Annotated in this window: 58 protein-coding genes, 2 rRNA genes and 1 riboswitch (2 of these 61 running past the window's edge); of the genes, 19 read left to right on the top strand and 41 right to left on the bottom strand. The window is 71.2% G+C overall.

Annotation, left to right across the window (positions count from 1 at the left end; genetic code table 11):
* Window positions 1–1,286, top strand: the 3' portion of a protein-coding gene (gene lnt, locus OG259_RS34505; protein WP_328945800.1) for an apolipoprotein N-acyltransferase. The gene continues 436 nt to the left of window position 1, outside the view; 1,286 of the gene's 1,722 nt are visible here — the last part of the coding sequence; the start codon falls outside the window, past its left edge; its stop codon occupies window positions 1,284–1,286.
* On the opposite strand, the gene OG259_RS34500 is transcribed toward lnt, so the two are convergent.
* Both OG259_RS34500 and OG259_RS34495 read right to left on the bottom strand, forming a co-directional pair.
* Complete coding sequence (locus OG259_RS34500; protein ID WP_328945799.1) at window positions 1,210–2,115, bottom strand: Gfo/Idh/MocA family protein; 906 nt, start codon at window positions 2,113–2,115, stop codon at window positions 1,210–1,212. The genes lnt and OG259_RS34500 overlap by 77 nt on opposite strands.
* A gap of 59 nt (window positions 2,116–2,174) precedes the next feature.
* Window positions 2,175–3,362 carry an FAD-dependent monooxygenase gene (locus tag OG259_RS34495; protein ID WP_328945798.1) on the bottom strand — a complete coding sequence of 396 codons (1,188 nt, stop codon included), beginning with the start codon at window positions 3,360–3,362 and terminating at the stop codon, window positions 2,175–2,177.
* A 101-nt stretch (window positions 3,363–3,463) separates the two neighbouring features.
* Between OG259_RS34495 and OG259_RS34490 the strand changes: the two genes are divergently transcribed.
* The 3 genes from OG259_RS34490 (at window position 3,464) to OG259_RS34480 (ending at window position 5,424) form a co-directional block, all read left to right on the top strand.
* Complete coding sequence (locus tag OG259_RS34490; protein ID WP_328945797.1) at window positions 3,464–4,099, top strand: TetR/AcrR family transcriptional regulator; 636 nt, start codon at window positions 3,464–3,466, stop codon at window positions 4,097–4,099.
* Between the two features lie 47 nt (window positions 4,100–4,146).
* Window positions 4,147–4,674: a DinB family protein gene (locus OG259_RS34485; RefSeq protein WP_328945796.1), complete on the top strand. Its 528-nt coding sequence runs from the start codon at window positions 4,147–4,149 to the stop codon at window positions 4,672–4,674.
* Between the two features lie 267 nt (window positions 4,675–4,941).
* Complete coding sequence (locus OG259_RS34480) at window positions 4,942–5,424, top strand: hypothetical protein (protein WP_328945795.1); 483 nt, start codon at window positions 4,942–4,944, stop codon at window positions 5,422–5,424.
* A gap of 86 nt (window positions 5,425–5,510) precedes the next feature.
* Here the strand turns inward: OG259_RS34480 and OG259_RS34475 are convergent, their stop codons facing one another.
* The 7 genes from OG259_RS34475 to OG259_RS34445 all read right to left on the bottom strand — a co-directional run bounded on the left by OG259_RS34475 (window position 5,511) and on the right by OG259_RS34445 (window position 11,623).
* Entirely contained in the window at window positions 5,511–5,984 is a 474-nt protein-coding gene (locus OG259_RS34475; protein WP_328945794.1) for a hypothetical protein, read from the bottom strand.
* 70 nt (window positions 5,985–6,054) lie between these two features.
* Complete coding sequence (gene ung / locus OG259_RS34470; protein ID WP_266902910.1) at window positions 6,055–6,738, bottom strand: uracil-DNA glycosylase; 684 nt, start codon at window positions 6,736–6,738, stop codon at window positions 6,055–6,057.
* A gap of 168 nt (window positions 6,739–6,906) precedes the next feature.
* Complete coding sequence (locus tag OG259_RS34465) at window positions 6,907–8,484, bottom strand: ABC transporter substrate-binding protein (protein WP_328945793.1); 1,578 nt, start codon at window positions 8,482–8,484, stop codon at window positions 6,907–6,909.
* 148 nt (window positions 8,485–8,632) lie between these two features.
* Window positions 8,633–9,400, bottom strand: a complete 768-nt coding sequence (locus OG259_RS34460) for an SDR family oxidoreductase (RefSeq protein WP_328945792.1) — start codon at window positions 9,398–9,400, stop codon at window positions 8,633–8,635.
* A gap of 29 nt (window positions 9,401–9,429) precedes the next feature.
* Window positions 9,430–10,191 (bottom strand): 3-oxoacyl-ACP reductase FabG, encoded by a 762-nt coding sequence (gene fabG / locus OG259_RS34455; RefSeq protein ID WP_328945791.1) that lies wholly within the window; start codon window positions 10,189–10,191, stop codon window positions 9,430–9,432.
* A 206-nt stretch (window positions 10,192–10,397) separates the two neighbouring features.
* Window positions 10,398–10,781: a DUF3037 domain-containing protein gene (locus tag OG259_RS34450; RefSeq protein ID WP_328945790.1), complete on the bottom strand. Its 384-nt coding sequence runs from the start codon at window positions 10,779–10,781 to the stop codon at window positions 10,398–10,400.
* On the bottom strand, window positions 10,778–11,623 hold the full coding sequence (locus OG259_RS34445) for a HipA family kinase (protein ID WP_328945789.1): 846 nt from the start codon (window positions 11,621–11,623) through the stop codon (window positions 10,778–10,780). The genes OG259_RS34450 and OG259_RS34445 overlap by 4 nt, the downstream gene beginning before the upstream one ends.
* A gap of 196 nt (window positions 11,624–11,819) precedes the next feature.
* Between OG259_RS34445 and OG259_RS34440 the strand changes: the two genes are divergently transcribed.
* Together OG259_RS34440 and OG259_RS34435 are read left to right on the top strand one after the other, a co-directional pair.
* Complete coding sequence (locus OG259_RS34440; protein WP_328945788.1) at window positions 11,820–12,278, top strand: group II truncated hemoglobin; 459 nt, start codon at window positions 11,820–11,822, stop codon at window positions 12,276–12,278.
* Window positions 12,279–12,354: 76 nt separating this feature from the next.
* Window positions 12,355–13,056: an adenosylcobinamide amidohydrolase gene (locus tag OG259_RS34435; protein WP_328945787.1), complete on the top strand. Its 702-nt coding sequence runs from the start codon at window positions 12,355–12,357 to the stop codon at window positions 13,054–13,056.
* Window positions 13,057–13,246: 190 nt separating this feature from the next.
* Here OG259_RS34435 and OG259_RS34430 read toward each other — a convergent pair whose 3' ends face one another.
* The 8 genes from OG259_RS34430 to OG259_RS34395 all read right to left on the bottom strand — a co-directional run bounded on the left by OG259_RS34430 (window position 13,247) and on the right by OG259_RS34395 (window position 18,987).
* Entirely contained in the window at window positions 13,247–14,011 is a 765-nt protein-coding gene (locus OG259_RS34430; protein WP_328945786.1) for a MerR family transcriptional regulator, read from the bottom strand.
* Window positions 14,012–14,160: 149 nt separating this feature from the next.
* On the bottom strand, window positions 14,161–14,949 hold the full coding sequence (locus OG259_RS34425; protein ID WP_443052068.1) for an alpha/beta fold hydrolase: 789 nt from the start codon (window positions 14,947–14,949) through the stop codon (window positions 14,161–14,163).
* Between the two features lie 92 nt (window positions 14,950–15,041).
* Window positions 15,042–15,806 (bottom strand): DUF6230 family protein, encoded by a 765-nt coding sequence (locus tag OG259_RS34420; RefSeq protein ID WP_328945785.1) that lies wholly within the window; start codon window positions 15,804–15,806, stop codon window positions 15,042–15,044.
* Window positions 15,803–16,435 (bottom strand): hypothetical protein, encoded by a 633-nt coding sequence (locus tag OG259_RS34415; protein WP_328945784.1) that lies wholly within the window; start codon window positions 16,433–16,435, stop codon window positions 15,803–15,805. Before OG259_RS34415 ends, OG259_RS34420 begins: the two co-directional genes overlap by 4 nt.
* Window positions 16,432–16,827, bottom strand: coding sequence for a DUF6114 domain-containing protein (locus tag OG259_RS34410; protein ID WP_328945783.1), 396 nt, complete (start codon window positions 16,825–16,827; stop codon window positions 16,432–16,434). Before OG259_RS34410 ends, OG259_RS34415 begins: the two co-directional genes overlap by 4 nt.
* Window positions 16,821–17,606: a DUF6230 family protein gene (locus OG259_RS34405; RefSeq protein WP_328945782.1), complete on the bottom strand. Its 786-nt coding sequence runs from the start codon at window positions 17,604–17,606 to the stop codon at window positions 16,821–16,823. Before OG259_RS34405 ends, OG259_RS34410 begins: the two co-directional genes overlap by 7 nt.
* Entirely contained in the window at window positions 17,603–18,145 is a 543-nt protein-coding gene (locus OG259_RS34400) for a DUF6114 domain-containing protein (RefSeq protein ID WP_328945781.1), read from the bottom strand. Before OG259_RS34400 ends, OG259_RS34405 begins: the two co-directional genes overlap by 4 nt.
* Before the next feature lie 161 nt (window positions 18,146–18,306).
* Window positions 18,307–18,987 carry a DUF6230 family protein gene (locus tag OG259_RS34395; RefSeq protein ID WP_328945780.1) on the bottom strand — a complete coding sequence of 227 codons (681 nt, stop codon included), beginning with the start codon at window positions 18,985–18,987 and terminating at the stop codon, window positions 18,307–18,309.
* 191 nt (window positions 18,988–19,178) lie between these two features.
* Between OG259_RS34395 and OG259_RS34390 the strand changes: the two genes are divergently transcribed.
* Window positions 19,179–19,814: a TetR family transcriptional regulator gene (locus OG259_RS34390; protein ID WP_328945779.1), complete on the top strand. Its 636-nt coding sequence runs from the start codon at window positions 19,179–19,181 to the stop codon at window positions 19,812–19,814.
* Between the two features lie 42 nt (window positions 19,815–19,856).
* Here the strand turns inward: OG259_RS34390 and lepB are convergent, their stop codons facing one another.
* Together lepB and OG259_RS34380 are read right to left on the bottom strand one after the other, a co-directional pair.
* Window positions 19,857–20,423, bottom strand: coding sequence for a signal peptidase I (gene lepB, locus OG259_RS34385; protein WP_328947263.1), 567 nt, complete (start codon window positions 20,421–20,423; stop codon window positions 19,857–19,859).
* Between the two features lie 166 nt (window positions 20,424–20,589).
* A complete protein-coding gene (locus tag OG259_RS34380; RefSeq protein ID WP_328945778.1) occupies window positions 20,590–21,780 on the bottom strand; it encodes an AraC family transcriptional regulator in 1,191 nt (396 codons plus the stop codon).
* Window positions 21,781–21,886: 106 nt separating this feature from the next.
* Between OG259_RS34380 and OG259_RS34375 the strand changes: the two genes are divergently transcribed.
* Complete coding sequence (locus OG259_RS34375) at window positions 21,887–22,291, top strand: Rieske (2Fe-2S) protein (RefSeq protein WP_328945777.1); 405 nt, start codon at window positions 21,887–21,889, stop codon at window positions 22,289–22,291.
* Here OG259_RS34375 and OG259_RS34370 read toward each other — a convergent pair whose 3' ends face one another.
* The gene (locus OG259_RS34370) at window positions 22,292–22,963 is read right to left on the bottom strand and encodes a cysteine hydrolase (RefSeq protein ID WP_328945776.1); all 672 of its coding nucleotides are present in this window, start codon (window positions 22,961–22,963) and stop codon (window positions 22,292–22,294) included. It abuts the gene before it with no gap.
* A 78-nt stretch (window positions 22,964–23,041) separates the two neighbouring features.
* On the opposite strand from OG259_RS34370, the gene OG259_RS34365 reads away from it, so the two are divergent.
* Window positions 23,042–23,509: a pyridoxamine 5'-phosphate oxidase family protein gene (locus tag OG259_RS34365; protein WP_328945775.1), complete on the top strand. Its 468-nt coding sequence runs from the start codon at window positions 23,042–23,044 to the stop codon at window positions 23,507–23,509.
* Between the two features lie 153 nt (window positions 23,510–23,662).
* Here OG259_RS34365 and OG259_RS34360 read toward each other — a convergent pair whose 3' ends face one another.
* On the bottom strand, window positions 23,663–24,565 hold the full coding sequence (locus tag OG259_RS34360) for a LysR family transcriptional regulator (RefSeq protein ID WP_328945774.1): 903 nt from the start codon (window positions 24,563–24,565) through the stop codon (window positions 23,663–23,665).
* Window positions 24,566–24,638: 73 nt separating this feature from the next.
* Here OG259_RS34360 and OG259_RS34355 point away from each other — a divergent pair, with 73 nt between their 5' ends.
* Window positions 24,639–25,664 carry a DMT family transporter gene (locus OG259_RS34355; RefSeq protein WP_328945773.1) on the top strand — a complete coding sequence of 342 codons (1,026 nt, stop codon included), beginning with the start codon at window positions 24,639–24,641 and terminating at the stop codon, window positions 25,662–25,664.
* A 93-nt stretch (window positions 25,665–25,757) separates the two neighbouring features.
* Here the strand turns inward: OG259_RS34355 and OG259_RS34350 are convergent, their stop codons facing one another.
* A complete protein-coding gene (locus OG259_RS34350; protein ID WP_328945772.1) occupies window positions 25,758–27,092 on the bottom strand; it encodes an aminotransferase class I/II-fold pyridoxal phosphate-dependent enzyme in 1,335 nt (444 codons plus the stop codon).
* A 35-nt stretch (window positions 27,093–27,127) separates the two neighbouring features.
* Between OG259_RS34350 and OG259_RS34345 the strand changes: the two genes are divergently transcribed.
* The gene (locus OG259_RS34345; protein WP_328945771.1) at window positions 27,128–27,841 is read left to right on the top strand and encodes a pyridoxamine 5'-phosphate oxidase family protein; all 714 of its coding nucleotides are present in this window, start codon (window positions 27,128–27,130) and stop codon (window positions 27,839–27,841) included.
* A gap of 79 nt (window positions 27,842–27,920) precedes the next feature.
* A complete protein-coding gene (locus OG259_RS34340; RefSeq protein WP_328945770.1) occupies window positions 27,921–28,565 on the top strand; it encodes an FMN-binding negative transcriptional regulator in 645 nt (214 codons plus the stop codon).
* A gap of 38 nt (window positions 28,566–28,603) precedes the next feature.
* Here OG259_RS34340 and OG259_RS34335 read toward each other — a convergent pair whose 3' ends face one another.
* The 3 genes from OG259_RS34335 to OG259_RS34325 all read right to left on the bottom strand — a co-directional run bounded on the left by OG259_RS34335 (window position 28,604) and on the right by OG259_RS34325 (window position 31,508).
* Window positions 28,604–29,572: a DMT family transporter gene (locus tag OG259_RS34335; RefSeq protein ID WP_328945769.1), complete on the bottom strand. Its 969-nt coding sequence runs from the start codon at window positions 29,570–29,572 to the stop codon at window positions 28,604–28,606.
* Between the two features lie 176 nt (window positions 29,573–29,748).
* Window positions 29,749–30,774 carry an EamA family transporter gene (locus tag OG259_RS34330; RefSeq protein ID WP_328945768.1) on the bottom strand — a complete coding sequence of 342 codons (1,026 nt, stop codon included), beginning with the start codon at window positions 30,772–30,774 and terminating at the stop codon, window positions 29,749–29,751.
* A gap of 41 nt (window positions 30,775–30,815) precedes the next feature.
* Window positions 30,816–31,508, bottom strand: a complete 693-nt coding sequence (locus OG259_RS34325) for a Clp protease N-terminal domain-containing protein (protein WP_443052067.1) — start codon at window positions 31,506–31,508, stop codon at window positions 30,816–30,818.
* 196 nt (window positions 31,509–31,704) lie between these two features.
* On the opposite strand from OG259_RS34325, the gene OG259_RS34320 reads away from it, so the two are divergent.
* Together OG259_RS34320 and OG259_RS34315 are read left to right on the top strand one after the other, a co-directional pair.
* Window positions 31,705–31,929, top strand: a complete 225-nt coding sequence (locus OG259_RS34320) for a hypothetical protein (RefSeq protein WP_017241517.1) — start codon at window positions 31,705–31,707, stop codon at window positions 31,927–31,929.
* A 69-nt stretch (window positions 31,930–31,998) separates the two neighbouring features.
* A complete protein-coding gene (locus tag OG259_RS34315) occupies window positions 31,999–32,427 on the top strand; it encodes a type II toxin-antitoxin system Rv0910 family toxin (protein ID WP_328945767.1) in 429 nt (142 codons plus the stop codon).
* Between the two features lie 76 nt (window positions 32,428–32,503).
* Here OG259_RS34315 and OG259_RS34310 read toward each other — a convergent pair whose 3' ends face one another.
* Window positions 32,504–33,115, bottom strand: coding sequence for a PadR family transcriptional regulator (locus tag OG259_RS34310; protein WP_328945766.1), 612 nt, complete (start codon window positions 33,113–33,115; stop codon window positions 32,504–32,506).
* Between the two features lie 143 nt (window positions 33,116–33,258).
* Here OG259_RS34310 and OG259_RS34305 point away from each other — a divergent pair, with 143 nt between their 5' ends.
* Window positions 33,259–33,837, top strand: coding sequence for a hypothetical protein (locus tag OG259_RS34305; RefSeq protein WP_328945765.1), 579 nt, complete (start codon window positions 33,259–33,261; stop codon window positions 33,835–33,837).
* A gap of 195 nt (window positions 33,838–34,032) precedes the next feature.
* The gene (locus tag OG259_RS34300) at window positions 34,033–34,842 is read left to right on the top strand and encodes a PhzF family phenazine biosynthesis protein (protein WP_328945764.1); all 810 of its coding nucleotides are present in this window, start codon (window positions 34,033–34,035) and stop codon (window positions 34,840–34,842) included.
* A gap of 76 nt (window positions 34,843–34,918) precedes the next feature.
* On the opposite strand, the gene OG259_RS34295 is transcribed toward OG259_RS34300, so the two are convergent.
* Window positions 34,919–35,659 carry a CPBP family intramembrane glutamic endopeptidase gene (locus OG259_RS34295; RefSeq protein WP_328947261.1) on the bottom strand — a complete coding sequence of 247 codons (741 nt, stop codon included), beginning with the start codon at window positions 35,657–35,659 and terminating at the stop codon, window positions 34,919–34,921.
* A gap of 164 nt (window positions 35,660–35,823) precedes the next feature.
* Window positions 35,824–37,323 carry a glutamate--cysteine ligase gene (locus OG259_RS34290; RefSeq protein WP_328945763.1) on the bottom strand — a complete coding sequence of 500 codons (1,500 nt, stop codon included), beginning with the start codon at window positions 37,321–37,323 and terminating at the stop codon, window positions 35,824–35,826.
* A 480-nt stretch (window positions 37,324–37,803) separates the two neighbouring features.
* Here OG259_RS34290 and OG259_RS34285 point away from each other — a divergent pair, with 480 nt between their 5' ends.
* A complete protein-coding gene (locus OG259_RS34285) occupies window positions 37,804–38,394 on the top strand; it encodes a hypothetical protein (RefSeq protein ID WP_328945762.1) in 591 nt (196 codons plus the stop codon).
* A gap of 332 nt (window positions 38,395–38,726) precedes the next feature.
* Window positions 38,727–38,933: a DUF5999 family protein gene (locus OG259_RS34280; protein WP_328945761.1), complete on the top strand. Its 207-nt coding sequence runs from the start codon at window positions 38,727–38,729 to the stop codon at window positions 38,931–38,933.
* Window positions 38,934–39,042: 109 nt separating this feature from the next.
* Here the strand turns inward: OG259_RS34280 and gcvP are convergent, their stop codons facing one another.
* On the bottom strand, window positions 39,043–41,928 hold the full coding sequence (gene gcvP, locus OG259_RS34275) for an aminomethyl-transferring glycine dehydrogenase (protein ID WP_328945760.1): 2,886 nt from the start codon (window positions 41,926–41,928) through the stop codon (window positions 39,043–39,045).
* A gap of 176 nt (window positions 41,929–42,104) precedes the next feature.
* A riboswitch (glycine riboswitch) is annotated at window positions 42,105–42,204 on the bottom strand.
* A 112-nt stretch (window positions 42,205–42,316) separates the two neighbouring features.
* Between gcvP and OG259_RS34270 the strand changes: the two genes are divergently transcribed.
* On the top strand, window positions 42,317–42,682 hold the full coding sequence (locus OG259_RS34270) for a PRC-barrel domain-containing protein (protein ID WP_328945759.1): 366 nt from the start codon (window positions 42,317–42,319) through the stop codon (window positions 42,680–42,682).
* 121 nt (window positions 42,683–42,803) lie between these two features.
* Here OG259_RS34270 and OG259_RS34265 read toward each other — a convergent pair whose 3' ends face one another.
* The 12 genes from OG259_RS34265 to OG259_RS34210 all read right to left on the bottom strand — a co-directional run.
* Entirely contained in the window at window positions 42,804–44,174 is a 1,371-nt protein-coding gene (locus OG259_RS34265) for a DNA polymerase IV (protein ID WP_328945758.1), read from the bottom strand.
* A gap of 98 nt (window positions 44,175–44,272) precedes the next feature.
* Window positions 44,273–44,932: a MerR family transcriptional regulator gene (locus OG259_RS34260; RefSeq protein ID WP_328945757.1), complete on the bottom strand. Its 660-nt coding sequence runs from the start codon at window positions 44,930–44,932 to the stop codon at window positions 44,273–44,275.
* A 192-nt stretch (window positions 44,933–45,124) separates the two neighbouring features.
* Window positions 45,125–45,598, bottom strand: a complete 474-nt coding sequence (locus tag OG259_RS34255; RefSeq protein WP_015032172.1) for a bifunctional nuclease family protein — start codon at window positions 45,596–45,598, stop codon at window positions 45,125–45,127.
* 178 nt (window positions 45,599–45,776) lie between these two features.
* Entirely contained in the window at window positions 45,777–46,520 is a 744-nt protein-coding gene (gene ftsR / locus OG259_RS34250) for a transcriptional regulator FtsR (protein WP_328945756.1), read from the bottom strand.
* Between the two features lie 29 nt (window positions 46,521–46,549).
* On the bottom strand, window positions 46,550–47,512 hold the full coding sequence (locus OG259_RS34245) for an FHA domain-containing protein (RefSeq protein ID WP_328947260.1): 963 nt from the start codon (window positions 47,510–47,512) through the stop codon (window positions 46,550–46,552).
* Window positions 47,513–47,572: 60 nt separating this feature from the next.
* A complete protein-coding gene (locus OG259_RS34240) occupies window positions 47,573–48,526 on the bottom strand; it encodes a DUF881 domain-containing protein (RefSeq protein ID WP_443052066.1) in 954 nt (317 codons plus the stop codon).
* A 5-nt stretch (window positions 48,527–48,531) separates the two neighbouring features.
* Window positions 48,532–48,864: a small basic family protein gene (locus tag OG259_RS34235; RefSeq protein ID WP_015032176.1), complete on the bottom strand. Its 333-nt coding sequence runs from the start codon at window positions 48,862–48,864 to the stop codon at window positions 48,532–48,534.
* Entirely contained in the window at window positions 48,861–49,790 is a 930-nt protein-coding gene (locus tag OG259_RS34230; RefSeq protein ID WP_328945754.1) for a DUF881 domain-containing protein, read from the bottom strand. The genes OG259_RS34235 and OG259_RS34230 overlap by 4 nt, the downstream gene beginning before the upstream one ends.
* Window positions 49,791–49,891: 101 nt before the next feature.
* Window positions 49,892–52,387: a mannose-1-phosphate guanyltransferase gene (locus OG259_RS34225; protein ID WP_328945753.1), complete on the bottom strand. Its 2,496-nt coding sequence runs from the start codon at window positions 52,385–52,387 to the stop codon at window positions 49,892–49,894.
* 116 nt (window positions 52,388–52,503) lie between these two features.
* Window positions 52,504–53,112: a CDP-alcohol phosphatidyltransferase family protein gene (locus OG259_RS34220; protein WP_328945752.1), complete on the bottom strand. Its 609-nt coding sequence runs from the start codon at window positions 53,110–53,112 to the stop codon at window positions 52,504–52,506.
* 146 nt (window positions 53,113–53,258) lie between these two features.
* Window positions 53,259–53,375 (bottom strand): 5S ribosomal RNA (gene rrf, locus OG259_RS34215).
* A gap of 74 nt (window positions 53,376–53,449) precedes the next feature.
* Window positions 53,450–55,374, bottom strand: a 23S ribosomal RNA gene (locus tag OG259_RS34210); it runs 1,198 nt beyond the window's last position.

Genomic DNA, 55,374 nt, shown 5'->3' with positions numbered 1-55,374 from the left:
TCGTACGGTTCCTGCTCGGTGGTGCGCCGTCGGCGCTGCGGGCCGGCGTCGCCCTGCTCGCGGTGCCGTCCGGCTGGCTGCTGATCGAGTTGGTCCGTTCCTGGGAGGGCCTCGGCGGCCCGTGGGGGCTGCTCGGGGCCAGCCAGTGGGAGGTTCCGGCGGCGCTGCGGCTCGCCTCGGTGGGCGGGGTCTGGCTGGTGACGCTGCTCGTGGTGGCGGCGAACACGGCGGTGACCCTGCTCGTGGCCACGCCGGGGGCACGTACGGTCGGGGTGGCGGGGATCGCGGCCTGCGCGCTGGTGGCGGGCACGGTCGCTTGGGGGGTCGGGGCGCCGGGCGTGAACGGAACGGTGCGGGTGGCCCTCGTACAGCCCGGGGTCTTCGACGGTCCCGACGGGGCGGAGCGGCGGTTCGACCGTGCCGAGGAACTGACCCGCTCGCTCGTCGGGCAGCACGTCGACCTGGTGGTCTGGGGAGAGAGCGGGGTGGGGGCCGATCCGGCGGGCCTTCCCGACCTCGCCGCCCGGCTCACCGCCCTGTCGCGGACGGTCGACGCGCCGCTCCTGGTCAATGTGGACGCCCGCCGGGCCGACCGCCCGGGCATCTTCAAGAGCGCCGTCCTGGTCGGTCCCGAGGGCCTCACGGGCGAGCGTTACGACAAGATGCGGCTCGTGCCGTTCGGCGAGTACGTGCCGGCGCGCGGCGTCCTGGGCTGGGTGACGTCGTTCGGCAAGGCCGCCGACGAGGACCGTCGGCGGGGCACCGCACCGGTCGTGATGACACTGCCCGACACGGGCGACGCCACCGCCCCGGCCCTGCGGATCGGCCCGCTGATCTGCTTCGAGTCCGCCTTCCCCGACATGAGCCGGCACCTGGTCCGGGACGGTGCCGGGCTGCTGGTCGTCCAGTCGTCGACCAGCACCTTCCAGGAGAGCTGGGCGCCCGCCCAGCACGCGTCCCTCGCGGCACTGCGGGCGGCGGAGACCGGGCGCCCCGTCGTCCACGCGACGCTCACCGGGGTCAGCGCGGCGTACGGCCCCGACGGGCGCCGGATCGGGCCCGTGCTCGGCACGGACGCGAGCGCCGTCGCCGTCCGGGAGCTGCCGCTGTCCTCTTCGACGACCGGGTACGTCCGGTGGGGCGACTGGCCGTTGTACGGGGCGCTCGCCGTGGTGGGCGCGGTGTGCGCCGCCGAGGGCGCGGGCGCGCTCAGGAGGCCTGGGTCAGCGCCTCGCGTACGACGCGCTCACACAGCTCGTGGGTCAGCAGGGCGTCGCGCGCGCTGAGCACCCGCCCGTCGCGTACGGCGTCGAGGAAGGCCAGTACGGCCTGCTCGATCCCGCGCTGGCGGGCCACCGGCACCCAGTCGCCGCGCTTCCGCAGGGTCGGCTGGCCCTTGTGGTCGACGACGTCGGAGAGGTTGAGGACCTGGCGCTTGGTGTCCTGCCCCGAGACTTCGAGGATCTCCTCGGTGGACCCGTTCATCCGGTTCATCATGCCGATGGCGGTGAAGCCGTCGCCGGAGAGCTGGAGCACGACGTGGTGCATGAGCCCTTCGCGGATCCGGGCGCGCACGTCGACGTGCTCGACGTCGCCGGGGAGCAGGAACCGCAGGGTGTCGACGACGTGGATGAAGTCGTCGAACACGAGGGTGCGCGGGTCCTCGGGCAGGCCGACGCGGTTCTTCTGGAGGAGGATCAGCTCGCGCGGGTGCTCGACGCACTGGGCGTAGCTGGGGGCGAGGCGCCGGTTGAAGCCGACGGCGAGGCTGACCGAGCGCTTCTCGGCCGTTTCCACGATCCGCTCGCAGTCGGCGTACTCGTACGCGAGGGGCTTGTCGACGTACGTCGGGACGCCCGCATCGAGGAGGCGGCCGGCGATCTCGGCGTGGGCGGCGGTCGGCGCGTGGACGAAGGCCGCGTCGAGTCCGGCGGCGAGCAGCGAGTCGAGGTCGCCGTGGCGCTGCGCGGCGGGCAGGTGGAGGGTGTCGGCGACCCGGTCGAGGGTCGACCGGGTGCGGGTCTGGAGGTGGAGTTCGACCCCGGGGAGGGTGGCGAGGACCGGAAGGTACGCCTTCTGCGCGATGTCGCCGAGTCCGATGCAGCCAACCTTCACGGGGTCTCCCTTGTCGTGTCCACCGGCCCTGTACGGGTGGGCCGTTCGCGCTGGTCAGCTTACGCGGGCCCGGCCGGGGCCACCGGCGGCCTCCAGTCCGCGATGCCGTCGAAGCCGCGCAGGACGAGGCCCGGGCCGAAGCGGGAGACGGCACTGACCAGCGTCGAGCGCAGGGCGACGGCGGGGCGGGCCGAGAGCAGGGTGACGGCTCCGGTGCGGGCGGCCTTGCGGACGATGGCGGTGGTACGGGGAAGGCGGTCGGCGGTGTACGCGGCGAGCGCGCGGCCCGGGTCGAAGTCGGGCGCGGGGCCGGCGTGGTGGGCGAGGACGACGGCGTCCTCGATGGCCTGGTTCCCGCCCTGGCCGAGGCTCGGCATCATCGCGTGCGCGGCGTCGCCGAGGAGGGCGACCCGGCCCCGGTGGAAGGCCGGCAGCGGGTCGGGCAGGTGGTGGACGTCGTGGCGGAGGATCCGGGCGGGGTCGACGGCGACGAGGATCTCGGGGACGGGGTGGTGCCAGTCGCCGAAGAGGCGCAGGAGTTCGGCCTTCTCGTCGTCGGGCGCCCTGCCGCCGGCGGGTGCGGCGGCCATCGCGTAGGCGTAGATCCGGCCGTCCTTGAGGGGCTGGCTGCCCCACAGGCGTCCGGCGCCCCAGGTCTCGTGCGGTGCGAACGGCCGCTCGGGGGCGGGGACGACGACCCGCCAGGTGGTGCAGCCGGCGTACCGCGGACCGGGGTGCCCGGGGAAGAGGGTGTGCCTCGTCGCGGAACGGATGCCGTCGGCGGCGACGACGAGTTCGGCTTCGATCTCGCCCGCGGGGGTGGCGAGCCGGGCGGGGCGGTGGTGGTCGCCGGGGTCGACGAGCGTGGCGGCCGCTCCGGTGCGGACGGTCCCTTCGGGAAGGGCGGAGGTGAGGATCTCGACGAGGGTGGCCCGGTGGAGGAGGACGAGCGGCCCGCCGAAGCGCGCGGCGGCGGCCTTGGCGTTCGTGCGGGCGAGCCAGCGGCCGTCGGGTGCGCGCATGCCGCCGTCGCCCTGCCAGGCGGCGAGGGCGCGGACGCGGTCGCCGAGGCCGATGACGTCCAGGGCGCGCTGGGCGTTGGGGGCGAGGCCGATCCCGGCGCCGACGGGGGCGAGGTCGGCGGCGCGCTCCAGGACGGTGACCTGCCGTCCGCTGCGGTGGAGGGCCACGGCGGCGGTGAGTCCGCCGATGCCGGCTCCGACGACGACGGCACGGTGCTGTTCCATGACTGCTCCTCGGATCCCTCGGATCAGGAAACTACAGGTGTAGTGCGTCTGATGGAATGACCGTACTACAGGTGTAGTCGGCTCGGTAGTAGGTTGTCCCCATGACCACATCCACCGCCGCCTCCCCCTCCCCCCAGGAAGGCCCCGCGCCGCGCGCCGAGCGGATCGGGGACGCCGCCCTCGACCTCCTCGTGGAGCGCGGCATGCGGGGCCTGACCCACCGCGCGGTGGACGAGCGGGCGGGACTGCCCCAGGGGTCGACGTCGAACCACGCCCGCACCCGCCAGGCCCTCCTGGAGACGGCCGTACGCCGCCAGGTGGAGCTGGAGTCCCGGGTCCTGACCCCGGACGAGATGCCGGGCGACGGCGACGCGCCGCTGGACGCCCTCGTGGACGCGCTCTCCCTCGCCCTGCACCGGTACCTCACCGACCACCGCGCGCTGCTCGTCTCCCGCTACGAACTCGCCCTGGAGGCCACCCGCCGGCCCGAACTACGCGCCTTCTTCGACTCCGCCGGCTCCGTCTTCCACGGCCCGCTGGTCGCGATGATGTCGGCCGCCGGCTCACCGGAGCCCGAGCGGCACGCGCTCTCCCTCATCGCCTGGAGCGAAGGGCTGATGTTCTCCTGCGCCGCCGGCTCCTTCCACGCGGCCGTACCGAGCCGAACGGAACTGCGCACCGGCTTCGACGAGTTGCTGCGGGGCATGCTCGGGGACCGAACCGCCCGGGACACGTGACGGGAAAAAGGTGGCGTGGCCGATGGCCATGGGGAACGATGCCGCGCATGACCACCGAACGCATCGAATCCGTCCCGCGCGTCGACCCGTCCACCACCTCGGGCGAACGCGAAGCGCTGGAGCAGTGGCTCGACTTCCATCGCGCGACCCTCGCGATGAAGTGCGAGGGGCTCGACGACGCCCAGCTGCGCACCCCTTCCGCCCCGCCCTCGGACCTCACCCTGCTGGGCCTCGTCCGCCACATGGCCGAGGTCGAGAACGGCTGGTTCCGCAACGTCCTGGCCGGCGAGAAGGCGGGCCGGGTCTACTCGACCGAGGAGGACCTCGACCGGGACCTCCACATCACCGACGAGGACACCTACGAGGAGGCGTACGCCACCTGGCAGGCGCAGATCGCCCACGCGCGCGTCCTGGCCGCCGGGCACGGTCTCGACGACCTGGCGACGGGCAGGCATCGCAGCGGGGAGCCCTTCAACCTCCGCTGGATCTACCTCCACATGATCGAGGAGTACGCACGCCACAACGGGCACGCGGACCTCATCCGGGAGCGGATCGACGGCGCGACCGGCGACTGAGCGGGAGCGGCCGCTCGGGGCCGAGGACGGACCACGCGCCGACCGCCCGGTGACCGTCCACTGATCGACCGGTGGCAGACCGGTGGCCGACCGATGACCCACCACCGGGCCCGCCGTACCGTCGCCACGGCCAGTCCCAGCGCGAGCGCCGCGGCCGGTACGGCCCCGCCACCGGGTCAAGGCCGGTCCCGTCGCGGCTCACCCGTGTGGGGCATTCCCCGCCGGTAGGGGCGCGAAGATCACCACCGGACCAGCAGAGTTGCGCGGGTGCATGGAACCCGAACCACAGCGAAGATCCTGGTCGGGGCGGCCGTGGCCGCCCTCGCGGGCTGCGTCTCGGTGGACGCCCCGCCGACGGCACCCGCCCCCGCGCCCGCCGCGGAGACGGTACGCCCCGCCCAGGACGTGGCCCCGCAGATCGTCGAGGGACCGGCCCGGGAGGCTCTCGAAGCGGCGCTCCCCGCTCCCCCGCCGTCCGCCAGGCCCCGCGCGGCGCCCACGTCCGAGGCGCGCCGGCGGGCAGCGGCCCCGCCCCGGGCGGAGGCGCCGCGCCAGGAGGCCGTGCCGCGGCAGCGTGAGCGTCCGCACCCGGCGGCCCGCCCGGCGCTCCCCGGACTGCCCGAGCTCTCCGATCTGCCGAAAACCCCGCCGGTCTCCCGGGCGGACGTCTGCGACCTCGGCGAGCGGTACGGCGGCTGGGCGCCGGGCAGCGACCAGTCGAGGATCTGCCACGGCACGTACGGCCGCTGAGGCACGGCAGCCGAGCCCGGCGGAGGCGGCGCCCGCCGCGGGCCACACGGCCCGCCGCGCCCCCTCGCCGCCCCGTCCCTGCCGCCTCACAGCCCCCGAAGACGCAGCTCAAGGCGCTCGATCGCGGCCCGGACCCCGTTTCCGTAGCCGTCGTCGTCGAGGTGGTCCGACGCGGCGCGCGCCCGGTCCAGATGGACCCGGGCGGCGTCGGGCCGCTGGAGCTTGACGTAGTCGGCGGCCAGGTTGAGGTGGAGCGAGGGGTACAGCGCGCGGAGGGCGACCGCCGAGCCGTGCTCGGCGAGCCGCTCCTCCGCCAGGCCCTCGGCCGCACTCAGGGCCCGCAGGTCCCAGGCCAGCTCGGTGTCGGGGTCGTCCTGGGCGTCCGCCATGTAGTGCGCGAGGGTGCACCGATGCAGCGGGTCCCCGTCGGGGCCGATCTGCTGCCAGAGGAGACCGAAGCGATTGCGGGCCTCCTCGCGGTCGCCGCCGTGGAGCAGCATCATGGCCTGCCCGATCCTGGTCATGACCCCGTCGTCCGACACCTGCTGCTGCTCGGTCACCGCGACCTCCACCCGCTCACCCACTGGGAGAGCCGACGCTAGCCGTACACGGCCCCGATCGGGCCGAGGCTCAGCCGAGGTCCGGGATGCGCCAGTCGATCGGCTCGTGTCCCTGGGCCGCGACGGCCGCGTCGATCTGGGTGAAGGGCTGCGATCCGAAGAACTTCTTCGCCGACAGCGGCGACGGGTGGGCGCCCTTCACCACCACGTGCCGCTCCTCGTCGATGAGCGGCAGCTTCTTCTGCGCGTAGTTGCCCCAGAGGACGAAGACGGCGGGGTCGGGCCGCGAGGCGACGGCGGTGATGACCGCGTCGGTGAACTTCTCCCAGCCCTTGCCCTTGTGCGAGTTCGCCTCGCCGGAGCGGACGGTCAGCACGGCGTTGAGCAGCAGGACGCCCTGCTCGGCCCACGGCATCAGATAGCCGTTGTCCGGGATCGGGTGGCCGAGCTCGGCCTGCATCTCCTTGTAGATGTTCCGCAGGGAGGGCGGGGTCTTCACCCCGGGCCGGACGGAGAAGCAGAGGCCGTGGCCCTGCCCCTCGCCGTGGTAGGGGTCCTGACCGAGGATCAGGACCTTCACCTTGTCGTACGGGGTGGCGTCGAGGGCGGCGAACACCTCGTCCTTCGGGGGGAAGACCGGTCCCTTGGCGCGCTCCTCCTCGACGAACTCGGTGAGCTGCGCGAAGTACGGCTTCTGCAGCTCCTCGCCGAGAACACCCCGCCAGGACTCGGGCAGCATGCTGGTGTCGGTCACGGTCAACAACCTCCGGTGGACGTTCCTGATCTACGTCCAAGAACCTACCGGGGGCCACTGACAGTGGCCCCCGCGGTCCCGCGCCGGCCGACTCCGGAGTCCTTGCGAGTCCTGCCGGTCCTGCGTGTCGTGCCTGCCCTGCCTGTCCTGCGTGTACCGCGGGTCCTGCTACCAGCTGGCCCTGCGGTACAGCTCCCAGACCTGCATGACCGTCTGCGGGTCGAGCGCGCGCTCGCCGCCGCCGATGTCGTCACGGGCCGCGATGTACAGCTTGCCCTGCCACAGCGGCAGCAGCCGGACGTCCTGGACCATGATCTCCTGGGCCTCCACGAACTCGTCCGTGACGGTCCCGCGGTCGCTCTCGCGACGGGACTTCGGGAGCAGTTCGCCGGTGATCCTGGGGCTCACGTAGGGCGTACCGAGGACGTTCTCCTTGCCGATGAACGGCGCCACGAAGTTGTCCGGGTCCGGGAAGTCGGGGAACCAGCCGCGACCGAAGACCGGGTACTCGCCCTTGTGGTAGCCCTCCTGGAACTCCTTCCAGGGCTTGCCCTGGATGGTGACCTCGAAGAGGCCGGACTCCTCCAGCTGACGCTTGAGTTCCTTGAACTCGGCGGCCGTCGAGGAGCCGTACCGGTCCGTCGTGTACCAGAAGGTCAGCGCGACGGGCTCGGTGATGCCGGCGTCGCGGAGGATCTTCTTCGCCTTCTTGGCGCTCGGGTCGCCGTAGCGGTCGAAGAACTTGGTGGTGTGAGCCGCGATGCCCTTGGGCACCATCGAGTACAGGGGCTCGGCCGTGCCCTGGTAGACCTTGTTGACCAGTTCGTCGCGGTCGACGACCTGGGCGATGGCCTGACGGACGGGGAGCTTGGAGACCGAGGGGTCCTGGGTGTTGAAGACCAGGTAGCGGATGTCGGCGCCGGTCGACTCGACGATCTGAAGGCCCTTGTTCTCGGGCTTGTCGTCCTGGAGCTCGACGACCTCCTCGGCGGTGAGGCCGCGGTAGGTGGCGTCGATCTCCTTCTCCTTGAGCGCGGCGACCATCGCGTCGGACTCGTCGAAGTACCGGATGGTGACGCCGCCGTTCTTACGGTCGGCGAAGCCCTTGTACGTGGGGTTCTTGGTCAGCTCGGCCTTGTCGCGCTCGGTGTACGAGTCGAGGACGTACGGCCCCGAGCCGGTGAGCTTGCCGTCCTTGCGGAGCTGGTCGGCCGGGTACTCGGCCGGGTCCACGAGCGACATCGCCGGCGTGGCGAGGACGAACGGGAAGGTGGCGTCCGACTTGTTGAGCCGGAAGACGACGGTCCGGTCGCCGACGGTCTCGATCTTGTCGAGCGAGCCGAGCATGCCGTTGGGGCCGCCCTTGTGGTTGATCGTGCGGATGCGCTCGATCGAGTACTGCACGGCCTTGGCGTCCAGCTTGTGCCCGTTGGAGAAGGTCAGGCCCTCCACGAGCTTGCACTCGAAGACGCGGCTCGACGTGTCCGAGAACTTGCAGTCCGCGGCATCCGAATCCGGGATCGTGCTGCCCGTAGGGAAACTCACCAGGGTCTGGAAGACATTCCGGAAGAGCTCCCAGGAGTTGTCCCAGGCGGCAGCCGGGTCAAGCGTGGTGGGAGAGCTCGTCGTACCGACGACGATTCTCTGATCCCCGGCGGAATCACTGTCCGAGAAGACACTGCATCCGGATACCAGGGATATGGACACAAGGGCTGCAGCGGCCTGCAGACTGGTCCGGTTGAACACGTGCACGCTCCTCGTTCAGCCACGGGTCGGCCGACGATACCGCAGCACCCCGTCAGGTCAATCTTCGAGCCTGACGGGGCACTTAAGGCATTCGACGTATAACCGGGGTCAATCCGGACACGAAATCCGGAAAGTGTCCGGTTATCGGTCACCCGACTCCGGCGTTCAGGAAAATCCCACCGTCGACGACGAGCGTCTGGCCGGTGATCCACTCCGACTGGGAGGAGGTGAGGAAGGCGGCCGCGCCGCCGATGTCCTCGGGCTCGCCGAGCCGGCCGAGCGGGTAGGCGGCGGCTGCCTCCGCCTCCCGGCCCTCGTACAACGCCTGCGCGAATTTCGTCTTCACGACCGCCGGGGCGATCGCGTTGACCCGCACGAGCGGGGCGAATTCATGGGCCAGCTGAATGGTCAGGTTGATCATCGCGGCCTTGCTGATTCCGTATGCGCCGATGAACGGCGAGGCGGAGACGCCGGCGACCGAGGCGATGTTCACGATCGCCCCGCCGTGCTCCTTCTGCCAGGCGTGCCAGGTCCGCTGGGCGAAGCCGAGCGCGGAGACCACGTTGGTCTCGAAGACCTTGCGGGCCACCCCGAGGTCCAGGTCGGCGATGGGGCCGAAGACCGGGTTCGTACCGGCGTTGTTGATCAGGAAGTCCACCCGGCCGAAGCCGTCCATCGCCGCCTCCACGGCGGTGGCCTGGTGGGCCTCGTCGTGGGCCTTGCCGGGGACCCCGATCGCCCGGTCGGCGCCGAGGCGCTCGACGGCCTCCTTGAGGGCCTCCTCGCCGCGTCCGGTGATGACGACCCGGTCGCCGCGGGCGACGAGCGCCTCGGCGATGCCGTAGCCGATGCCCCGGCTCGCGCCGGTGACGAGGGCGACCTTGCCGGACAGTTCCGGCCGTGCCTGTGCGGTCATGTGTGCCTTGCTCCTCTCGGTGCCGGTCGTCAGTTGAGCGGGCCGCCGGCCACGTACATGACCTGGCCGGAGACGAAGCCGGCGTCGTCGCCCGCGAAGAAGGCGATGGCGTTGGCGACGTCCTCGGGGCGGCCGACGCGCTGCACCGGGATCACGGACGCGGCGGCCGCCTGGAACTCCTCGAAGCCCATGCCGACGCGCTCGGCGGTCTGCGCGGTCATCTCGGTGACGATGAAGCCCGGGGCGACGGCGTTGGCGGTGATGCCGAACTTGCCGAGCTCCTTGGCGAGGGTCTTGGTGAGGCCCTGGAGACCGGCCTTCACGGCGGAGTAGTTGGCCTGGCCGCGGTTGCCGAGCGCCGAGGAGGAGGAGAGCGAGACGATCCGGCCGAAGCCCGCGTCCACCATGTGCTTCTGGCAGGCCTTCGCCATCAGGAAGGCACCCTTGAGGTGCACGTTCATGACGAGGTCCCAGTCGGACTCGGACATCTTGAAGAGCAGGTTGTCGCGGAGCACACCCGCGTTGTTGACGAGGATCGTCGGCGCGCCGAGCTCGGCGGCGACCCGCGCGACGGCGGCCTCCACCTGGGCGCTGTCGGAGACGTCGCAGCCGACCGCGAGGGCGGTGCCACCCGCGGCGGTGATCTTCTCGACGGTGTCCTTGCAGGCCGCCTCGTCGAGGTCGAGTACGGCGACGGCGCGGCCCTCGGCCGCGAGGCGGAGCGCCGTGGCGGCCCCGATACCCCGTGCGGCACCCGTGACGACGGCTACGCGCTGCTCGGTGGTGGACATGCTTGGTTCTCCTCGCCCTTGGATCGTCCCTGGTCGCGGTCGAACCGGTCACCCGCTCCTGCGTCCCGCACATGAGCGACCGCTTAGTATCGTCCGCAGAACGAGACGCTAGAAGCCCTGGCACCCGGTGTCAACGGCCCACCGGGTGCACCCGGTCACTCCCCGTCGCCGGACGCGGAGACGGGCAGCCGGGCGGGCGGGCCCGCTCAGCGCACGAGGAGGTCCAGCAGCCGCTCCACCTCGGCCTCCGGGTCGGCGGTGAGTCCCGTGTGGACCGGCCCCGGCTGGACGACCGTGGAACGCGGCGCGATCAGCCAGCGGAAGCGCCGCCCGGCGTCGTCACCCGCGGCCTGACCGGCCGCGTCACCCCCCAGACAGACCCCCTCGACCGCGCGCAGCGCGGCCCTGACACCGGTCACGTCGGCCGCCGGATCGAGCACCGACAGCTTCGCCTCGTCCAGGTACGTACGGGCGGCCACGTAGGACCGGGCGCGGCAGTAGACGACCACGCCCGCGTTGAAGCACTCGCCGCGCTCGACCCGCGGCACCACGCGCAGCAGCGCGTACTCGAAGACATCGCGGTCGGTCACGGGGTGCTGTCCTTCTCGGTGGAGTGCGTCCGGGGCGCGAGGCGCTCGGCGAGCCAGCCCGGCGGCTGCTGCGGCCGGCTCTCGGTCCGCGGGCCGAGCGTGATCCGCTCGTGGATGGTGGCGGCGCGCGGCAGCAGCGCCGCGACGTAGGCGGCCCGCACCTCGTCCGTGCTGCCGAAGCCGGGCTCGTCGACGAGCCACTCGTCGGGCACGTCGGCGGCGACCTCGTCGAGCAGCTCGCGGGTGACGAGCGGCGCCAGCTCGGCCGCCGCGGTGGCGACGTCCGGCGCGTAGGGGGCGAGCGCGTGGTCGGAGGCGTCGTACGGCTTGGCCGCGGAGGCCTGGGCGCCCGGCCAGTTGTGGTGCCAGATCATGGTGGCGCCGTGGTCGATGAGCCACAGGTCGCCGTGCCAGACGAGCATGTTCGGGTTCCGCCAGGAACGGTCGACGTTGTTGATGACCGCGTCGAACCAGACGACCTTGCCGGCCTCCGCCGGGTCCACCTCGTAGGCCAGCGGGTCGAAGCCCAGCGAACCGGGCAGGAAGTCCATGCCCAGGTTGAGCCCGCCGCTCGCCTTGAGCAGCTCCTGCACCTCCTGGTCGGGCTCGGAGAGCCCGATGACCGGGTCGAGCTGGATGGAGACGAGCTCCGGCACCCGCAGACCGAGCCTGCGGGCGAGCTGCCCGCAGATGACCTCGGCGACCAGGGTCTTGCGGCCCTGTCCGGCGCCGGTGAACTTCATGACGTAGGTACCGAGGTCGTCGGCCTCGACGATCCCGGGGAGCGAGCCGCCCTCACGCAAGGGGGTGACATAGCGGGTCGCTGTCACTTCTGTAAGCATCCGCCCAGGCTAGGGCCTGTCCGGCCCCGATCTGCCGGACAGGAACCAGGCGTGCGCCCGCACGGTGTCGGCCGGCGCCCGCGGTACGAGCGGCGGACGCCTGCGACTCCTCGCCCCGCCGAGAGCGAACATCCTTGGATCCGGGCCGTGTTGTGTGAAAGCTGGGAGACCACATCCCGGATCCCGGAGGCGCGCCATGACCGCCGAGCACACGAACACTCTGTACGAGGCCATGGGCGGCGCCGACGCGCTGCGCCGGCTCTCCGAGACGTTCTACGAGGGGGTCCTGGCCGACCCCCTCCTCGCCCCCGTCTTCGCCGACTTCACCGCCGCCCACGTGGAGCACGTCGCCGTGTGGCTGGCGGAGGTGTTCTCGGGACCCGCCGAGTTCACGGCGGAGCTCGGCGGCCACCAGGCCCTGCTCCGCGCCCACCTCGGACTCGGCATCACGGAGGAACAGCGGCTGCGCTGGATGGAGTTGATGACGGCGGCCGTGGAGAAGGAACTGCCGGACGACGCCCTGCTGCGCCGCCGGGTGGTGGAGTACTTCGACTGGGGCACGCGGATCGCCAAGGACGTCTCGGCCTCGGCACCCGGCACGGACCTCGGCGAGCCGGGCCCCACACCGCGCTGGGGCTGGGACGGCCTCGCCTGACCGCCGGGCACCTCCCAGGTCGTACCGGACGCCGCGGGCCGGGCGGGGCTCTCCGGACACGGCCTAGGGTGTGGGGGTGCCTTCGCGAACCCTCCTGACCAGCGCGTCTCTCTCCGACGCCGCTCTCCTCACCCACACGGAACAGGGCCGTGACCGGCCGCTCCTGGTGTGGGCCCCCGGGCCGGGCGTCCGCATGGTGTCGAGCGCGGTGCTCGGCGGCGGCATCGGCGAGCGGCAGTGGGTGATCAACGCCCAGGTCCCGCCCGGCTACGACCGGCTCGACCCGGTCGCCCATCTCCGCGAGCTGGCCGCCGGAGCGGGGCTCGTGGGCGCGGGCGTGGGCTTCATGACGGCGGCTTCGGTCGCCGACCGGTGCCACGCCGAGGACGGCGGTGTCCGGACCGTGGTCACCGCCGGGATAGGGGTACGGGGCTGGGCGGCGGCACCGGGAGAGGGCGGCGTCGCGATCCCCCGCCCCGGGACGATCAACATCATCGTGTCGCTGCCGGTCCCCCTCACGGACGCGGCGCTCGTCAACGCGGTCGCCACCGCCACCGAGGCGAAGGTCCAGGCCCTGGTCGAACTCGGCGCGGACGCCTCGGGCACGCCCACGGACGCGGTCTGCGTGGCCGCCCCGGCACCCACCGGATCCACTGCCGAACCGTTCGCCGGCCCGCGCTCCCTGTGGGGCGCGCGCCTGGCCCGGGCCGTGCACGCGGCGACCAGGGCCGCCTGCGCGGACCTGATCGCCGCCGAGGCCGCGAAGCCCGCCGGCTGACGGGCCCCGGCCGGCGGACCGAAGGGCCGGGACCGGTCGACGAACGACCCCGGGTCGCTCGACCGGCAGGACGGGGCCGGTCGACCGACGGCCCCTGGCGGGTGGACCGACAGCCCCGCCCGGTGGACCGAGGGGTCCGGACGTCGACGGACGGGTCCGGGCAGGGCCCGGCGCTGCCCGGACCCCCGGGTCAGGCAGGCCCGCCGCCCGTCACGTACGCCTCGATCGCATCCCTCTGGTACGCGGCGAGGCCCGGCGCGATCGCCTCGTACGCCGCGCGCCACTGCTCGTTCTCCACGCAGGAGCGCCCGATCGCCCGGAACTCCTCGGCGGACACCGCGCGGAGCTCGGTCAGGTTCCGGTACTGGGCCTCGATCTCGGCCCGTACCTCGTCGTCGTCCACGGGCCTTCCGTCGACCATCAGCTCGGCCAGCCGGATCATCAGAGCCGTGCGCTCGCGCTGCCCCGCCTCGATCCGGTCCTCGCCCAGCGTCTGGGTGTACCGCTCGACGGTCTCTGCCAGCTCCGGGAACTCCCGTAGGTTCTCCCCGTACTGGGAGGGCCGGACGCCCTCGAAGAGGTTCTCCGGCCGGTTGATTCCGCTCATGGGTCTGCCGTCCTTCCTGGACTGCTCCAGTTCGGCGATCGTGCGGGAGACGGTGGCGGCCAGGGCGCCGAGCCGGTCGCGTTCGGCGAGCAGGCGGCGGTGGTGGCCCCGCAGGGCCTCCACCTCGTCGACCTGCTCGGCCAGGACCTCGCCGATCTCGGGGAGTCCCAGGCCCAGCGCCCGCAGCACGAGGATCTGCTGGAGCCGCAGCAGATGGGCTTCCTCGTAGTAGCGGTGGCCGTTGGTACCGATCCACGCGGGCGGCAGCAGTCCGATCTCGTCGTAGTGCCGCAGGGTCCGGGCCGTCACGCCCGACATCCGGGCGACCTCCGCGGTGGGCCAGGCCATCGCCGCCTCCCCTCACGAGTGCGTCACCGGGCCGGTCGCTCCGGCCCTGTTCGGAACGGTAGGAGCTTCCGCTGCGGCAGCTTCAAGCCCCGCGTCCAGGTTTCCGGCTCACCGCCGCACCCGCACCCGGAGCGGCACCGGGGGACGGCTCAGCCGTGCGACAGCAGCGCCGCCGTGAGCTCGGCCGCGCGGCGGTGCCAGAGGTGGGCGCCGCGCAGCATCGCGTGGCCTCCCGTCGGCATGGGGATGCCCGCCGCGTCCGCGCCCGCCGCGCGGGCCCTGCGGACGAAGTCCCAGGAGGCGCGGGCCGAGGTGACGCGGTCGGTCTCGTCGTGGAGCAGGTAGAGCCGCCGGCCGCCGAGGTGGTCGACGGGCTCGCCGGTGGGGCACCAGGGCGCGAGGGCGACGACGCCACGGACGGCGGGGTCGCCCGCGGCGGCGAGCGCCGCGCGGCCGCCCATCGAGTGGCCGAGGAGGACGACGGGGACGGGTCCGGCCTGTTCCCGGAGGCGTACGAGTGCGCTCTCGGCGTCCCGGGCGGCGTCGGCGCTCTCCCCGTTCCAGCCGCGGTGGCGGTAGCGCACCTCGGCGACCAGTACGTCCCGGCCGCGGACGGCGCGGGTCACGGCGGTGGCGAAGGGGCGCATGCGCAGCGCGGGGAGGTTGAGCGCGGGCGGCGGCTCGGGGCCGTCGGCGCGGCCTCCGTGGAGCAGCAGCACGGCCGCGGTGGGTACGGCGGGTGCGCTGCGGACGACGAGGGAGCCGGGGTCGGCACGCCGGGTGCGGCAGAGGGTCATCGGGCGTTCGTCCCGCTCCCACGCCGGTGCGGTGGCCGGCGGGAACATCCGCTCAGGCGGACCGTCGCGTGTCCGGGCTGCTGCGCCATGGGTGGCCTCCAGGAGTCGCTTGCCGCCTCCCCGGTGGAACGGTCCGCTCACGACACGGGGGAGACGACCGTGAGGCCCGCAGTCTGCCAGGTCGCACGGGCCGTCAGATACGGGACCCGGTGGACGGGGAGGCCGCCCCGGACTCACGGCGTGCCGGGTGTGCCGGTGGGTGCGGCCGGGGCGGGGCAGGCGACGGTGCCCGGGAGTACGGAGAGCTTGAGTTTCGGGGTGGTGAGGAGGCCGGGGATCTGGAAGTCCTGGGCGGTGCCGGCGATCCGGTCGAACTTGGCGTACCGCGCCTGGATGCCGAAGCGGTGCGGCGGACTGTTCAGCGGATTGACGACGTACGCGCCGTCGGCGTCCTTCACGGTCCTCACGTCGGCGCCGTTGGTGTTGAGGTCGACGATGCCGTCCATGTCGAGGACCCCGGTGGCGTTGCGCAGGTCGAGGACGGTGTTCTTCGTCCTGATCTCCCAGGATCCCGGATCGTTGTCGCCGAGGGTGAGGAGCAGGGTGTACGTGGCTCCCGCGATCTGCTGCCGCCGGCTCAGGCAGAGGCCGTTGAGCATCCCGTCCGCGAAGCCCATCCGGAGCACCCGTACCGTTCCGGTCGAGCCGTCGGGCCGTACGACGGTCTGGTCGACGACGGCGGCGCCGTACTGCGTCCCGTACAGGCTGCTGGTGGTGAAGTCGACGGGCCGGTCCTGGATCCGGAGTCCGACGGCGAGGGCGCCGCTCGCCATCGCGGAGCCGAGGCCGCCGGCCGCCAGGAGCGCGGGCACGGCGACGGCGAGGGAGCGGCGCCAGTGGGTGCGCCCTTCCGGCCTGCGGTTCTCGGGGTTCATGAGGGGCGCGGGGTGCTCGGGGTGCTCGGGGTGCTCGGGGTGCTCGGGGTGCTCGGGGCTCATGGGGTGGTCACCGTGATGGTTCCGGGGAGGTGGACGGGGTTGTCGGTGGAGTCGAGGGCCGCGTGGTCGTCGACCGTACGGATCGCGTAGATGTCGCCGACGAAGTCCTCGGCCCCGGCGGTGAGCGGGATGAGGGAGCCGAAGAAGTCGAGGAGTCCCTGCACGCCGCAGATCTTGACGAGGACACGGACGCAGACGTGGGAGATGCTCCCCCACATCGTGGTCGTCTCGGGCTTGCCCGCGCTGTCGTAGCCGCCGAGGGAGCCCTCGTCGGGGACGTCGATGGTGACGGTGTGACCGGCCGCCCGCTGGATGACGTTCATGTGCGAGCGGATCTTGAGCTTGGTGAAGGTGTACTGGTCGGTGAGGCGCGTCGTGCCGTCGGAGAGCCGGATGGTGACGTTCTTCTCCACGGTCATGGAGACGGCGACCATGCTGGCGATGGTGACGTGCAGCGGGTCCGGGGAGGGCAGGAAGGGCGCGCCCATCGGCTCGACGGCGGCGGTCGTCCCCGCGGCACGGCTCGGCTGTCCGGACCAGAGGGCGGTGACGACGGCGAGGACCAGGGCGGCGGTGACGGCGACGGCCTTGCGCCGCGCCCCGGCCGACGGCTCCGTGTGGCCCCTCACCCCTCCGCCTCCACGGCCGCCCGGCGGCGGGGCCGCCTGGCGCCCCAGCCGACCGTCATGGAACCGCCGAGGACGCCGAGCGTCATGCCGAGCAGGAAGCCGCCGAGGTTGGAGACGACGAGCGAGACGACCGCGAGGACCACGCCGATGAGCCCGAAGGTGTACCGCTGGCCGGGCAGGGCCATCGGGATGAGACCGCACAGGATCATCCCGCCGCCGACGAGGTAGCCGGCCACTCCCCCGAAGCCCGTGCTGACGATCAGCTGCAGGGAGCCGAGGGAGAACTTGAGGACCGTCCAGCCCCCTGCGACCAGCCATACCCCGCCCCAGAACGGTCGCGTACGGCGGAAGGCGCGGAACCACGCGTACGCGGACCCCAGTCGGCTCAGCATGTGGTGGCCGTTCCCGCGACGACCCTGATCTTCAGGTCGGGCAGGACGAGCGCGCCCGCCATCTCCGCGTCGTAGGCCGTGGCGTTGAGTCCGTGCAGCTTGATGGAGCTGCCTCCCTCGCCGCCCGCCGAACCGAGCCCGAACCCGCCGGGCAGCGCGCCCGTGAGCGGCTTCCCGGCGACGGTGACCTGGTCGGCGGACTGGCCGAGCACCGCGTTCTGGAGGGTGGTGGGTCCGTACGCCTGGAGTTCGGTCGCCTGGATGTAGAGGTTCGAGGCGTCGATGTCGGTGGTGAAGGTGCCGGGCGGGTTGGCCGTCACCTTCTGGCCGCCCGTCAGGAGCAGCGAGTACGGGACTCCCGCGATCGTCTGGTGGACGATGCCGCAGAGCCCGGCGAGCCCGGCGCTGGCGAAGCCTACGCGCGCCATGGCCGTGTTGGTGGTCGTGCTGCCGTCCGGGCGTCCGACGGCGGGGGTGTTGACGATGGCGCCGAAGCCGCTTCCCTCGACGCCGTTGGACGTCAGGGTGAACGGCTGCCCGGCGACGCTGAAGTTGGCGGCGAGCGCACCCTGCGCCAATGCGGTGCCGAGGGCGCCGATGGCGAGGGCGGAGGGGACGAGGGCGAGCGCGCCGCGGCCCCAGCGGGTGCCGCGGCGGGTGCCGTCGGCCGCCTCGGCGAGCATCCGGGCGTTCCAGTCGGCGGCGGCTCGGATGCCGGTCGTCCGCATCCGGGCGAGGGACGGGCCGATGCGACGCGTTCGGAGCAGGTTCTGAGTCATACGGTTCCGCTCCCGACGGGCACAGGGGGTACGGGGGGTACGGAGCTGCCGGCATCCGGTCGGGTACGGCGGAGGAGGCCGCCGCGCCGCTTGGCAGGCTTCTCGGGGAGCCAGGCGAAGGCCATGGATCCGCCGAGTACGGAGAGGACCATGCCGACGAAGAGGCCGCCGAGGTTCGACAGGGGGAACGAGGCGACCCCCGCGATGACGGCGATGACACCGGCGGTGTGGCGCTGGCTGGGGAGCAGCAGCATGAGCAGGGCCATCGCCATGAGGACGACGCCGCCCGCCATGCCCGCGATGCCGCCGACGCCGACCTGGAGGATCTTGCCGAGTGGCGCCATCGGCAGGAAGAAGATGACGAATCCGCCGAGCGCCGTCCAGACGGTCGCCCAGAACGGCCGGGTGCGGCGCCAGCGCCGGAAGGCCGCGCGGGCGCCTCGGGTCCGCGCGGCCGGGTCGGCGGCGGGCGAGCTGGAGGCGGGCGGGCCGAGCTCCCCGGGGCCGGGCGTCGGTTCGGGCGGCGGGTCGGTGGTCATGGGGGCCTCGCAGGTGAGGTTCGGGGACGGGTGGGAGGCCGGAGCCCGTGCCCGTCCCGGGGCACGGGCCCCGGACGGGTGAGGGCGCCGGAGTGGTGCGGGACCGGTCGGCAGCGGGGCCGACCGGTCCTTGACCGTGCGGTTGCGCGGGTCCGGTCGGCTCAGCAGCCCTTGTCGCCGTGGGCGATGCCGATGGCGAGGTCCGGCAGGGTGATGGCGCCGGAGATGGTGGCGCCGTTGGCGTCGGCGTTGAGGTTCTTGATGTCGGTACGGCCACCGGTGGCGTCCAGACCGAACTGGCCCGGGGTGCCGTCGGAGATGCCGGTTCCCTTGATCCCGGCGCCGTCGGCGGCGGCGCCGATGACGTTCGGGGTGGTGTCGCTCGCGTTGAGGGTGGCCGTGGCGGCCTTGAGCGACTGGGCGTCCAGGACCAGCTTGTGGGCCTGGAGTCCGGCACCGGCGACGAGCTGGTCGCTGGTGAGCGGGGTCGCCGCGGCGGGCGAGGAGATGTTGAGCGACCAGGTGCCGAGGCTGCCGATCACCGGGAGGTCGACGGACTGGACGGCGTGGACGCAGATGCCGTCGAGGCCCGCCTTGGCGATGCCGACCTCGGCGGCGCCCTTGGCCCCGCCGGCGTCGATGGTGTGCATGACCGCGCCGAGGCCCTGCGGCGCCGCCACGGTCTTCGAGCTGAGGGTGAAGGGGACGCTGGTGAGCGAGAGGTTCGCGGCGAGCGCGCCCTGCACCATGGCCGTGGCCATGGCGGCGACGGCCACCGTGGCGGGCACGGCGAGGAACGCCGATCTGCGCCAGCGGGTGACGCCTCTGGTCTCGTGCTGCATGTGATCTCCAACCGTCGTCCCGCACGAGCCGCGCGGGTTGGGGATGTGTACACAGCCGTGCGTCCCGCGGCCGGGTGGTCGGAGACGAATGACACTTTGCGGCTGCCTGTTTGAGAATTGGACACTCTTTGATGAAGTGTCAACACTTCGGACAATCCTGGGAAGAATTCCCGCTGGACTAGGCTTGGCCGATGCCACGGTTCAGGGAGACGGTCCGGACACTGCTGCGCGAGCGTCTGCTGGACGCCGCGTACGAGGCGGTCGCGGACCGCGGCTTCGACAAGCTGCGCATGGCGCACCTGGCCGGCGCGGTCGGTGTCAGCCGCCAGACGCTGTACTCGGAGTTCCCCTCCAAGGAGGCGGTCGGCGAGGCCCTCTTCCAGCGCGAGCTGGAGCGCTGCCTCGTCGGCATCCAGGCGGGCCTGGACGCGCACCGGGACGATCTTCGCGCCGCCGTCGAGGCCGCCGTCGGCTTCACGCTCACGCTGGCCGGCCGGAACCCGCTGATCAAGGCCATGCTGACGAGCACCGGCGAGGACGGACTCCTCTCCTATCTCACGACCCGCTCGGCGGCGGCCTTCGAGCTGGCGACGGCGATGGCCGACGCGTACGTCACGGAGGCCTGGCCGGGGATCGACCCGGTGGCGCGCGAACTCGCCGTCGACGCGGCCGTCCGTCTCACGGCGAGCCACATCGTCCAGTCCACCTCCTCGCCGGAGGAATCGGCCCGGCGGATCGCGGACACCGTGGTCCGGGTCGCACTGAGCACGGGCGACGAGAAGATGCCGCCGGGCCCGGATACGGACCGGGTCGCGTCCGGAAAGTAGCGCCTTCTGCCCGAGGGCCAGGCGGGACCTTCCGGACACGGCCTAAGGGCTCGGCCCCGGGGAGCGGTCCTCCAGAACGGGCCGGTTGCCGAGGTCCGGTGACGCGGAGACCGGGAAGGCCCGTACGCCGACCCGGCCCTCGATCCGCGCCGTCTCGCCCCAGCCGTACACCCGCGAGTCGTCCGACAGGTCGGGGTTGTCGCCCAGGTAGAAGAACGAGCCCTCGGGCACGGTCCGCAGCTCGGACCGCGCCGACCGGGTCCCGTCCGGACCGCAGCACGCGCCCGTACGGTGGGCCTGCGCCGTCCACTGGGGCGCCACCACCCGCCGGACCGGGCCGACTCCCTTCTCCTGCAACAGGACCTGGAAGGGCTCCTCGGGCGTGGAGACGATGCCGACCCGGTCACCGGGCAGGCCGATCACCCGCTTGACCAGCAGGGCGTCCTTCCCGGCGACCCGAAGCAGCACCACGTCGAACCGGCGCGCCTCCCCCGCGGAACCCGGCTCGACGAGAATCCGGTCCCCCTCGTGAAGCGTCGGAGCCATGCTCGTCCCCTCGACGCGTACGCCGAGGGCCGTCACGGCCACCCCCACGACGAGGCAGAGCACGACCCCGGTCCCGAGAACGGCACCGGCCGCCCGGCGCGCCTTCACCGGACCCGACCCCGGGCCCGAATGCGGATGAGGTCCGGGAGCCACAGCGCCCCGGACCGGTCGATTTCGGTCATGGCGAGACGGTAGGACGGGCGACGGACGGCGGCTGTGACCGTACCGCTCAGGGTTGTTGACCGGGATCGCCCGACCCCGACGGCGGTGCACCCCGGTGGTCACGGGCCCGGGCCCTGGCCCGGTAGGCCCGCGGCGTCTCGCCCGTCCAGCGCCGGAACGCCCGGTGGAACGCGCTGGGTTCGGAGAACCCGAGTCGGCGGGAGAGCCGCTCGATGGAGATCCGGCCGCCGGCCAGCTCGGCGATGGCGTGGTCGCGCCGCACCTGGTCGCGCAGACGTTGATACGTGGTCCCCTCGGCGGCCAGTCGCCGGCGCAGGGTCTGCGGGCTGACGGACAGCCGCTCGGCGAGCTCCTCGGGCGTCGGCACCGGCCCGGTGGGCAGGGCCCGCCCGACGAGATGCCGTACGCGGCCGGTCACCGTACTCCCGTAGTCGGCGCAGACGAGCACGTCGACGGGGGCGCGACGGAGGAAGACCTTGAGTGCGGCGGCGTCCCGCAGGACCGGTTCGTCGAGGTCCGCCCGGTCGAAGACGGCCGATGTCCGCGCGGCGCCGAAGACGCAGGGCGCCCCGAACAGGAGGGCGTACTCGCGCGCGTGCCGGGGCTCGGGGTGGACGAACTCGACCCGGCGCAGGCCGATCCGGCGCCGGACCAGCCAGCCCGCGAACCGGTGGGCGACGAGGACGGTGGACTCGGCGCCGAAGTGGAGGGGGTCGTCGTACCCGGAGACGTCGAACTCCAACCGGGCCTCGTCGAGGCCGTCGGCCCAGGTGACGCCGGTGCCGTCCGCCACCGTCCCGCCCCTCCCCGGTTCCACGAGACGGAAGCGCGGTCCGCCCGGGAAGAGGGAGTAGAAGGTCCCGGCCCGCCGGAGCGCCTCGCGCAGGTCACGGCTGCCGTGGACCACGAGATGGGCCATCATCGCGAAGGTCCCGACCCTACTGGGCGCGCCGCCTAATCCGATGAGTTCGTCGTCGAGGGTGGCCCACAGCATTCTGACGAGCTGTCCGAACTGCTCCGCCGGGACCCGGGCCGACACCCGGTCATCGGTCCGGGGTTCCTCGATCAGCGCCGAGGGCAGTCCGGCTCGGGCGAGCAGCGGCCCGGCGGCGATGCCGCGCCGCTCGGCGGCCATGAGCACGGCCCGTACGTGATGGGCGCTCACCGACCGGGTCAGCATGCGCGTCGCCTCCACTCCGGTGGACAGTTCCATCACCAGATGTCCAGGATCAGACACTCTACTAAGAACTGTAAGGAGGCGAACGCTCGATCCTGTGAACGGGACACAGGTCACAGCCGTACCGTCGGGCGCACGGAGTTGACCGAGGAAAGAGGGGCAGCACATGAGCGGAGTGGCACGCCGGACGGTCGTCGCGGCGGCGGGCGGCGCGGGTCTGGCAGCGGCACTCACCGCATGCGGGGGCGGCGGCACGAACGACAAGGACGCGACGACGACGGAGGGCGAGACGCTCGCACGGACCGCGGACATCCCGGTGGGCGGCGGGAAGATCCTCGCCGACAAGGGCCTGGTGATCACCCAGCCCAAGGCCGGCGAGTTCAAGGCCTTCTCCTCGAAGTGCACCCACGCGGGTTGCGCCGTGAGCAGCATCAAGGACGGGGTCATCGTCTGCCCGTGCCACCAGAGCCACTTCGACGTGTCGGACGGCAGCGTGAAGTCCGGCCCGGCGGGCTCCCCCCTGCCGCCGGAGCCGATCCAGGTGGTGGGCGACGCGATCAGCCTCGGCTGATCACGCTCCCGCTCCTGTCGGCGCGGACCGCCTGGGGAGCTTCCAGCAGGCGAGCACCTCGTCGGTCGTGGTGATCGTGGCGACGAGCGCGAGGGTGTGACGGATCATCGCGGGGGTGTAGTCGGCCGGCACCCCCGCGATGGCGTCCCCGGGCACGACCACCGTGTAGCCCAGGTTGACGGCGTCGAAGACGGCGTTGGGCACGGCCACGTTGGCGGAGACGCCGGTGACGATCAGGGTCCGGCAGCCGAGGTTGCGGAGCAGCGGGTCGACATCGGTCCCGGCGAGCGGCGAGAGCCCGTGCAGGCGCCGGACGACGAGGTCCTGCTCGGCGACCTGGATCGGTTCGGCGATCCGTACCGCCGCACTCCCGCTGTGCTGCTGTACGGGAAGCCGGGCGGCGGCCCGGAAGAGCCGGGCGTTGCTGTTGGCGCCGCGCCCGTCGGGACGCCGTTCGGCGACGGCGTGGATGACCTGGACGTCCGCCTCGTGGGCGCCGGCCACGAGCCGGGCGACGTTCCTCAGGGCACCCGACGCGCGTGCCACCGCGGCCAGTTCGGGCAGCGCGCTGTCCGGCCCGACAACCCCCTGCTGGCATTCCACGGTGAGCAGCACGACCCCACCGTCCGGACGGATCCGCTCGTCGAGCCGTTCTCTCGCACTCTGGCCCATGGTCTCTCCCCTTGCGTGCGCGCGAATGGCCCCCCATGCTTTCTGACGTCTCATCAGAAATCCAGAAGGGTGCGGACGATGACCGTCGCACAGCGCCGTGGACGCCGGATCATGATGACTCCGGCCGAGCTCGACTCCTACCTCGCCGAACAGCGCACCTGCCGCGTCGCGACCGTCTCCGCCGACGGCCGCCCGCACGTGAGCGCGCTCTGGTTCGCCTGGGACGGATCCTCGCTCTGGCTGTACTCGCTGACGCGCAGCCGCCGTTGGACGGAGCTGCGCGCCGACCCGAGGATCTCGGTGGTGGTGGACGACGGCGTGGAGTACGGCGAACTGCGCGGGGTGGAGCTGTCGGGCTCGGTAACCTTCGTCGGCGAGGCACCTCGCACCGGGGAACCCTGCCCCGAACTCGACGCGCCCGAGCAGCTCTTCGCCGCCAAGAACTTCGGTCTGGACGCCATGCCGCACGACGGACGGCACGCCTGGATGCGCCTGACACCGGACGCGATCGCGTCCTGGGACTTCAGCAAGCTCGCCGGACTCTGACGGCGGACGGAGCAGGGGGCGGGAGGCAGGAGCAGGAGGCGGGAGGCGGGAGGCGGGAGCAGGAGGCGGGAGGCGGGAGGCGGGAGCAGGAGACGGGAGGCGGGTGCCTGCGGAGCCGCCCGAGCGGAACAGGGCAGCCCCGAGCGGACCGGGTCAGCTCCCGAGCGGCCCTGCCGCCGCCCGCAGTGCGCCGACGACCGCCCGCACGGAGGGCCGGCGACCCGCGTCGGCGCGCCAGGTGGCGTAGATATGGCGCCGCACCCGCTGCCGAACGGGCACGAAGACGACCCCCTCCGGCACGGGCCGGCCGAGCCTGGGCGTGACGCACACACCGAGCCCCGCCGCGACGAGCGCCAGCTGCGTGTGGTGCTCCCCCGCCAGGTGCCCGATGCGGGGTTCGATGCCCTGCGAGCGCAGCGTGAACATCAGCCAGTCGTGGCAGAACTCGCCCTCGGGCCAGGACACCCATTCCTCGTCGGCGAAGTCCACCAGGTCCGCCACCTCACGCCCGGCCAGCGGGTGCCCGGCCGGCAGGGCCACGTCGGCGGTGTCGTCGAGGAGATGGGCGCGCTCCAGGCCGCCGGGCACCGGCGCCCGCTTGTTGCTCCATTCCAGGACGAGCGCGAGGTCCGCGTCGCCGCGCAGCACGGCCCGCACCCCGTGCTCGGGCTCCAGTTCCGTCGTACGGACCCGGAGGTCGGGGTGCCCCTCGCGCAGGGCGGCGAGCGCGGCGGGGAAGAGCCCGCGGGCCGCCGTCGGGAAGCCCGCCACCCGCACCTCGCCCACGACCTGGCCGCGCTGGGCCTCGATGTCGGCCTGGGCCACCTGGACCTGGGAGAGGATCCGGGCGGCGTGCTCGGCGAGCAGCAGGCCGGCATCGGTGAGCCGCACCCCCCGGCCGTTCTTGGCGAGCAGTTGCTGTCCCACCTCGCGCTCCAGCTTGGACAGCTGCTGGGAGACGGCGGAGGTCGTGACGTGCAGTCCGTCGGCCGCGCCACTGACCGAGCCGTGCCGGGCGACGGCGTCGAGGGTGCGCAGGCGCTCCAGATTCAACATGTAAGCGATACTAAGGGAAGGGGTCGAGGAAATCTCGCTTGTCCTAAGACATGGGGCCGGTCACCCTGAGTGCATGAGCCCCGCAGCCCCGCCCTCCGCGTCCCCCGCCCCCGGCGTCACCTCACGTCTGCTCGACTGGCGTGTCCGGTTCGGCGTACTGGCCCTGATCTGGGGTTTCAGCTTCGTCTTCATCAAGGTCGGCACGGAGGGCTTCGCGCCGCTCCAGGTCTCCTTCGGACGGCTTCTGTTCGGTACGGCGGTGCTCGCCGTCGCTCTGGTCGTGAAGCGCGACCGGCTGCCGCGCGGCGCCCGCGTCTGGGGTCATCTGACGGTCGCCGCCTTCCTCCTCAACGCGCTGCCGTTCTCCCTCTTCGCGTACGCCGAGCTGACCATCCCGTCGACGCTCGCGGGCATCTGCAACGCGACGACCCCGCTGTGGGGCATGCTGCTCTCCCTCGTGGCGCTCTCCGAGGACCGCCCGACCCGGGTCCGCGCGGCAGGCCTGGGCATCGGGTTCATGGGGGTGCTCACCGTCCTCGGCGCGTGGCAGGGCTTCTCGGGGGTCGACGTCACGGGCACGGCGCTGGCCCTGCTGGCCTCCTTCAGCTACGCCGTCGGCTGGATCTACGTCCGCAGGACACTCAGCGGCACCGGCGTCTCGAACCTCTCGCTGGCCGGCTCGCAGGTCGGCATCGCGACCCTGCAACTGGCCATCGTCACCCCCCTGTTCACCTCGGTCCCGAAGTCGGTGGAATTGCTCCCCCTGCTCGCCGTGATCGCACTCGGCGCGCTCGGCACGGGGTACGCGATGCTGCTCCAGTACGGGGTGGTCGCCGAGGTCGGCCCGACGACGGCCTCCATGGTCACGTACTTCATCCCGGTCATCGCCACGGCGGCGGGAGTGGCTCTCCTGAACGAACAACTGACGTGGAACACCCCGGTAGGCGCGATCGTGGTCCTGGCAGGCGCGGCCCTCACCCAGACCCGCACGTCCCGCCGAACGCCACCCCCGGCCCCCGTGGTCAGCATTCCCTCCGCAGGGGCAGAAGGAAGGGGCGCATCGGACAACGCCACCCCCGTGGTGGGCAGCCGGGCCTAGGCTTCCGCGCCTGAACCCGCACCCAGGCGCACCCCCCGCCGCTGGTGCGGTCCAGGCACGGAGAGCGGAGGCACCGCACACCCCCCCCAAGGCTCACCCATAACTCCGCGCCACCACCGGCCCCGCCGCCGCCGTCACGGCATCGGCCAGCGGCTCGATGTCCGCCACGGCGAGGCCGGACACGGTGACCCGGACGGCCGGCCCCGCGGCCATCCGGAAGCGGGCACCCGGCGCGACCGCCCAGCCCGCGGCGAGAAGCCGGGCCACCGCTCCGGTCTCGTCGGGCACCGGCACCCACACGTTCATGCCGCTGCGCCCATGGGCCTCGACGCCCCGCCGGGCCAGCGCCCGCACGAGTCCGTCGCGCCGCTTTCCGTACGAGCGCGCGACGGTGGCGGGGTCCACCGCCTCGGCGGCCCAGAGGTGCGCGACGGTCCGCTGGAGGAGCCGGCTGACCCAGCCGGGGCCGAGCCGCTGCCGGCCGAGCACCCGGTCGACGGTCTCGGCGTCGCCGGTGAAGGCGGCGATCCGCAGGTCGGGCCCGTAGGCCTTGGCGACCGAGCGGATCAGCATCCAGTGGTCGGTGTCCCCGGCCAGCGGGTGGAGCGGCTGCGCGACGATGCCGTGCCCGTGGTCGTCCTCGATGAGCAGCACGCCGGGATGTCCGGCGAGAACCCGCCGCAGTTCCCGCGCCCGCTCCTCCGTCACACACGCGCCGGTCGGGTTCTGCGCCCGGTCGGTCACGATCACCGCCCGCGCCCCGTCCTTCCGGATCGCCCGCTCGACCTCCTCGGGCAACGGACCCTCGTCGTCGACGGCGATCGGCACGGGACGCAGCCCGAGCGCCGGCACCAGATCGAGCAGGCTGCCCCAGCCCGGGTCCTCGACGGCGACGGCGTCGCCCGGTCGGAGGTGGACGGCGAGCACGCGCTCGACGGCGTCGAGGGACCCGGACGCGACGCCGATGGGCCCGTCCGGCACCCCGTCCGCGTCGAAGGCGGCGCGCGCGAGGCGGCCGAACTCCTCGTCGACGGGCGCCTCTCCGTACATGCCGGGCTGTTCGGCGTACCTCCGGGCGACCTCGGCGAAGGCCTCGCCGAGGGGCGGCAGCAGGACGGGGTCGGGGCTGCCGTTGCTCACGTCGCGGACACCCGCGGGGGCCTCCACCCGGATCGAGCCGCGCGCGGTCGTGGCGGGGCGCGGGCGCACCCGGCTGCCGCGCCGCCCGTCGGTCTCGATGACGCCACGCTCCCGCAGGGTGCGGTAGGCGGCGGCGACGGTGTTCGGGTTCACCCCGAGCGTGGCAGCCAACTCCCGCATGGGTGGTAGCAGTTGACCGGGCTGCAGGGACCCGTCACCCACCCCCCTCTCCACGCTCGCGGCAATGTCCGATGCGCGACGACCTTCGATCCGATACTCTCCTAGCACAAACCTGAATATGCACTAGTGCAATGGAGTACGCAATGAGCACCACCGCCGACACGAGCTCCGAGAAGACCTCCGAGACCGCTGCCGTCGCCGACACCTACGCGCCGACCGACCGGACCGTGCCCACTCGCTCCCGCGAGCGCGCGTCGTACGACAAGGCGCTGGTCCACTCGATACTCGACGAGGCGTACGTCTGCCACCTCGGGTTCGTGCGGGACGGCGCGCCGGTCGTGCTCCCGACGCTCTTCGGCCGCGTCGACGACCGTCTCTACGTGCACGGCTCGACCGGCTCGCGGCCGCTGCGCGCGGCCGGCGACGGCGTGGCCGCCCCCGGTCTGCCCGTCTGTCTGACCGTGACCCACGTCGACGGCCTCGTACTCGCCCGCTCCGCCTTCCACCACTCCCTCAACTACCGCTCGGTCGTGGTACTCGGCACCGCCCACCAGGTCACCGACCCCGAGGAGCTGCGCATCGCCCTCGACGCCCTGGTCGACCACGTCGTCCCCGGCCGCTCCGCCGACTCGCGCCCCGCGAACACCAAGGAGCTCGCCGCCACGGCCGTGATCCGCCTCGACCTGAACGAGGTCTCGGCGAAGGTCCGCACCGGCGGCCCGAACGACGACGCCGAGGACCTCGCCCTCCCCTACTGGTCCGGGGTCGTCCCGGTGCGCGGCGGCTACGGCACACCGGTCCCGGCCGACGACCTCGACCCGGCCGTCGCCCTGCCCGACTACCTGACCGCGCTCTAGAGAAGCCACCGGCGGCGAACCCACCGACGACGAAGCCACGAACGACGGAGCCACGGACGATGTCGAGGACGGACGGACGATGCTGATCCACCCCTGGGACGCCCCCCACGACGAGGGCGAGTGGCGCGACTGGCTCGCCCGGCACGACTTCGGCCAGCTCGCCGTGAACGGCCTGCCCGGAGATCCGCCGTGGGTGCAGCCGATGCACTTCCGGTACGAGGCCGGGCCCGGCCCTTACGGCCGGGTGCTGACCCACCTGGCCCGCCCGAACCCGTTGTGGCGCGCCCTGGAGGCGAACCCGACGGTGCTGCTCAGCGTGGTCGACGACTACGTCTTCGTGCCGGGCACGTGGACGGCCCCGGAGGGCGCGCCGACCACGCACGGCACGCCCACCTCGTACTACGCCGCCGTCCAGCTGCGCTGCACCGCGCACGTGGTCGACGATCCGGCGGAGAAGGCGGAGCTGCTCAACCGCCAGGTCGCCCACTTCCAGCCGGAGGGCGGCACGGCCCTCGCCGTCCCCGGCGAGGCACCGTTCGGCCGCATGCTGTCCGGAATCCGGGGGCTGCGCCTGGAGGTGACCGAGGTGCGGGCCAAGTTCAAGTACGCGGGCAACAAGCCGCACGAGATCCAGGACCGAGTCATGGACCGCCTCGCCGAGCGCGAGGGCCCCGGCGATCCGGCGGCACGGGCCCACCAACTGCGCCGCCGCACCACCGGCTGACAGCGGCGGGGGCGCGAACCCCCACCGCGGGTGACGGCCTACACCGCCACCGCCTCCTCCCGCCGACGCTCCGCCACCGCCGTCCGTGCCTCCGCGAACGCGAGGCCCGTGACGGCGGCGAGCAGCAGCAGCGTGCCGAGCACGATGGCGGCGGTGAGCCGCTCGCCGAGCAGCGAGACGGCGATCACCGCCGCGCTCACCGGCTCCAGGAGCATGATCACGGAGACGGTGGCTGCCCGGACGACGGCCGCGCCCGCGAAGTACAACGCGTACGCGAGCGCGGTCGGCACGGCGGCCACGTAGACGAGCAGCAGCAGCACGCTCACCGGCGCGTCGGTGTGCGGTACGAGTCCCTCGGCGAGGGCCGCGGGCAGCAGCCCGACCGCCCCGATCGCGAAGGCCCAGGTCGTGGTGGAGAGGGCGTCGGTGCGGCCGCCGTCACGGCCGAGGTAGCGCGTGAGCAGGGTGATCGCCGCGTATCCGGCCGCCGAGACGACCGCGAGGACGACGCCCAGCGGCCGGACCTCCGCGGCCCCGCCGCCGAGGACGAGGACGACGAGGCCGGCGAGCGCCCCGATGACGGCGGTGATGCCGCCGCGGCCGAGGCGTTCGCCCATGGTGAGCCGGGCGCCGACCGCGATGAGGACGGGTCCCGCGCCCAGCGTGACGACCGTGCCGACCGCGAGGCCGGTGGCCTGGACGGCGGCGAAGTAGGCGCTCTGGAAGACGGTGAGGCCGATGCCCGTCCCGAGGATGCGGGCCGTCCTACGACCGCGCGATTCCCCGGCCGTACGGGCGGTGTCCCGCCGCGGCCTCAGGGCCAGCGCCCCGAGCAGGAGCACCAGGCCGCCGACGCAGCGCCAGAAGGAGAGGGCCAGCGGGCCCATGTCGCTGATGCGGAAGATCAGCGAGGCGGCGGCGCCGGCCGTGCCCCAGGCGATCCCGGCGACGATCAGATAGAGCAGGCTCCGCCCGACGGACAGGGCGGATTCCGAAGAGTTCGACACGTGACTTCTCCGTGGAAGACAGGAGGGAAAGGTGGTCGCTCGGCTCCGCGCGCGGGCAGCGACGAACCGCTCGGGGGCGAGGAGTCGCCCGGCCGAGCCCGGTCTTCGTCGAGGAGGGTCTCCGCGCGCGCTAGGCGGCGGGAGGCGGAAGCACGGTCGAATGCATGATCGGCACCTTACGGGGCGGTCCGCCGGGCGGACAACTCGCCGTCGCGACCCGCCACACCCGCCACATCCGCCACATCCGCCGCACCGGCATCCGCCGCCGAACCCGCCACGGGTCCTGCCGCGGGCGCCTTCGGCGTCGAGGACTGGGCGATGAAGGCCCCGACCAGGACCACCGCGCCGCCGATGATCTGCGGCGCGTCGAGGTGCTCACCGAGCAGCACCCAGGCGAGGACGGTCGCGATGACGGCCTCCAGACAGGCCACGACACCCGCCACCTGCGGCGACAGCCGGCGCACCGAGACGACGCCGGTGACGTACGCGAGCACGGTCGCGATCAGCACGATCCAGCCGAGCAGAAGCCACGCGGGCACGGCACTGCCGTCCATGTCGGCGCTGCCGCCGAGCAGCGCCCAGTCCATGCCCCACGGGCGGGCGACGACGGTGAGGACGAGGGCGCCGATGAGCAGCCCGTACGCGATGACGCCGATGGGGTCGGCCTGCTCGGCCTCGCCGGAGCCCTGGTCGGAGAGGACGAAGTAGCCGACCTGGCAGCAGGCGGCGGCGAGCGCCAGGAGCAGTCCGACGAGGTCGAAGGTGAGCCCGGACCAGACCTGGACGACACAGGCGAGACCGCCGACGGCCAGGACGACTCCGAGGGCGGCGGCGCGGGTGACGGGCCGGCGCTGGACGAAGCGGACCCAGCCGAGGACGAGGGCCGGGGCGAGGTACTCGATGAGCAGCGCGACGCCGACGGGTATGCGGGAGATCGAGGCGAAGTAGAAGGCCTGGACACCGGCGACGGCGAGCAGGCCGAAGCCGACGAGGAGAGCGGGTTTGCGGCGCAGGAGGTCGCGGTGGCGCCAGGCCACCGGGAGCATGACGAGTGCGGCGCCGGCGACCCGGAGCCACACCACATGGAGCGGGTCGAGTCCCGCCTCGATGAGCGGCTTGGCCGCCACTCCTGAACCACCGAATGCGAAGGCCGAGGCCAGGGCTAGTCCCAGGCCGGCGCTTCTCCCCTGAGACGCGTGCATCGGGCCATGATGACAGGACCCGGTCAGGGGCGTAACCCCCGTTACACCTGTTGAGACGGTTCGCCATCAGACCACGGAACGGAGCCTTCCGCCGGAGCACCCGCACCGGCGTCGACCCGGTCGTCGACACACGGGTCGATTCCCGGATCGACACCCGGGTCGATGCGCGGATCGGCAGCGGCTTCGGCGTGGGCGGCCAGCGCGACCGGATCGACCCCGGCGCGGCGCAGCACCTCGACGGCCCTGCTCTCGGGATCGGCGGCGATGACGGCGAGGAGGTCGAGACCGCGTGCCTGGTTCTCACCGCGTTCCGCGGCGCGCCGGAAGGCCTCCTCCAGGGCGGCGGACGCGGCGGGCGACCAGCCGGAGGCCCGGGCGCCCTGGGGCTCGGGCCCGCGTGCGGCGGGCAGCAGGCGCCGGGCGCCGGAGTCCTCGACCGAGCGCTGCCAGCGAAGCCCGTATCCGATGGACCGCTGAGCGAGGTAGCCGAGGACCCGGGCGAGCTGATGACCGCCCTCGAAGACGGCACCGACGTCGGAGTCGGACTCGATGAGCGAGTGCAGGAGGTGCGCGGTGTCGATCTGGCGGTCCCCGTCCCGGAGGGCTCGGCGGCGCGCGCCGGTCACGACCGCCCTGAGGGACGGCGCCAGAAAGGGCGTGAGCTCCGCACGCGGAGCGGCGGGGACGGCGGGCTGCCGGAGTGGCTGCTGGGGAATCGGGACGGGACGGTGCACCCTCCCACCTCATCAGGCCCGGGCGGCCGGGGCATCGCCAGGGAGAAGCATGTCCGCATCCCACCGGAGTTGGGCACGTGCGCGCGGTTCCTCCTCCTTACGGATGAGATCGCGCGCGTTGCCCCCACGGGGCGCGCGCCGCCTTGCTTTGCGCCCCCGACGCAACCACAGGCCCTCCCCCGTACGTCTTCCGGTCGTGTTCTGGATGGTGGCCCTGCTCGCGCTCGACGGGCGGCAGTACGTGTACCGGGTGTACGCACCCCGGGAGGCACTGCCCGCCGATCTGTTCTGGGCGGCCTTCCACTGCCACGAGGAGGACGGGGCGCCGCGCGCCTCCGACAGCTTCGACGCGTCCGAGATCTGGTGGATCGGCGACGGGGCGGGACCGGCCGCAGCAGAACTGACGGTTCATCAGTATTGAATGTTCGCGGCCACCCGGCTACGTTCCGCGACACCAGAACCCAGTTGGTACGCGTGAAGGGGTGGTCTCATGGCCGAAGTCAGCGCGGAGGCACGGATCGAGGCACCGGCCGGAAAGGTCTGGGCGCAGCTCGTGGACTTCCCCTCGTACGGCGAGTGGAACGCCACCCACACCAACTTCCCGAACGGCGGCCCGGAGACCCTGGAGACGGGCGCCACCTTCACCGAGAACATGAAGCTGATGGGCTTCCCCGCCGAGGTGCTCTGGACGGTCGAGGAGCTGGAGGCCGAGCGGGCCCTCGCCATCAAGGGCAAGGGCCCGATGGGGGTCCTCGTCACCACGCGCTACTCACTGGCGGCGGACGGGGAAGCGACGACGGTGCGGATCGACGGCGAGTTCACCGGCGCGGCGGTCTCGCTGATGGCGGGCAAACTGAAGGACTCGGCGACGGCGGCGCTGACGGAGTCGCTGCGCAAGCTTTCGGGCCTGGTCGCCTGATCCGCACAGCCGAAAGGGCCCCGTGGCGACCGCCACGGGGCCCTTCGGTCGTTCCCGGCCCTTCACGGGCACGGGCTCACTGCTCGTCGGCCAGGATCAGGTACAGCTTCTTGCGGGCCTCGTTGATCACGCCGACCGCCTTCTGCCGCTGCTCGGGGGTGCCGGTCTTCCAGACCTGCCCGAACGCCTCCATCAGACCGAAGCCTGCCTGCCGGACCTCGTTCAAGGCCTCCCAGTCGACACCGCGCCCGGCCTCCTCCCAGGGAGCATCGGGGCCCCCGTCGGCCTCGGCGCGCCCGGTGTCGGTGAGCGTGAACAGCTTCTTGCCGCCCTCGCTCGCGCTGGTGATCAGCCCCTCGTCCTCCAGCATCTGAAGCGTCGGGTACACCGAGCCGGGACTGGGCTTCCAGGCCCCGTCGCTGCGCTCGCCGATCTCCCGGATCATCTCGTAGCCGTGCATCGGGCGGTCCTTGAGCAGCGCCAGGATCGAGGCACGCACGTCGCCGCGCCGCGCCCGTCCCCGGCCGCCACCGCGACCGTGTCCGCCACCGAAGGGCCCGCCGCCACCGAAGCCCGGCCCGAAGGGCCCGAACGCCCGCCGCCCCTCGAAGTCACCACGAGGCCCGGGGCCGCAGCCTCCACGGCCGGCTCCGTGTCCGTTTCCGTACTCGTGTCCATGTGAACGCATCGCAACGCTCCTTCCATCGGGTTTCATTCTCTGAACTGTCGCGATGCATCAACGATATATCGGAACTGTTCGACGAGCAAGCATGCCGACTGCTCTGCCGATCCTCCGGCGACCGGCCCGCCGGGATGGTGCAGGGTGGGGGCATGCTTGCCGATCACGAGAACCACGACGGTTTCGTCGCGCCTCTGGTACGCCTCTGCCCACCGCCCGAGGACGTCCGGACCGTGCGATGGGCCGCCACGGAAGAGTCCCTGGGCACCCCCCTGCCCGCCGACTACAAGCGACTCGTCGAGACGTATGGGGGCGGGGTCTTCGCGGGGACGATCTGGCTGCTGGAACCGGACTGCCCGGATCCCCTGTACGACCTGGTCGCCCAGACCGCGGAGCGCGACGAGATCCTCGCCGGCCTCTGGGCGGTCGGCGAGGAGAAACCGGCGGAGATCGAGGAGGGCGACGTCAGGCTGGTGCCCTGGGGGTATGTGGAGGGTGCGGGGCACTTCCTGTACTGGCTGGTCCGGCCCGGTGCCGAACCGGAGGAGTGGGAGGTCGTCCTCAACGAGGGCCGCGGCCCCCTCTGGGAGGCCCACCCGGTTTCCTGCAGCCGGTTCCTCCTCGATGTGGTGGCCGGCACGACGACGTCGTTCTACTTCACCGACATCGACGAGCAGGTCGACCCGGAGGACAGGTACCGCTTCAGGCCCACCTCCGGGTTCCTCCACTGACAGGCGCAGGGGGGCGAGGTCGGGGCGGGGCGGTCGGGTCGAGTCGAGTCGAGTCGGGTCGGGTCGGGGGACAACCCCGACCGGTCGGTCCCACCCCACCCCGCCCCGCCCGCCCCGCCGAGACACGCCCACCCGGTCCAGTTCTCCGCGATTGGCCTTGGCCCGCCTGATTCCGCCCCCGGTACGGTCGGCGGCATGCGGATCCGAATCGTCGACGCCTTCACCGACCAGCCCTTCTCCGGCAATCCGGCCGGAGTCCTGCTCCTGGACTCCTTCCCGGACGACGCCTGGCTCCAGAAGGTCGCCGCGGAGGTCAACCTCTCCGAGACGGCCTTCGCCCACCCCCTGCCCGCCGGCGGCGAGGCGGACTGGGCACTGCGCTGGTTCACCCCCACCACCGAGGTCGACATGTGCGGCCACGCCACGCTCGCCACGGCCCACGTCCTGCACTCCACCGGTACGGCGAGCGGCGCCGTCCGCTTCACGGCCCGCTGCGGGATCCTGGGTGCCACGGCCGAGCCCGACGGCACCATCACGATGGACTTCCCGACCTCCTCCCTGACCCCCGTCCCCGTCCCCGACGGCCTGGAGAAGGCGCTCGGCGCCGAGGTCGTCGCCGTCCACGACACCGCCGACCACATCGGCGACCTCCTCGTGGAACTGCGCGACGAACCGACCGTGCGCGCGCTCGCACCGGACTTCGCCGCGCTCAAGGGGCTCTCCTCGCGCGGCATCGTCGCGACCGCCGCCGCCGAACACCCGGACAGCGGCTACGACTTCGTCTCCCGCGGCTTCTTCCCGGGCGTCGGCATCGACGAGGACCCGGTGACCGGCAGCGCCCACACCGCGCTCGCCCCCTACTGGTCGGCCCGGTTCGGCCGCGACGACCTGGTCGGCTTCCAGGGCGGCGCCCGCACGGGCATCGTCCGTACCCGGCTGCGCGGCGACCGCACCCTCCTGAACGGCCACGCGGTCACCGTCATCGAGGGCGACCTGCACGCCTGACCCCACGACCGCGGAACGACCGAGGGGCGTACGGAGAACCCGTACGCCCCTCACCCGCCCTCACGAAGGCCACGCCTCACACGGTGGGCAGCCAGTCCACCTTGCCCGCGAGCAGCCCGTATCCGACGAAGGCCACGATGTCGAGCAGCGCGTGCGCCACGACGAGCGGCCCGACCCGCCCCCAGCGCCGGTACAGCAGGACGAAGACCACGCCCATCACCACATTGCCGAGGAACCCGCCGATCCCCTGGTAGAGGTGGTACGAACCGCGCAGCACCGAGCTCGCGACCAGGGCGGCCATCGGCGTCCATCCCAACTGCCCCAGCCTGCGCAGCAGATAGCCGACGACGATGACCTCCTCCAGGACGGAGTTCTGGATCGCCGAGAGGATCAGGACCGGGTACTTCCACCACACCTCGGGCAGCGACTCCGGCACCACGGTGAGGTTGAAGCCGGTCGCCCGCGCCGCCAGGTAGAAGGCGAGGCCGGCGCTCCCGATGCCCGCCGCGACCAGCGTCCCGCGCCCGAGGTCGGGCCACGGCCGGGTCCGGTCGAAGCCGATGGCCCGCAGTCCCGAGCCCTCGCGCAGCAGCAGATGGGCGACCAGGAGGACCGGAACGAGCGCCGAGGCGATGCCGAAGAGCTGCCAGGACAGATCGAGCCAGGGCCGCCCCGGCGCGTACGAGCCGTTGAGCGTGGCCGCCTGTTCCCTCAGCGCCCCGGACTTGGTGACCGAGCCGATGAAGCTGATGAGGGACGACAGGGCGCTCGCCCCGAGCGAGAGCGCGAGGACGATGAGCGTCTCGTTGCGCAGCATTCGGCGCGAGAGCCCGTCGGGAGGCAGGGCAGCGTCACTCACTCGTTGGTCCGACACCACACCTGTCTCCACTTCCCGGTCGCGGACGGACGCCGTTCCGGCGGCATCCCGATCACTGTGCCATGATCGGCCACCGCGCCCGCCCGCGCCCCCGGGAGCCGAGCTCAGTCGATCCCCACCGGCCAGGTGTGCACCGGCTCCCCCGCGTACATCAGGGTCCGGTAGCGGCGCGTGGTCGCCGCGAGCGCCGCCTCGCGGTCGAGACCCGACTCCAGGGCCTGGTGGAAGGTGTCGGCCTGCCAGGAGGCGCCGTTCACCCGCCGCAGACAGCGCTGTTCGATCACCCCGAGGTAGAAGTCCCGGTCGGCGGGCTCGATGTGCCAGGCGTCGAGCCCCGCCGCGGCGAGCGGCAGCAGTTCGTCGAGGACGAGCCGTACCGCGGGGACGGTCGCGACGCCGCCCGCGCGGCCCGAGCGGGGCCAGCGCAGCTCCGCCTCGATGCCGTGCCGACAGGCCGTGTCGAAGTTGGCCTCGGCGTCCTGGAAGGTCATCCGCTTCCAGATGGGCCGCGGGTCGTCGGCGAGTGAGCGTACGAGCCCGTAGTAGAAGGCCGCGTTGGCGATGACGTCGGTGACGGTCGGCCCGGCCGGCAGCACCCGGTTCTCGACGCGCAGGTGCGGGACGCCGTCGACCCAGCCGTACACGGGCCTGTTCCAGCGGTAGACCGTGCCGTTGTGCAGGACGAGTTCCTGGAGGCGCGGCACCCCGCCCTGGTCGAGGACGAGGAGCGGGTCCTCCTCGTCGCAGATGGGCAGCAGCGCCGGGAAGTAGCGCAGGTTCTCCTCGAAGAGGTCGTACACCGAGTCCACCCAGCGCTCCCCGAACCAGGTGCGCGGCCGGACGCCCTGGGCCTGCAGCTCGGGCGGCCGGGTGTCGGTGGCCTGCGTGAAGAGCGGAGGCCGGGACTCGCGCCACAGTTCGCGCCCGAAGACGAAGGGGGCGTTGGCACCGAGGGCGATCTGGACGCCCGACACGGCCTGCGCCGCGTTCCAGACGGCGGCGAACCGGGCGGGCGTCACCTGGAGGTGGAGCTGGACCGAGGTGCAGGCCGCCTCCGGAACGATCGACTCCGAGGTGCAGAGGAGCCGTTCGACACCGTGGATGTCGAGGGTGAAGTCCTCGCCCCTCGCGGCGAGGATCTGGTCGTTGAGGAGCGTGTAGCGGTCGGCGGACGACAGGTTCCCGGGGACCAGGTCGTCCTGCGTCAGGGTGGGCAGTATGCCGATCATGACCACGCCCGCGTCGAGTTCCGCGGCCTTGCGGTCGGCATATCCGATTCCGGTGCCGATCTCCTCCGCGAGCCGGTCGAAAACGCGCCCCCCGAGCTGGTGGGGAGCGATGTTCACTTCGAGGTTGAACATTCCGAGTTCCGTCTGGAAATCGGGGCTCGCGATCTTTTCGAGAACCGGCCCGTTCAGCATCCGGGGCAGTCCGTCGGCACCGGCGAGATTGAGTTCGATCTCCACGCCCATGAGATTGCGCGGGCGGTCGAACCTCTTCTCCGCCAGCAGCCTCGCGAGCCCCGCGAGGCACTGCTGGAGCTTTCTCCGGTACTGCTGCCGGTCGGACGGGCCGAACCCGTCGGCCACGACCTTCTCCCCCATCGAAGCGTCCCTCCCCAAGTGGGCAGCCGCCACGACGGCCGCGCGTCACGGACGATGATGCCCACCCCGCTGATCCACAACGCCTGCGAAGGAGGGCTGTCGGAGGATAGGCTGGATGCTGCGCTCGACCGTCACATCCCGAAGGCATGGAACAAGCGACATATACCAATGTCCTATTGTCCCGTAGCCGGGGGTGCGAATTCAGCCGTCCACCTCTGCGAGGAATACGCAGGTGGGAGCCCCGGCGCCGCATGATTCCGCTTCTACGGCCCTTGCTTTAAGGCTTGATGACGCCTTGTCAGGAATATCGGCGGCGTCTAGCGGAAACACTCTGTGAACACGTGTCGTATAAACTCCGCGGACGAGGCAGAGTGTTGGCGCCCGGCCATGGCCTCATGGCCCTCCTCTGGCCCCGCCGCCGACAGCGCCGTCGTACCTGCCCACGCATCACCGTGTCTCCTGAGTGAGAGGCGACCCACCATGCTCCGACCCTCCCCGGCCCCTGCGCCGGCCCTCCGCAGCGTCCTCGCGGCCCTCGGTTCCCCGACCGCCGTCCGTGAGGCACGAACTCCCGCCCTGCGGGCCGCGCAGGGACCACTGAGCCCCGAACTCCCCCTGCCCGTGCACGTCCTCGGCGTCGCCGGGACACCCGGGCAGGCACCCCGCACCCGCCTCGCCGGCTGGCGTTTCCTGATCAGGAACGGGGGCCGGGCGATCGCCGCCGCGGACACCATGCTGACCCCGGACGGCTGGTCCTTCTCGCACTTCTTCGAAGGGCCTTACGTCACCGCCACGGAGCGGGCGCTGCTCCAGGCCGAGGCACTGCCGGGCCCGTACCAGCCCCGGCTGCTCTCCGTACCGGAGCTCTACATGCTGACCCTCTGGCTGCACGCCGAACCGGAGGCGGACGGCGCCACCACCACCCCGGCCGCCGCGGATCTGCTGGTGCCGTTGGCCCCCGCCCCGCCGGGGATCGCGGCCCACCGCCCGTACCAGGTCTCCGATCTCCTGCCCGTGCTCAGTACGCGCCTCGCGCCGCCGCCCCTCCTGGGCTCGGCGGCGCCCGCCTGATCCACCGCGCGAGCGTCGCCGCCCCGTGACCCGCCCGGGTCACGGGGCGCACTGCTGTCCGAGCAGCGCGCCCGAACGCTCCGTCCGAACACCCCTCCCGTACGGACTAGCCCGCTGGGACCATCCCGAACCACCCGAAGAGACGGTGCAGTTGACCTGAACCGCCCCTGCGGGTGATGCGTCTTCCCAGGAAAGGACGAGCTGCCGCGAAATCCCTGCGGAAGAGCGTCCATGGGGCAAGACTGGGATCGGAACCGAACCGACCGACGGGGGCGGCGATGAGCGCGAACAGCCGCAGGACATCCACTACGACGCAGCGAAAGAACCCACCCATGTGCCAGCACCAGCCTGCCTGTCCCACCGCCGACTCCGCCGACCGGGAGGCGGCCCGACTGACGGCACATCACCCGGAACAGGGCTGGAGCCTGCTGTGCAACGGCGTCCTGCTCTTCGAGGACACCGGTGAACTGCTGCCGGACGGGCAGATCATCGCCCCGCACCGGCCGCTGACGACGGGCCAGGTGACGACCGCCGCCTGAGGGCGCGCCATCGGCACCGTACGAGGGAAACGCCGAGGGCCGGCCCGGAGAGAATCTCCGAACCGGCCCTCGCACCGTGCTCAGCGGCCGTACCCGGCCGCCCTCGTGCTCAGTGGTCGTACTCGTCCATCGGCGGGCAGGAGCAGACCAGGTTCCGGTCGCCGAAGGCACCGTCGATGCGGCGCACCGGCGGCCAGTACTTGTCGGCGGCCGAGACCCCGGCCGGGAAGACGGCCTCGTCCCGCGTGTACGCGTGGTTCCACTCGCCGCCCAGCGCGGCCGCGGTGTGCGGGGCGTTGTGCAGCGGGTTGTCGTCGGCGGGCCACTGGCCCGAGGCGACCTTCTCGATCTCGGCCCGGATCGCGATCATCGTGTCGCAGAAACGGTCGAGCTCGGTCAGGTCCTCGGACTCGGTCGGCTCGATCATCAGCGTACCGGCCACCGGGAACGACATCGTCGGCGCGTGGAAGCCGTAGTCGATCAGGCGCTTCGCGATGTCGTCGACCGTGACGCCCGTCGCCTTGGCCAGCGGGCGCAGGTCCACGATGCACTCGTGGGCGACCAGACCGGCCGGGCCGGTGTAGAGCACCGGGAAGTGCGGCTCAAGGCGCTTGGCGATGTAGTTCGCCGCGAGGACGGCGACCTGGGTGGCGCGCTTGAGGCCCTCGCCGCCCATCAGACGCACGTACGACCAGGAGATCGGCAGGATGCCCGCGGAGCCCCACGGGGCGGCCGAGATCGGGCCGACGCCGGTCTCCGGGCCCGCGGTGGGCTGGAGCGGGTGGTTCGGCAGGTACGGGGCGAGGTGCGCGCGGACACCGACCGGGCCGACGCCCGGACCGCCGCCGCCGTGCGGGATGCAGAAGGTCTTGTGCAGGTTCAGGTGCGAGACGTCGCCGCCGAAGTGGCCCGGCTTGGCCAGACCGACGAGCGCGTTGAGGTTGGCACCGTCGACGTACACCTGACCGCCGGCCTCGTGCACCTCGGCGCAGATGTCGGCGACGTGCTCCTCGAAGACGCCGTGCGTCGACGGGTAGGTGATCATCAGCACGGACAGCTCGTCGCGGTACTGCGCGATCTTGGCGCGCAGGTCCTCGACGTCGACCTCGCCGTCGTCGGCGGTCTTGACGACGACGACCTTCATGCCGGCCATGACCGCGGAGGCGGCGTTGGTGCCGTGCGCGGAGGACGGGATGAGGCAGACGGTGCGCTGCTCGTCACCGTTGGCGCGGTGGTAGGCGCGGACGGCGAGCAGACCGGCCAGCTCGCCCTGCGAACCGGCGTTCGGCTGGATCGACACCTTGTCGTAGCCGGTGACCTCGGCGAGGCGCTCCTCCAGCTCGGTGATGAGCGTGACGTAGCCCTGCGCCTGCTCGACCGGGGCGAAGGGGTGCATCTGACCGAACTCGGGCCAGGTCACCGCCTCCATCTCGGTCGTCGCGTTCAGCTTCATCGTGCAGGAACCGAGCGGGATCATGCCGCGGTCGAGCGCGTAGTCGCGGTCGGCGAGCTTGCGCAGGTAGCGCAGCATCGACGTCTCGGAGCGGTGCGCGTGGAAGACCGGGTGGGTCATGAACGCGTCGGCGCGCAGCAGCCCGGCGGGCAGCGTGTCCTCGGTGACGGCGTCGAGCGCCTCGACGTCGGCGGTGACGCCGAAGGCGCCCCAGACGGCGGCGAGCTGGGCGCGCCCGGTGGTCTCGTCGCACGACATGGACACCTGGTCGGCGTCGACGCGGTAGAGGTTCACGCCGGCCTCGCGGGCGGCGGCCACGACCTCGTCGGCCTTGCCGGGCACGCGGGCGGTGAGGGTGTCGAAGAAGGCACCCTGGGTGAGCTCCACACCACCGGCGGTGAGGCCGGCGGCGAGGATCGCGGCGTACCGGTGGGTGCGGCGCGCGATGCCCTGGAGGCCCTCGGGGCCGTGGTAGACGGCGTACATGCCGGCCATGACGGCGAGCAGCACCTGAGCGGTACAGATGTTGCTGGTGGCCTTCTCGCGGCGGATGTGCTGCTCGCGGGTCTGCAGGGCCAGGCGGTACGCACGGTTCCCGTCGGCGTCGACGGAGACACCCACCAGACGACCGGGCAGGGAGCGGGCGTGCTTGTCCTGGACGGCCATGTAACCGGCGTGGGGACCGCCGAAGCCCATGGGAACGCCGAAGCGCTGCGTCGTACCGACGGCGATGTCGGCCCCGAGCGCACCGGGCGAGGTGAGCAGGGTGAGCGCGAGCAGGTCGGCGGCGACGGTGACGATCGCGCCGAGCTCGTGGGCGGCGTCGATCAGCGGCTTGATGTCGCGGACGGCACCGGAGGCACCGGGGTACTGCAGGAGCACGCCGAAGACACCGCGCTCGGCGATCTCGGCCGGAATGCCCTCGCTGAGGTCGGCGACGACGACCTCGACGCCGGTCGGCTCGGCGCGGGTCTCGATGACGGCGATCGTCTGCGGCAGGGCGTCGGCGTCGATGAGGAAGACACCGTTCTTGACCTTGCCGACGCGGCGGGAGAGCGCCATGGCCTCGGCGGCCGCGGTGCCCTCGTCGAGCAGGGAGGCACCGGAGGTGGGCAGCCCGGTCAGGTCGGCGACCACGGTCTGGAAGTTCAGCAGCGCCTCCAGGCGCCCCTGCGAGATCTCCGGCTGGTACGGCGTGTACGCCGTGTACCAGGCGGGGTTCTCCATCACGTTCCGCAGGATCACCGGCGGGGTGAAGGTCCCGTAGTAGCCGAGACCGATCATGGGCGCGAGGACCTGGTTGCGGTCGGCGAGCGTGCGGAGCTCGGCGAGGACCTCGGCCTCCGTGCGCGCGGACGGCAGGCTCAGCGCCTCGGTGTTCTTGATGACGTCCGGCACCGCGGCGGCCGTGAGCTCGTCGAGGGAGCCGTAACCGACCTGGGCGAGCATCTTGGCGCGCGCCTCGGCGTCGGGCCCGATGTGCCGCTGCTCGAACGGGATGCCCTGTTCGAGTTCGGAGAGCGGAATGCGGTTGGCGGTCATGTACGGAGGCCTCCTGGTCGTCACGACCTGCGAGGGGCACCACGGCGCGGGTACCCGGACGGCCTCCCCCTCTGTCATCTCAACCTGAGAGTTTCACCGGCACGCCTCACGGCACGCCGGCTTTCACCGTCGGTGAGAGCGCATGCCGTGGACACCGCTCTGCTTTCCAGAGTGACCTCGTCCGCGCGGTACAGGGGCCTGAGAGATTCCGGGGAGGATTTGCTCCTTCGGCGCCCTCCGGAAGGTTTCTCCGGGGGACTCTCCCGCACAGGGTCGACAGCCACAGCCAGCCTACCAGCGAGGTTGCGGCTCCCATCGCTCAAGTGGCCGACATCCCAGATGTGCACTTTCGTAGGGTGTAGAGCAGTTGCGACCAGTTGGAGGGACCGTGCAGACCGATATCGATCCGCGCAGCCTGATAGGCCGCAAGGCGTACGACCGCAACGGGCACAAGATCGGAACCGTGGACGAGGTGTACCTGGACGACGCGACCGGCATCCCGGAATGGGCTGCGGTCCGCACCGGCCTCTTCAGCCGGGACGCGTTCGTCCCGCTGGAGCCGAGCGAACTGGTCGAGGACCGCCTCCACATCCCGTACGAACGCGCCCTCATCAAGGACGCCCCCGACTTCGGCGTGGGCCGCCACCTCTCCCCGGAGCAGGAGCTGCAGCTCTACCGCCACTACAGCCTCGCCCTCCCCCCGCCCCCCACGGACACCCCTGACACGGACTTCGGCCGCCTGGCAGGCCAGTAGCGACAGGAGCGGAGCGCGGAGGAGCAGGCCCGCACCTCTGCCCACGCACTCGCACGGTGGTGCGGGTGGGACCCAGGCCCGGCCGCGGACCGGGCGCACCACGGCCCACCCGCACCCCCACTCAGCCCCGCCCCACCAACGGCAGCGCCTCCCCCGGCTCCAGTTCCGGATCGTCCACCGCGAACGTCCGCACCCGCCCCGGCTCCGACCCCGGCTCCTCGAACCGCACCGTGACGCGCCCGACCCCGCTCCCCTGGACCCACCCGGCCCCGTACACCGCGTGTCGTACGTCATGCCCCGGCGCCCACTGCCGCGCCACGGGCTCTTCGACCGCGGGCTCGACAGCGGCCACGGCGGACGCGGTCGCCGCCGCGTCACCCGGCGCCCCCTCCTCCGCAGCGGCAGCGGCAGCGACCCCGGCTTCCGCCTGAGCGAACAGATCCTCCTGCGTGTAGTCCGCGAGCCCGCTCACGCCGACCCCCAGCAACCGCACACCCCCGGTCGTGTCCACCGCCTCCAGCAGGCGCCCCGCCGCCTCCCGCACCACACCCGGATCGTCCGTGGGCCCCCGGAGCGTCTCGGACCGCGTGAGCGTCGAGAAGTCGTACCGCCGCACCTTCAGCACGATCGTCCGCCCGGAGTGCCCGGAGGCCCGCAGCCTCCCCACGCACCGCTCCGCGAGCCGCTCCACCTCGACCCTGATCCGCACCCGGTCGTGCAGGTCCACGTCGAAGGTGTCCTCGACCGACACCGATTTGGCGTCCCTCTCGGCCACCACGGGCCGATCGTCGTACCCCTGGGCCATCAGGTACAGCGAGGCCCCGTGCGCCCGTCCGAGGAGCCGTACGAGCTCGTCCTCGCCCGCTTCCGCGAGATCGGACACGGTGGTCATCCCGGCCCGCCGGAGATGCTCCCCGGTGGCCGGGCCCACCCCGGGCAGAATCCGCACCGAGCGCGGTCCGAGGAGCTCCCGCTCCGTTCCCGGTTCGATCAGGACGAGCCCGTCGGGTTTGGCCTCCTCTGAGGCGATCTTCGCGATCATCTTGGACCCGGCGAGCCCTACGGACCCCGTGAGTCCCGTCGCCGCGAGGATGTCGACCCGCAGCCGCTCCCCGGCGACGCGCGAGCTCGCACTGTCGTCGGCCACGCCGCCGGCCTCCAGGTCCACGAAGGCCTCGTCGAGGCTGAGCGGCTCCACGAGCGGGGAGAGCCGTCCCAGCAGCTCCATGACCTGCTCGCTGATCGAGCGGTAGAAGGAGAAGCGGGGCACGAGGTAGGCCGCGTTCGGCGCGAGCCGCCGCGCCTGGCCCATGGGCATGGCCGAGTGCACTCCGAAGCGGCGCGCCTCGTACGAGGCGGTGGCGACCACGCCCCGCGGGCCGAGACCCCCGACGATCACGGGCTTTCCGCGCAGGCTGGGCTTCGACGCCTGCTCGGCGGCGGCGAAGAAGGCATCCATGTCGAGATGCAGGATGGTGGGCGCGGCTCTCACACGTCCGATGCTGCCTCACACCACTGACAACGACGCCCGCCGCCACACAAGCCACGACCGCACCACCGACGCAACGGCACCGGCGGCGCGACCGCCCCTCAGACCGCCTTGTCCCGCCGCCTGCGCGCGAGCTCGTCCCCCGGGTTGTGCCCCACGAGCGTCTCGCCCGTGTCGACCCGCTCCCCGTGCAGCTGTGAGAGCGCCACCTCGACGTCCCGCCAGACCACGCCGACGGCGATGCCGAAGACACCTTGTCCGCCCTGGAGGAGGTCGACCACCTCGTCCGGCGAGGAGCACTCGTACACCGTGGCACCGTCGCTCATGAGCGTCATCCGCTCCAGATCGCGGAAGCCACGCGCGCGCAGGTGCTGCACGGCGGCCCGGATGTTCTGGAGCGCCACCCCGGTGTCGAGGAAACGCTTGACGATCTTCAGCACGACGACGTCGCGGAAGCTGTAGAGCCGCTGGGTCCCCGACCCGTACGCGGGCCGCACGCTCGGCTCCACGAGCCCCGTACGCGCCCAGTAGTCCAACTGGCGATAGGTGATCCCGGCCGCCGCACAGGCCGTGGGACCGCGGTAGCCGACCACCTCGCCCGCCGTGCCGGGAGCGGCGCCCGAGACGCCCGAAGGCCCCGTCCCGCTCCCCGCACCGGCGTCCGCACCGAAGTCGCCCACACTGCCGTGAAGCGGATACGGACCGCTCTCTCCGGACACGCGTCCGAGCGAGCTCCCTGCCGTACCGTCCGCGCTGCTCATCACGCCGACCCTCCGTCCTTGACCTGCCCACACGAAGGTAGGCAGTCACTCGGGGTGCGTCAACGATCGCCACACTCGGCACGCCGAGTGATAATCACCCTGAGAGTGGTTTCCCGTCTCTCTCGTCGGGGAAAGGCTACTCGAATGCTCTGACAGCACCCCGCGAACGGCCTGCGGCCGCGCCGCGTCGACTCACTGACTGTTGGTCCCGAAATCCTCCGGTGAGATCTGGTCGAGGAACTCGCGGAACTTCTCCACCTCGTCCTCCTGCTCGTCCGGAATCGCGATGCCGGCGTCGTCCAGCACACCGTCACTGCCGTAGATCGGCGTTCCGGTCCGAAGGGCCAGTGCTATCGCGTCCGAAGGCCGCGCGCTCACCTCGACGCCGCTGGCGAAGACCAGCTCGGCGTAGAAGACCCCGTCACGCAGATCCGTGATGCGGACTTCGGTGAGTTCCTGTCCCACGGCCTCCAGCACGTCCTTGAACAGGTCGTGCGTCAGCGGCCGCGGAGGCGCCATCCCCTGCTGGGCGAAGGCGATCGCGGTCGCCTCCCCCGGTCCGATCCAGATGGGGAGGTACCGATCGCCTCCCACTTCACGCAGGAGCACGATCGGCTGGTTGGAGGGCATTTCCACCCGGACACCCACAACGTCGAGCTCGTTCACACAGCAACCCTAGGACGTGCCCGACCGGTTTGGATAGTCGGGCCCTCCCAAGCCGGTCCCCGAGCCCTCACCAAAACCCGTGCCAAGCCCACGTCGAAGCCCCACCGGACCCTGCCCCGAGAGGCCTCCGAGGTCGCTCACAAGCTCACCGGTCCTCTTGGCCCGGCGACTCGACGGCTCACTGGAGCCGAATCCCCAGAGCGGTCTGCACCAGGGCGGCGTGCAGCCGTACCGACTGCGCGGCGAGCTCCTGCGCGGTGGCCTCCGCATGGGCCCTGGTCTGCGGATTGCGGTGCCGGCGCAACGGCGCGACGACCTGCTCGATCAGACCCGCCTCCCGGTCCGCGGCGGCCTTGACGGCCCGCAGATGCCGGGGTTCCAGACCGAACCGCCCCAGATCCGCGACGAGCCGCGCGACGGTGACGGTCTCGGCCTCGTAGCCGCCGCCCTCCGTCTCGGAGATCAGACCGTACGACTCCCACTCGACGAGTTCGGTCTCGGTCACCTCGGCCGCGGCCAGCAGTTCGGCCCGCCCGATCCGCGTGGCGGTGGGCGGCTCGGCGTCCTGCTCCCAGGCGCCTTCGATGAGGTCCCGCCGACGCCCGGGGGCCGGGAGCTTGATCTCCTCGCCCCTGGCGAGGGCATCGAGGTGCTCGCGGATGACCTTCAGCGGAAGGTAGTGGTCCCGCTGCATCCGCAGGATCTGAGCGAGCCGCTCGACATCCTGCGGGCTGAACTTCCGGTACCCGGAGGCCGTACGCCGGGGCTCCACGAGCCCCTCGGCCTCCAGGAACCGGATCTTGGAGATGGTCACTTCGGGAAATTCGTCGCGCAGCTGGTTCAGCACCGTGCCGATGCTGACCAGCCGGTCGCCCGCGGTGGCGGTGCCGGATCCGGCACCGCCCGTCGGTGTTCGCAGCATGGACCTTCCCTGAAGGCTTCTCCGAGGCGTTACACGCCCCGCTGGCTCGAGTAGAAGACCAGGCGGTACTTACCGATCTGCACCTCGTCGCCGTTGGACAGAACGACCGAGTCGATCGGCTCACGGTTGACGTACGTGCCGTTGAGGCTGCCGACATCCGCGACGGTGAAGCTGCCGTCCTGGGCCCGCCGGAACTCGACATGGCGGCGCGAGACCGTGAAGTCGTCCAGGAAGATGTCGCTCTGCGGGTGACGGCCGGCCGTCGTCAGCTCACCGTCGAGCAGGAACCGGCTGCCGGAGTTCGGCCCGCGGCGCACCACGAGGAGCGCGGAACCGGACGGCAGCGCCTCGACGGCCGCCAGCGCCTCGGGAGAGAGCGAGGGCAGCTGGGTCTGGCCGGTGACCTCCGCGTCGTAGGCCTCAAGGCCCGAGATGGAGATCGTGGAGGTCGTCTCGGAAGCACGCTCCGGAGCGACTCCGCCCCGCAGCGGCGTGCCGCAGTGGGAGCAGAAGCGGCTGTCGGCCGCGTTGCGGTGACCGCACCTCGTACACACCGGCATGGACGCATCCTCCTGCCGCGGCTGCCCCGCCGAGGTCTGTGTCGCGTACGGATCGGGGGTAAACCCTCCACCCGTACTTGAGGTTGATGGTTCTCCGAAACCTATGCGGGCAGCCCCGGCAGGGTCAACAGACGACGCGCCGTACGCGCCCGGAACGTCACCGCCCTGGCCGCCGACCTCATCGCGGAAGAGCGGGCGTTCGCCGCCCTGCTCCTCGCTCTGGGCATGGCGCGACGCGCGGTGCTTGGCGTTACCGCCATCCTCGCGTCCGCTCTTGCCGAACAACTTCGCAAAAAAACTCACGGGCGATTCCCCTTGACCGAAACAGACCCGCCCGTGGGGCAGGACGAACCGAGATCCATCACACCTGCCGACCCGGACACCTTCACAACGTCCGTATCCTCCGGACAGTTTCCACCACGCACCACCGATGTGGTGCGCCGACCCCCCGCAACGTCTTGCCCTTGTCGCGGGACCCCCCTTGCCTTCCTCTCACTGCGAGGACGACTGAGCGTAGTCAGGCCGCTTCGCGGGTCGCAAGGCATCGACGATGATCTTCGCCGACCGCTCCACCGTGGCCGTGGCCTGCTCCTTCTCCAGGGTCTGCACGACTCCGCCGGGGATGTTGAGCGCGGGCTCGAGATCCTCCGGCTTGCCGATGACCTTGAAGACGTACGGAGCGGCCACCTTCGTTCCATCGATTCGCATGTCATCACCGCTACCGGTGAAATAACTGTCCGCGACCACGCGTACACCGTTGACCTGGATGGCCTCGGCGCCCGCGGCGCGCAGCTCCTGGATGGCGTCGAGCAGCATGTCCGATTCGACGGCCCCGGTCGGATCGCCGACGGTCAGGGTGATGCCCGGCCCCTCGGCGGCCACCGTGCCAGCCAGGATCCCGAGCTGCCGCTCCTTCTCCTGGGTCTGCTTGCGCGCCTCCTCGGCCTGGTCCGAGCTGGACTCCAGCTCGGTGCGCTGCTTCTCCAGGCGCGCCTTCTCGTCCTCCAGGCGCTGCGTACGGTCGTCGAGCTCGTCCAGGATCCGCACCAGGTCCTCCTGGCGCGCCCCGCGCAGGGCGCTGTTGTCACTGGTCGAGGAGACCTGGATGGCCAGGCCGAGGCCGAGGACGAACAGCAGCAGCGCGACGATGAGTTGGGCCCGGGTCACCCGCGGCGGCCACACGGCGGAGGCCAGCCGCCGGCGCCCGCTCGGCGCGGCGTCCGGAGCGGCGGAGGCGGCCGGCGTCACGGGCACCCGCACATCGTGATCCGCGGTCCCGCCGTGGACGGTCTCCGCGGACGCCTCGGACTCCGCTGTCGTACCGGCGCCGGCGTCCTTGCCTGCACTCACGTCCTCGCCGGCGCTCTCCGGCTTCCCGACGCTCCCGGGCTCCCGCTCGTTCTCCGAATTCTCAGTGTTCTGAGGGTTCTGAGGGTTCTCGCTCATCGGCCTCACGCCCGGAAGACATGGCGCCGGATGGCGGCCGCGTTGGAGAAGATCCGGATGCCGAGCACGACCACCACACCGGTCGACAGCTGCGCGCCCACGCCCAGCTTGTCGCCGAGGAAGACGATCAGCGCGGCCACGACCACGTTCGACAGGAACGAGACCACGAACACCTTGTCGACGAAGATGCCGTCGAGCATGGCCCGCAGGCCGCCGAAGACCGCGTCGAGGGCGGCGACCACGGCGATCGGAAGATAGGGCTCGACCACCGCCGGAACTTCGGGTCGGACCAACAGTCCGACCACGACTCCGACGATCAGGCCCAGTACGGCGATCACGATGTGCCCTTCCCTGTATCGGCCGTGGCCCCACCGGACGGCGTCGCCGCCCCGGCCCCCCTCGGCTCTGCGGTACGTACGGTCAGGCTCGGCGCGGCCGGCAGGCGTACGTCGCCCTCGGCCGTGATCCCGCTCCTGATCCCGAAGTTCTCCACCAGCGCGTGCAGATACTGCCCGTCGGCGCTGTCCTGGAACGCGGTGCTCAGCCGCTGCCCGTCCCCGATCGCGAGGATGGTGTACGGCGGCACCAGCGGCTTGTTGTCGACCAGTATGGCGTCGCCGGCGGCCCGGATCGCGGAGAGCGATGTCAACCGCTGCCCGTTGATGGCGACGGCCTCGGCTCCGGACTCCCAGAGCCCGTTGATGATGCGCTGCATGTCCCTGTCGCGCACCCGGCCCGTGTCGGAGAAGCCGCTGCTCTCCCTCGGCCCGCCGCCCCCGGTGTCGGCTTCCTTGGCGTCGTTGACGACCAGCTTCACCCCGGGACCGTGCACGGGCGTCGCGCCCGACAGCAGCGCCACGAGCTCGGCCTGGTCACCGCCGTGCTGCTGAAGCGCCTGCCGCTGACGTGCGCCGACCTCGGACCGGATCCGCTCGACGTCCTGCTCCAGCTGATCGGCAGAGGACGTCTCCGCCTCGATCCGGTCGATCAGTTCCTGTCGCTCCTTGGCGACGACGGGCGCGGAGATCCGCGCCTCGGCCGCACCGACGGTCACGACGGCGGCCGCGAGCACCAGGCCTACGGCGACACCCAACTTCGCCCGCAGGCTACGGGGCAGCCCACCGCCTTCCGCGGCTCGCCGGGCGGTCGCCTCCGCGTAGCCGTCGTCGAGCGCGTGATCGATCACGTTGTTCAGCAGCGACATGGACGCGTCCGGACGCGGCGGCGGTGATCCGGTGCTCCGAACGGGGGGCTGCTGCGACATGCCGCACATCGTCGCACGTCGCACGGCCTACCGCCGAATGGCCCCTCCGGCCGACGGGGAGTGCCCCCAGGGGGCACTCCCCGTCGGCCGGTCCGATCCGCTCAGCTACCTGCGCTGTCGACCACCGCGGCCCACTCGTCGAGCAGGGCCTGCGCGGAGGCGTCGTCGGGACCCTCGGCCCACAGATGGGTGACGGCCTCGGCGGGGTCTGGCAGCACCATCACCCACCGCCCGTCGGCCTCGACCACCCGCACGCCGTCGGTGGTGTCCACGGAGCGGCTCCCCGCCGCCTCCACCACCCGGCGCATCACCAGACCCTTCACGGCCCACGGCGTCGCGATGTCCTTCTTGAGGACGTGCGCCCGCGGAATCCGCGCGTCGATCTGGCTCAGCGTGAGCTGTGTCCGCGCGACGAGACCGATCAGCCGCACGAAGGCGGCCGCGCCGTCGAAGACACTGCTGAACTCGGGCACGATGAACCCGCCGCGCCCGTCGCCGCCGAAGATCGTCGACTCCTCGCGCCCGACCCTCGTGAGGTCGTCCGGCGAGGTCGTCGTCCACTCCACCTGCGTGCCGTGGTACGCGGCGACCTGCTCGGCGATACGGGTCGTGGTGACCGGCAGCGCGACCCGCCCGGACCGCCGCTCGGCGGCCACCAGGTCGAGCATCACCAGGAGCGCGCGGTCGTCCTCGATGATCCGCCCTCGCTCGTCCACGAGCGAGAGCCGTTCGCCGACGGGGTCGAACCGCACTCCGAACGCGGCCCGCGCCGATGCCACGATCTCCCCGAGCCGTACGAGCCCGGCCCGCCGGCTCTCGGCCGACTCGGTGGGTCTGGACTCGTCGAGCCCGGGGTTGATCGTCAGCGAGTCGACCTGGAGCCGCCCGAGGAGGCTGGGCAGGACGAGCCCCGCACTGCCGTTGGACGCGTCCACGACCACCTTCAGGCCCGCTTCCGCGATCCCGGAGGTGTCGACGTTCCTCAGCAGCGAGCCGGTGTACGAGTCGAAGACGCTCGCCGGGAAGGAGAGGTCCCCGATCTCGCCGGGGAAGGCCCGCCGGTACTCCTGTCGCGCGAACACCCGGTCGAGCTTGCGTTGCCCGCCCTGCGAGAGGTCCGCCCCGCGTTCGTCGAAGAACATGATGTCCACGGAGTCGGGCACCCCTGGCGAGGTCCGCACCATGATGCCGCCGGCGCTTCCCCGCGCGGTCTGCTGTCGCGCGACCGGCAGCGGTACGTTCTCCAGGTCCCTTACGTTGATGGCGCTGGCCTGCAGCGCCGAGATCACCGCCCGTTTCAGCGCCCGCGCACCCCGGGAGTGGTCACGCGCCGTGGTGACGGTCGCGCCCTTCTTCAGGGTCGTGGCGTACGCCCCCGCCAGCCGGACGGCCAGCTCAGGGGTGATCTCCACGTTGAGGATGCCGGAGACCCCGCGCGCCCCGAAGAGATGGGCCTGGCCACGGGACTCCCAGATGACCGAGGTGTTGACGAAGGCGCCGGCCTCGATCGTCTTGAACGGATAGACCCGGACGTTGCCCTGCACGATCGATTCCTCACCGACCAGGCACTCGTCCCCGATGACGGCTCCGTCCTCGATCCGGGCGGCCCGCATGATGTCGGTGTTCTTGCCGATCACACAGCCACGCAGGTTGCTCTGCGGCCCGATGTAGACGTTGTCGTGGACGACGGCCTTGTGGAGGAAGGCACCGCTCTTCACGACGACGTTCGAGCCGATGACGGTGTGCTCACGGATCTCGGCGCCGGCCTCGACCTTGGCGTAGTCACCGATGTAGAGCGGCCCCCGCAGCACGGCGTCGTGGTGTACCTCGGCGCCTTCGGCGACCCACACGCCGGGCGAGATCTCGAAGCCGTCGATGTCGACCTGGACCTTGCCCTCCAGGACGTCCGCCTGGGCCTTCACGTAACTCTCGTGGGTGCCGACGTCCTCCCAGTAGCCCTCGGCGACATAGCCGTAGATCGGCTTGCCCTCCTTCATCAACTGAGGAAAGACATCACCCGACCAGTCGACCGGAACGTCGGCCTCGACGTAGTCGAATACCTCGGGCTCCATCACATAGATGCCCGTGTTCACGGTGTCGGAGAAGACCTGACCCCAGGTCGGCTTCTCCAGGAAGCGCTCGACCTGTCCTTCTTCGTCGACGATCGTGATTCCGAATTCCAGCGGATTCGGCACCCGGGTGAGACAGACCGTGACGAGGGCGCCCTTCTCCTTGTGGAAGGCGATGAGATCGGTGAGATCGAAATCGGTGAGTGCGTCTCCTGAGATCACGAGAAAGGCGTCGTCCTTCAACGCTTCCTCGGCGTTCTTCACACTTCCCGCTGTACCGAGTGGCTTCTCCTCGTTGGCATACGTGAGCTCCATCCCGAGCTCCTCGCCGTCGCCGAAGTAGTTCCTGACGAGTGAGGCGAGAAACTGCACGGTGACGACGGTCTCGTTGAGACCGTGCCTCTTGAGCAGTCGTAGGACGTGCTCCATGATCGGCCGGTTCACCACCGGCAGTAGAGGCTTGGGCATGCTCGAGGTCATGGGGCGAAGGCGGGTTCCTTCGCCACCGGCCATCACGACGGCCTTCATGTCGGAAGCGTCCTCCTTGAAGAGACGACGGTCCTGCCGACTTCACCTGTCCGTTCAGTGGCCCTCGGACGTCCTCGTTGTTGCCGGCGACGCTGCTCGGCACAGGACGGACGGGCTCAATCGGCCGCGGTATCCGCCTTCACAAGTCGACGGACCTGGACCACGTAGAGGATCCCTGCCCACCAATACAGAGTTGTACCCCATCCGGCGAAGGCCCACCCGAAAACTTCAGCGAGTGACGAAAGCCAGCCCGTTCCGTCACTGAGAAGCAGCAACGGGAACGCGTACATCAAGTTGAATGTCGCAGCTTTGCCGAGGAAGTTCACCTGCGGCGGCGGGTAGCCGTGTCGGCGAAGGATTGCCACCATGACCAGCAGCATGGCCTCGCGCGCCAGCAGCGCGGCGGTGAGCCACCACGGCAGGATCTCGCGCCAGGTGAGACCCACGAGCGTGGACAGGATGTACAACCGGTCGGCGGCGGGATCGAGCAGCCGGCCGAGGTTGCTGATCTGGTTCCAGCGCCGGGCGAGTTTGCCGTCGAGATAGTCGCTGATGCCGCTGAGCATCAGAACGAGAAGCGCCCAGCCGTCACTGTTGGGCCCGCCGAACTCCGGACGGAGAATCAGCCACAGAAACAGCGGCACGCCGGCAAGACGCGCCATGCTGAGAATGTTGGGGATGGTGAGGACCCGGTCGGTCTGAACGCGAGTCTCCTGGACCTCCACCCGGGGGCCTCCTGGGAACGTACGGACGATGCCCCCTGACCTTACCCTCAGCCACAACACTGCCGTGCACAGGGGGCTCCGGCCCACGCCAGAACGCAAAAATGCCTCAACCCCCGGACAAGGTCCGGGGGTTGAGGCTAAAAATTGTTCGGCGGCGTCCTACTCTCCCACAGGGTCCCCCCTGCAGTACCATCGGCGCTGAAAGGCTTAGCTTCCGGGTTCGGAATGTAACCGGGCGTTTCCCTAACGCTATGACCACCGAAACTCTATGAAGTTGACCAACCGGATATCGGCACGGTTCGTTACTTCAGAACTAACACAGTGGACGCGAGCAACTGAGGACAAGCCCTCGGCCTATTAGTACCGGTCAGCTCCACCCATTACTGGGCTTCCACATCCGGCCTATCAACCCAGTCGTCTACTGGGAGCCTTACCCTCTCAAGGAGGTGGGAATACTCATCTCGAAGCAGGCTTCCCGCTTAGATGCTTTCAGCGGTTATCCCTCCCGAACGTAGCCAACCAGCCATGCCCTTGGCAGGACAACTGGCACACCAGAGGTTCGTCCGTCCCGGTCCTCTCGTACTAGGGACAGCCCTTCTCAATATTCCTGCGCGCGCAGCGGATAGGGACCGAACTGTCTCACGACGTTCTAAACCCAGCTCGCGTACCGCTTTAATGGGCGAACAGCCCAACCCTTGGGACCGACTCCAGCCCCAGGATGCGACGAGCCGACATCGAGGTGCCAAACCATCCCGTCGATATGGACTCTTGGGGAAGATCAGCCTGTTATCCCCGGGGTACCTTTTATCCGTTGAGCGACGGCGCTTCCACAAGCCACCGCCGGATCACTAGTCCCGACTTTCGTCCCTGCTCGACCCGTCGGTCTCACAGTCAAGCTCCCTTGTGCACTTACACTCAACACCTGATTGCCAACCAGGCTGAGGGAACCTTTGGGCGCCTCCGTTACCCTTTGGGAGGCAACCGCCCCAGTTAAACTACCCATCAGACACTGTCCCTGATCCGGATCACGGACCGAGGTTAGACATCCAGCACGACCAGAGTGGTATTTCAACGGCGACTCCACCATGACTGGCGTCACGGCTTCAAAGTCTCCCACCTATCCTACACAAGCCGAACCGAACACCAATATCAAACTGTAGTAAAGGTCCCGGGGTCTTTCCGTCCTGCTGCGCGAAACGAGCATCTTTACTCGTAGTGCAATTTCACCGGGCCTATGGTTGAGACAGTCGAGAAGTCGTTACGCCATTCGTGCAGGTCGGAACTTACCCGACAAGGAATTTCGCTACCTTAGGATGGTTATAGTTACCACCGCCGTTTACTGGCGCTTAAGTTCTCAGCTTCGCCCTGTCGAAACAGAGCTAACCGGTCCCCTTAACGTTCCAGCACCGGGCAGGCGTCAGTCCGTATACATCGCCTTACGGCTTCGCACGGACCTGTGTTTTTAGTAAACAGTCGCTTCTCGCTGGTCTCTGCGGCCACCCCCAGCTCACGGAGTAAATCCGATCACCAGACGTGGCCCCCCTTCTCCCGAAGTTACGGGGGCATTTTGCCGAGTTCCTTAACCATAGTTCACCCGAACGCCTCGGTATTCTCTACCTGACCACCTGAGTCGGTTTAGGGTACGGGCCGCCATGAAACTCGCTAGAGGCTTTTCTCGACAGCATAGGATCATCCACTTCACCACAATCGGCTCGGCATCAGGTCTCAGGCTATGTGCTGTCCGGATTTACCTGGACAACGCCCTACACCCTTACCCCGGGACTACCACCGCCCGGGTTGGACTACCTTCCTGCGTCACCCCATCGCTTACCTACTACAAGTCTGGTTCGTCGGCTCCACCACTTTCCTTTCCCCGAAGGGTCCGGAACGGCTTCACGGACTTAGCATCGCCTGATTCGATATTGGGCGTTTCAAAGCGGGTACCGGAATATCAACCGGTTGTCCATCGACTACGCCTGTCGGCCTCGCCTTAGGTCCCGACTTACCCTGGGCAGATCAGCTTGACCCAGGAACCCTTAGTCAATCGGCGCACACGTTTCTCACGTGTGTATCGCTACTCATGCCTGCATTCTCACTCGTGAACCGTCCACAACTCGCTTCCGCGGCTGCTTCACCCGGCACACGACGCTCCCCTACCCATCACAGCGGGCGTTGGCCCTATTGCTGCAATGACACGACTTCGGCGGTACGCTTGAGCCCCGCTACATTGTCGGCGCGGAATCACTTGACCAGTGAGCTATT

Source organism: Streptomyces sp. NBC_00250, assembly GCF_036192275.1.
Lineage (GTDB): Bacteria > Actinomycetota > Actinomycetes > Streptomycetales > Streptomycetaceae > Streptomyces.
The sequence above is the reverse complement of the archived record's forward strand: the minus strand, read 5'-3'. Positions and strand labels throughout refer to the sequence as shown.

Bases quoted from the DNA above. Each gene is read 5' to 3' on its own strand.
- OG259_RS34230 (WP_328945754.1), bottom strand. From the start codon at position 49,790: ATGTCGCAGCAGCCCCCCGTTCGGAGCACCGGATCACCGCCGCCGCGT.
- OG259_RS34300 (WP_328945764.1), top strand. From the start codon at position 34,033: ATGCGGATCCGAATCGTCGACGCCTTCACCGACCAGCCCTTCTCCGGC.
- OG259_RS34330 (WP_328945768.1), bottom strand. From the start codon at position 30,774: ATGCACGCGTCTCAGGGGAGAAGCGCCGGCCTGGGACTAGCCCTGGCC.
- OG259_RS34285 (WP_328945762.1), top strand. From the start codon at position 37,804: ATGCTCCGACCCTCCCCGGCCCCTGCGCCGGCCCTCCGCAGCGTCCTC.
- OG259_RS34410 (WP_328945783.1), bottom strand. From the start codon at position 16,827: ATGCTGAGCCGACTGGGGTCCGCGTACGCGTGGTTCCGCGCCTTCCGC.
- OG259_RS34310 (WP_328945766.1), bottom strand. From the start codon at position 33,115: ATGCGTTCACATGGACACGAGTACGGAAACGGACACGGAGCCGGCCGT.
- OG259_RS34260 (WP_328945757.1), bottom strand. From the start codon at position 44,932: ATGAGCAGCGCGGACGGTACGGCAGGGAGCTCGCTCGGACGCGTGTCC.
- OG259_RS34225 (WP_328945753.1), bottom strand. From the start codon at position 52,387: ATGAAGGCCGTCGTGATGGCCGGTGGCGAAGGAACCCGCCTTCGCCCC.
- gcvP (WP_328945760.1), bottom strand. From the start codon at position 41,928: ATGACCGCCAACCGCATTCCGCTCTCCGAACTCGAACAGGGCATCCCG.
- OG259_RS34305 (WP_328945765.1), top strand. From the start codon at position 33,259: ATGCTTGCCGATCACGAGAACCACGACGGTTTCGTCGCGCCTCTGGTA.
- OG259_RS34280 (WP_328945761.1), top strand. From the start codon at position 38,727: ATGTGCCAGCACCAGCCTGCCTGTCCCACCGCCGACTCCGCCGACCGG.
- OG259_RS34360 (WP_328945774.1), bottom strand. From the start codon at position 24,565: ATGTTGAATCTGGAGCGCCTGCGCACCCTCGACGCCGTCGCCCGGCAC.
- OG259_RS34405 (WP_328945782.1), bottom strand. From the start codon at position 17,606: ATGACTCAGAACCTGCTCCGAACGCGTCGCATCGGCCCGTCCCTCGCC.
- OG259_RS34440 (WP_328945788.1), top strand. From the start codon at position 11,820: ATGACCGCCGAGCACACGAACACTCTGTACGAGGCCATGGGCGGCGCC.
- OG259_RS34355 (WP_328945773.1), top strand. From the start codon at position 24,639: ATGAGCCCCGCAGCCCCGCCCTCCGCGTCCCCCGCCCCCGGCGTCACC.
- OG259_RS34370 (WP_328945776.1), bottom strand. From the start codon at position 22,963: ATGGGCCAGAGTGCGAGAGAACGGCTCGACGAGCGGATCCGTCCGGAC.
- OG259_RS34365 (WP_328945775.1), top strand. From the start codon at position 23,042: ATGACCGTCGCACAGCGCCGTGGACGCCGGATCATGATGACTCCGGCC.
- OG259_RS34295 (WP_328947261.1), bottom strand. From the start codon at position 35,659: ATGCTGCGCAACGAGACGCTCATCGTCCTCGCGCTCTCGCTCGGGGCG.
- OG259_RS34240 (WP_443052066.1), bottom strand. From the start codon at position 48,526: ATGAGCGAGAACCCTCAGAACCCTCAGAACACTGAGAATTCGGAGAAC.
- OG259_RS34485 (WP_328945796.1), top strand. From the start codon at position 4,147: ATGACCACCGAACGCATCGAATCCGTCCCGCGCGTCGACCCGTCCACC.
- OG259_RS34445 (WP_328945789.1), bottom strand. From the start codon at position 11,623: ATGCTTACAGAAGTGACAGCGACCCGCTATGTCACCCCCTTGCGTGAG.
- OG259_RS34315 (WP_328945767.1), top strand. From the start codon at position 31,999: ATGGCCGAAGTCAGCGCGGAGGCACGGATCGAGGCACCGGCCGGAAAG.
- OG259_RS34290 (WP_328945763.1), bottom strand. From the start codon at position 37,323: ATGGGGGAGAAGGTCGTGGCCGACGGGTTCGGCCCGTCCGACCGGCAG.
- OG259_RS34495 (WP_328945798.1), bottom strand. From the start codon at position 3,362: ATGGAACAGCACCGTGCCGTCGTCGTCGGAGCCGGCATCGGCGGACTC.
- OG259_RS34420 (WP_328945785.1), bottom strand. From the start codon at position 15,806: ATGAGCCCCGAGCACCCCGAGCACCCCGAGCACCCCGAGCACCCCGAG.
- OG259_RS34340 (WP_328945770.1), top strand. From the start codon at position 27,921: ATGCTGATCCACCCCTGGGACGCCCCCCACGACGAGGGCGAGTGGCGC.
- fabG (WP_328945791.1), bottom strand. From the start codon at position 10,191: ATGTCCACCACCGAGCAGCGCGTAGCCGTCGTCACGGGTGCCGCACGG.
- OG259_RS34375 (WP_328945777.1), top strand. From the start codon at position 21,887: ATGAGCGGAGTGGCACGCCGGACGGTCGTCGCGGCGGCGGGCGGCGCG.
- OG259_RS34345 (WP_328945771.1), top strand. From the start codon at position 27,128: ATGAGCACCACCGCCGACACGAGCTCCGAGAAGACCTCCGAGACCGCT.
- ftsR (WP_328945756.1), bottom strand. From the start codon at position 46,520: ATGCTGCGAACACCGACGGGCGGTGCCGGATCCGGCACCGCCACCGCG.
- OG259_RS34400 (WP_328945781.1), bottom strand. From the start codon at position 18,145: ATGACCACCGACCCGCCGCCCGAACCGACGCCCGGCCCCGGGGAGCTC.
- OG259_RS34390 (WP_328945779.1), top strand. From the start codon at position 19,179: ATGCCACGGTTCAGGGAGACGGTCCGGACACTGCTGCGCGAGCGTCTG.
- OG259_RS34460 (WP_328945792.1), bottom strand. From the start codon at position 9,400: ATGACCGCACAGGCACGGCCGGAACTGTCCGGCAAGGTCGCCCTCGTC.
- OG259_RS34430 (WP_328945786.1), bottom strand. From the start codon at position 14,011: ATGGCCTGGCCCACCGCGGAGGTCGCCCGGATGTCGGGCGTGACGGCC.
- OG259_RS34490 (WP_328945797.1), top strand. From the start codon at position 3,464: ATGACCACATCCACCGCCGCCTCCCCCTCCCCCCAGGAAGGCCCCGCG.
- OG259_RS34395 (WP_328945780.1), bottom strand. From the start codon at position 18,987: ATGCAGCACGAGACCAGAGGCGTCACCCGCTGGCGCAGATCGGCGTTC.